Raw genomic sequence first — 56,291 nt, 5'->3', positions numbered from 1 at the left:
ACTGCTGCGTCCCGGGATGCACGTCATCGCGCTGGCCAAGGGCCTGCGGGCCGACGAGCAGGGCAACTTCGAGATCCTTCCGAAGGTCCTGGCCAACCAAGTTCCCGAGCAGCTGCGCCAGCAGGTCAGCTGGTCGGCCATCGCCGGCCCGTCGATCGCCGGCGAGGTGGCCATCTGCCGCCACACCTGCGTCACCTTCACCGGCGAGGACCGCGAGGTGCTCGACATGTGGCGTGGCCTGTTCGAGACCGAGGCCTACCACGTCTGGCTGAACACCGACTTCAAGGGCATCGAGCTGATGGCCGCCACCAAGAACTGCTACGCCTTCGGCGCCGGTTTCATGCACGGCACCCTGCAGAAGCTCAAGGACGAGGGCGCGGAGTTCTCCGAGACCCCCTACGCCAACTACAACTACGGCGCAGCGATCTTCGGCCAGGCCTCCATCGAGATGCAGCAGTGGCTGCAGCTGCTGGAGTGCGACCCGCAGACCGTCATGGGCATCGCCGGCATCGGCGACTGCTTCGTCACCTCGATGGGCGGCCGCAACGTGAAGGTCGGCACCCTGGTGGGCCAGGGGATGACCTTCAGCCAGGCCAAGGCCAAGATGCCCGGCGTCACCCTGGAGGGCGCCACCTGCATCGTCGTGGTCGGCCAGGCCCTCAAGGCGCTGACCGAGCGCGGCGTCGTGCCGGCCGAGCAGTTCCCCCTGCTGCGCCACCTCTACGAGGTCGTCGGCGAGGACCAGGCCGTCGACGTGCCCTGGAAGAAGTTCTTCGGCACCGACGGCGCCGGACGCTGACAGACTGACTGCGGGTGTGGCCCTCGGGCCACACCCGCAGCACAGCCCCGGCCAAGGGGCATCGACATCCCACGCACCGAAATCCCACGCACCGAAATCCCACGCACCAAAATCCCACGCACCAAGGACACCCATGCACGCAAACGCCGCGCACGCGAACACCATCCACGCGCCCACCCTCCACGGTGCCTATGTCTTCGACATGGACGGCACCATCTACCTGGGTGACGAGCTGCTCGCCGGCGCGGCGCGGACCATCACCGAGCTGCGACGCCGCGGAATCCCGGTGCGCTTCCTGTCCAACAACCCCACCAAGGACACGGCCCAGTACGTCGAGAAGCTCGAACAGCTGGGACTGCCCACCCCCGTCGAGGACATAGCCAACACCATCGTCACCACCGTGCGCTGGCTGCAGGCCCACCACCCCGGGGCGGTGCTCTTCCCGATCGCCGAGGAGCCCCTGTGCCGGGCACTGGTCGAGGCCGGCTTCACCCTGAGCGAGGACCCGGCCGAGATCGACATCGTCATCGCCTCCTATGACCGCGGCTTCGACTACCGCAAGCTGCAGATCGCCTTCGACGCGATCTGGTTCCACCAGCGGGCCTTCCTGGTGCAGACCAATCCTGACCGCTACTGCCCCTTCCCCGGCGGGCGCGGCGAACCCGACTGTGCCGCCATCACCGCCGCCATCGAGGCCTGCACCGGCGTCACCTGCCAGGTGAGCCTGGGCAAGCCGTCGAGCGTCATGCTCACCGAGGCGCTGGCCGGGCTGGACGTCGAGGTGGCCGACGCCGTCATGGTGGGGGACCGCCTGGGCACCGACATCCAGATGGCACTCGACACGGGCATGCACTCGGCGCTGGTGCTCACCGGGGAGGCCACCGCAGCCGACGTGGAGCAGCTCGCCAGCGGCCAGCGACCCGAACTGGTGCTCGACCGCATCGACCGGCTGCTGCCGCTCGAGGTCTGGCAGGAGCTCGGCTGGATCGAGGACGACTCGGCCGCGAGCTGAAAATCCGTGCAACCCCCAGGGGGCCCATTGGCCCAGGCCATACCATCGAGGGTGACGGGCTTCCCAGAACCCAGACGCTACGAGAGGGATCACGTGAACACCACCCTGAACTGGACCGACCAGGACAAGCGCGCAGTCGACACCGCGCGCATCCTTGCCGCCGATGCCGTGGAGAAGGTCGGCAACGGTCACCCCGGCACCGCGATCTCCCTGGCCCCGCTGGCCTACCTGCTCTACCAGAAGGTCATGAAGACCGACCCCAGCGACCATCTGTGGCTCGGCCGCGACCGCTTCCTGATGAGCGCCGGCCACGCCTCGCTGACCCAGTACACCCAGCTCTACCTGGCCGGCTGCGACCTGCAGCTGCAGGACCTCAAGGAGCTGCGCACCTGGGGTTCCAAAACCCCCGGACACCCCGAGTACCACCACACCAAGTTCATCGAGGGCACCACCGGCCCGCTCGGCGCCGGCGTCTCGATGGCCGTCGGCATGGCGATGGCCGCCCGCAAGGAGCGTGGCCTGTTCGACCCCGAGGCCCCCGCCGGCCAGAGCCCCTTCGACCGCACCATCTACTGCATCGCCGGTGACGGCTGCATGCAGGAGGGTGTGGCCAGCGAGGCCTCCTCCCTGGCTGCCACCCAGAACCTGGGCAACCTGGTGCTCTTCTACGACGACAACCGCATCTCCATCGAGGGCGACACCAAGATCGCCTTCAGCGAGGACGTGCAGGCGCGCTATGAGGCCTACGGCTGGCACACCCAGCACGTCGACTTCACCAACGGCGGCACGAAGTACGAGGAGAAGGTCGAGGAGCTGTACCAGGCCATCGAGGCCGCCAAGCAGGTCACCGACAAGCCCTCCTTCATCAAGGTGACCACCGTCATCGGCTGGCCGCTGCCCAACAAGCAGGGCGACCACTCGGTGCACGGCTCCAAGATCGGCGCCGAGGAGATCTCGGCGCTGAAGCAGGAGCTCGGCTTCGACGACGAGCCCTTCGCCGTCGACACCGAGGCCGTCGAGCACGCGCAGAAGAATGCCGCCGAGCGCGGCAAGCAGCTGCGCGCCGAGTGGGACGAGAAGTTCGAGGCTTGGAAGAAGGCCAATCCCGACAAGGCCGAGCTGCTGGCCCGCGTCACCGACCGCACCCTGCCCGAGCTGGAGCTGCCCGTCTTCGAGCCCGGCAAGAAGGCCACCCGCGCCGCCTCCGGTGAGGTGCTCAACGCACTGGCCAGCCAGCTGCCCGAGCTATGGGGCGGCTCGGCCGACCTGGCCGGCTCCAACAACACCACCATGAAGGGCGAGCCCTCCTTCCTGCCCGCCGAGCGCGCCAGCGAGCAGTTCCAGGGCAATGAGTACGGCCGCACCCTGCACTTCGGCATCCGCGAGCATGCCATGGGCGGCATCGTCAACGGCATCACGCTGAGCGGCCTGACTCGTCCCTACGGCGCCACCTTCTTCGTCTTCGCGGACTACATGCGTCCCCCGGTGCGGCTCGCCGCGCTGATGGGCCTGCCGTCGATCTTCGTGTGGACCCACGACTCGGTGGGCGTCGGCGAGGACGGCCCCACTCACCAGCCGATCGAGCACCTGGCCGCCTACCGCGCCATCCCGAACCTGTCCATCGTGCGTCCCGCCGACGCCAACGAGACCAGCTACGCCTGGCGCGGAGCTCTGGAGCACACCGACAACCCGACCGGACTGGTGCTGAGCCGCCAGGACCTGCCGATCGTGGACCGCTCCGAGGGTTCCGGCTTCGCCTCGGCCGAGGGCGTGCTCAAGGGCGCCTACGTGCTCAAGGACGCCTCCGCCGAGCCGAACCTGATCCTGATCGCCACCGGCTCCGAGGTCTCCCTCGCGGTGGACGCCCAGGCACAGCTCGAGGAGCAGGGCATCCCCACCCGCGTGGTTTCCATGCCCAGCCAGGAGTGGTTCGACGAGCAGGACGAGGCCTACAAGGAGTCCGTGCTGCCCAAGAACGTCACCAAGCGGATCTCCATCGAGGCGGGCATCGCCCAGGGCTGGAGCAAGTACGTCGGCTTCGACGGCGCCTCCATCTCCATCGAGAGCTTCGGCGCGTCGGCCAGCGGCACTGTGATATTCGAGAAGCTCGGCTTCACCGTCGACAACGTCGTCGAGACCGCCAAGAAGGTCATCGGCTGACCCAGTCGCACTGGCGCCACACGCACGAGGACCGCACCCACCGGGGTGCGGTCCTCGTGCCGTTCCGGCTCGGATGCCATGCGGCCTCAGGCGAAGATGCCCCCGGGCGCGAAGACCTCGTCGACGAGCTGGTCGTACCAGCCAGCCTCACGGGCGACGTCGAGCACCGTGTAGCGGGAGCGGTAGTACATCGCCTTCGGGAAGGTGGCCTTGAGGCCCGCCACGTCGAGCCCGATGTCCTGCGGGCGGCTCGGGGCTCCGGCCAGGGCCAGCTGCTGCTGGAAGTCTGCGGCCGGCACCAGCTGCTCCTCCAGCCGCTCCCGGGTCTGGGGCCAGGACTCCTTCAACAGTCCCAGGCGCACCCGCAGCCCGTCGGCATCGACGTACTTGGCGCGGGTCTCGGCGACGGCATGGTCGGCCAGGGCACCGGTGAAGGTGCTGCGGATGTCGGCCTCCACCTCGTCCCAGGGGCGCCACGCGGCCAGGGCCGCCTCCACGTCGAGGGCGGCGACGTCGCGGGCCAGGAAGCGCTCGTAGAAGGCGAGCATCGCCAGCGTGCCGACGGCCACCTTGGCGCCGTGCGAGAGCGGCGGGTCCTGGTCGGCGCCCAGGTGGTCCAGCTCCCAGATGTGGCTGAAGTAGTGCTCTGCGCCGGAGGCGGGACGGGTGCCGCCGTAGACCTGCATCGCCAGCCCCGACAGGACCAGGCCGTCGACCAGGCCGGAGAAGGCCTCCGGCTGTCCCGCGGCCAGCTCGCGTGGATGGGCCAGGGCCTCGCGCACGCCGGTCTGCACCAGCTTCCAGACGTGCTCGTCGATGGGCTCGATGCCCACGGCGTCGGCCAGGATCCAGTCGGCGCCGCCGGGGATCTTGGCGGCCAGGTCGCCGTAGCCCGAGGCCACCATCCAGGCCGGGGCCTGGGCGGTGACGTCCAGGTCGAAGACCACCGCCTGGGGGGCGGTGCAGTTCATGGTGACCTTCACCCCGTCATTGCTGATCGGCGCCCCGGCGCCGGTGTAGCCGTCCATGCTGGCGGCGGTGCCCACCACCACGTAGCGACGGCCCAGCTCGTGGGCGGCCATCTTCACCAGGTCGTTGAGCGTTCCGGCCCCGACGGCCACCGGCAGCACCTCGCGGCCCATCGCAGCATCGGCCGCCGTGATCGCCTCCCGGATGGCGGCGGCATTGTCCAGCGAGGCGTACAGGGTGGGGGAGGCGGGGAAGACCATCGGCTCGGCCAGCTCCAGCCCCGCACCACGGGCTGCCGTGGCGGTCTGCGGGCCGGCGGCGGCCCAGGTGTTCTCGTCGGCGACCAGCAGCAGCGGGGCACCCGCACCCGCCTCGTGCATCAGGGGCCCGCAGTCGCCGATCGCGCCGCGGGCCACCACCACCGCCTCGGTCTGGTCTGCGTCCCGTACGGCCGTGGCAAGAATGTCGTCCATGCTCGATCCTCCCTGGGGTCCCGGCGTCCTCGCTGGCGCCGATGCTCACCCTCCACAGTAGGAGGGCCGGAAGCGGACAGAGGGGGAGTGTGGGCCGACGCTTTGCAGTGACTCCTGCGGATCAGCGGTTGCTTGCCGGGGCAGGACGGGTGTGCGGTTCAGTCCTCGATGGACTCGAGCATCGCGGCGACGGCCTCGAGCGCGGCGGCCTCGTCGCGGCCGTCGGCCAGCAGCATGACGCGATCACCGTGCGCGATGCCCAGGCCCAGCACCGCCATGCTGTCGGCCAGGCTCACCGAGCGGCCGGCGCGCAGGAAGACCGAACTGGCGAAGTTGCCCGCGAGCGCGGTCAACTGGGCAGCCACCCGCGCATGGACCCCGCGCGGCAGGGCCACGTCCACCTCCCGTGCCTGCATGGGACCCCCTCAGTCGATGTGACAGCGTTGGCGAGATCATCCCATGCCCGCGTGTCGTGCCGCAGCGGTCGGAGACTTGCGGACCGGGGCGCAATCGTCCGGCTGATTCGGCCGGGACGCCGAAGCTCCTTCGGCACTAGCGTGGCGGCATTCCACCAACGAAGGGGAGAGATGCAGCGTCCAGCGCAGATCCTGCACCAGCTCGAGACCAGCCTGTCGGCCGCTCCCGAGTCGCTGGCGCGTGCACTGGGTGTGGGGCTGCGCACCGTCGCCACCGAGGTCTCGGGGCTCAACGCGAGCCTGGGCGGATCGGCGCAGGTGCGGCTGATTGGTGGACGCTACCGCCTGAGGGTCGTCGACCAGGCCGCCTACCGGGCCCGGCGGGCGGACATCCTCGGGGTGCGCGACTCCTACAACGACCCGGCGCACCGCTGTGCCCACATCCTCGCCGAGCTGGCCGGCTCCCCGCTGCCGGTGCGCATCGAGTCCCTCGCGCACCAGATGCACGTCGGCCGCACCACCGTCACCGCCGACCTCGCCACGCTGCGTCGCCTGGTGGGGCCGCTCGGGGTCCGGATCGAGGGCAGGCCCCATGTGGGGCTGAACCTTGCCGGCGACGAGCTGGGGATCCGGCTCGCCGTGCTGCGCCACGCCACCTCCGCCGACCACCAGCAGCTCGAGGCCGGCTCGGCCACGGCGGCACTGCTCGACCAGACCTGCCGGGCCCACGGCCACGGCCGCGCGATGCGCGACGAGGTGGAGCGCTGGCTGGTGGTGCAGGAGCGCCGCCGCGGCCTGGGGCATGAACTGACCAGCCCGGCCACCGGCCACGAGACCATTGCCGACACCCCCGCCCACCGATTCGCCAGCGACCTGGCCGAGGGGCTGGCCCGGACCACGGGCCAAGAGCTGGACGAGGCCGAGGTGCTCTACCTGGCGCTTCCCGTCTCGGGACGCCGGCCGGCAATGTCCAGCTCCCGCACGACGATGGACCGGCTCGAACCGGGCATCCAGGAGCTCGTCGCCGAGGTCTTCGACCAGATCCGCGAGCAGCTCGAGGTGGACCTGCAGCCCCACGAGCTGCTGGGCGAGTTCGGCACCCACCTGCAGTTCATGCTCAACCGGCTGCGCTTCGGGCTGGGCGTCGAGGAAGGGCCTGACCTTCCCGAGCTGCGGGAACGCTTCCCGCTGGCCCACCGGATGGCGGAGGTGACCGCCGTCGTCGTGCAGGACCGCACCGGGCTGTCCATGGACGACACGGAACTGTCCCTGGCTGCCACCTACTTCCAGGTCTTCCTCGACGACCAGGCCTCGCGGCGTCGTCGCCCCTTCCGGGTGGGGATCCTGTCCCGCCGCGGGCCCGCCGCGGCGAGCCTGCTGCAGGCCCAGCTCACCAAGGCCCTGGCCCTGCCCACCGAGTACGTGCCGCTCACCAGTGCCGAGGAGGTGGACGCGGCCGGTGTCGACCTGGTGGTGGCCAGCCCCGGCAGCCGCCTTGACGTCACCGTGCCGGTGATCGAGCTCACCGAGTTCTTCGACCGCCGCGAGCTGCTCAACAAGCTCTCCCGGATGCGTTTCCACGACTTCGGCCCATTGCCGATGGACGACCCGGACGGCTCGATGCTGCTCTACCTGCTGGACGAGGACCGCCTGGTGCAGCTGCCCGCCGGAACCACCCATGACCAGGCCGTGGCCCGCCTCGCCGGCCGCCTTGCAGCATTGGGCATGGTCGACGATGGCTTCCTGGACGCCCTGTGCCAGCGCGTCGAGGAGCAGGAGCCGATCATCATCGGTGGTGGCCTGGGCTTCCCGCACGCCAGCTCCGAGGGGCTCAGCGCCGTCACCTGTGCCCTCGGCATCGTCGAGCCGGGTGGCGACGACGGCCTGCGGGCGGTCTTCCTGATGGGTGTGCCCGACAAGGCCGGCTATGACGACCGGATCCTGATCCGCACCTACGAGGAGCTGATCCGGCTCGGCACCGACTCCCGGCTGATGGACCGGCTGCAGACCATCACCACCTATCCCGAACTCCTCGGACTGCTCGAGGACATGCGCGAACTCAACCAGGGGAGCTGATCCACGTGTTCTGGCCAGTCATCATCGCCTTCGGCGTCGTCTACGTCGTCCAGACCTACCTCGCCCTCAAACAGGCGACCAACTACTCCAAGGCCTATGCCGTGATGCGGCGCAAGGGTCGCGTCGCCATCGGCAAGCAGAAGAACCTCATCGCCAACGGTGCCATCGTCATGTTCCTGCTCGACGAGCACGACCGGGTGGTGGAAGGGCTGCGACTGAGCGGGGTCACGGTCTTCGCCCGCTTCAAGAACTTCGACGCCTTCGACGGCCTGCCGATGGCAGAGGTCGACGCCCACAGCCAGCAGGGACTCAACAAGAGCGTGCGCGCCGCCGTCAGCAATGCCCGCGACAACTTCCTGCTCGTCTCCGAGGGACGCATCCCGCCCGAGCCCCCGGGACCGATCACCAAGATCGCCAGCCGCTTCAGCCGTCGCCAGCAGGCCCTGGCCTGAGCGCCCCACCACCCAGAAGCACCACACAGCACGACCGAAAGGAAAGATCATGGACATCTTCACCGATGCAGCCACATGGTTCATCGGGCTCTTCAGGGCCGGTGGTGAGACCTTCATCAGCTGGATGACCGGCATCGTGCCGCTCGTCCTGATGTTGCTCATCGCCATGAACTCGCTGATCCAGATGATCGGCGAGGACAGGATCAACAACCTCGCCCGCAAGGCCTCCGGCAACCCCGTCAGCCGCTACCTCGTGCTGCCCTTCCTGGGCTTCTTCATGCTGGCCAACCCGATGGGCTTCACCCTCGGACGCTTCCTGCCCGAGAAGTACAAGCCCAGCTACTACGCCAGTGGCGCCCAGTTCTGCCACACCTCGAGTGGCATCTTCCCGCACATCAATGCCGGTGAGCTGTTCATCTGGCTCGGCATCGCCAAGGGCATCGAGCAGCTCGGCCTCAACAGCGCCGAGCTGGCCATCCGCTACCTGGTCGTCGGCATGGTGCTCAACTTCCTCGGTGGCTGGGTCACCGACTTCATCACCCCCTGGGTCGCCAAGCAGCAGGGCGTCACCCTCAGCTCCGAAGTGAAGGTCTCGTGATGAGCCAGTACAGGACAGTCGTGGTCGAGAAGGGGCAGGGCGGCTATGGTGGCCCGTTGACCATCACCCCGACCCCCGAGAAGAACAAGATCGTCTACATCGTCGGTGGTGGCTCCAAGCCAGCCGTCGTCGACACCCTCGTCGAGCTGACCGGCGCGGAGGCCGTCAACGGCTTCCAGACCTCGGTGCCCGACGACCAGATCGCCATGGTGGTCATCGACTGCGGTGGGACGCTGCGCTGCGGCATCTACCCGAAGAAGAACATCCCCACCATCAACATCATCAACACCGGAAAGACCGGCCCGCTGGCACAGTTCATCCACGAGGGCATCTACGTGTCCGCCGTCGGTCCCGCACAGGTGCGCCTGGCCGACGGGGCCGAGACCGCCGCGGCCACGTCGGCCACCACCGGTGAGGATGCGGTTCTCGACGCTGCGACGGCCTCCGCCGGGGCCGAGCCGGGCGCCGCACGTCCCGACGGCGCCCCCCGCTTCACTGCCGACAAGAAGGTCTCCGAGACCTTGGCCGAGCAGAAGAAGCAGGGCCTGATGATGAAGATCGGCCTGGGTGCCGGCAAGGTCGTCGCCATCTTCTACCAGGCTGGCCGCGATGCCATCCAGACCATGATCAACACGATCCTGCCCTTCATGGCCTTCATCTCGATGTTGATCGGTATCATCAACGCCTCGGGCTTCGGCAAGTGGTTCACCAGCTTCCTGACGCCGCTGGCCGGTTCCGGCTGGGGCCTGATGCTGCTTGGCTTCATCTGCTCGATCCCCTTCCTGTCGCCGCTGCTCGGTCCGGGAGCCGTGATCGGCCAGATCATCGGTACCCTGATCGGTGTCGAGATCGGCAAGGGCAACGTCGCCCCCCACTTGGCGCTGCCCGCCCTGTTCGCGATCAACACGCAGAATGCCTGCGACTTCATCCCTGTGGGCCTGGGGCTTGCCGAGGCCGAGCCGGAGACCGTCGAGGTCGGCGTCCCGGCCGTCCTCTACTCCCGATTCCTCAATGGCGTGCCCCGTGTGGGTATCGCCTGGCTGGCCAGCATCGGCCTCTATTCCTGACGCACGCACCAATCACTGGAGCCTGACATGACCGAGATCTACCGCACCACCGTCCGCGAGGCCGGAGCGCAGGCAGCCGCCTTCATCTCCGACGGCCTGTTCGTCACCTTCGGCGAGGGCGCCCCCGAGGCGCTCAAGGACTACTGCTTCATCATCGACATGGAGCAGACCAGCGCCGACCTGGCCGTCGGGCAGTACTTCACCGTCGACGGCAAGCGCTTCCCGATCACCGCCGTCGGGGAGGCCGCGCAGAAGAACCTCAACGGCCTCGGCCACCTGACGGTCAATGTCGACGGTGGTTCCGAGGCCAGCCTCTCGGGCGCCATCCACATCCTCTGCGAGGACGGCAGCCCCGAGGTGGCCGTCGGTTCGGTGCTCGGCATCGAGCAGTGACCACCGCGTACTGAATGCACGAACCGGACTGCTCCGGTGGAGCCACTCCCACCGGAGCGGTCCCTTCTCACCCTCCGTGGGTGAGCAGGAAGGAGAAGACCGTGGACCACGAATCAGACCCGATCGGCCAGGTGAAACAGGCCGACTGGACCGTGGCACCCCTGCTCAGGGGACTGCTGGCCGACGACGCCGGCCTGCCGAGGCTCAGGTGGGTGCCGACGACTGCAGCAGGCGACGCCTGGCGGCCATCACCCGAGCTGCTCGACAGCCATGACCTTGAAGGATTGCGGGCCGACCTGGCAGGTCACCGGACCGGGCGCCGCGTGCCGGGCAGCATTGCGCTGCGCGAGGGCCACCTCGTGGTCGAACCCACCAGCGGCACGGGGCGCCTGGCGGGCCGGGTGGCCATGGTCACCGGCGCCGCCCAGGGCTTCGGCCGCGGCATAGCCGAAGGGCTCGCGACGCACGGAGCCCAGGTCGTGCTGGCCGACGTGAACCACGCCGGGGCCCGCCGGGCCGCCGAGGACATCGCCCAGCAGCACCCCGACGTGCGGACGCTGGCCGTCGCCATCGACGTCAGCGACCCCGACTCCACCGGGCAGGCCATCGCCGAGGTGGTGCGCCACTTCGGAGGCATCGACCTGTTCGTCGCCAATGCCGGGATCGTGCGCGCCGGGTCACTGGCCCAGCTCAGCCCGGAGGACTTCGACCTGGTGACCCGCGTCAACTACCACGGCTTCTTCCTCGGAGCCCGCGCCGTCGCGCCCGTGATGGCATTGCAGCACCGGGCTGCGCCGCAGTACCTGTTCGACATCGTCGAGGTGAACTCCAAGTCGGGCCTGAACGGGTCCAGCCGCAACTCGGCCTATGCCGGCAGCAAGTTCGGCGGGATCGGCCTGGTGCAGTCCTTCGCACTGGAGCTGGCCTCCCAGGGCATCAAGGTCAACGCCGTGTGCCCCGGAAACTTCCTCGACGGACCCCTGTGGACCGATCCCGACAAGGGCCTGCTGCGCCAGTACCTCGAGGCCGGGAAGGTCCCCGGCGCCCGGAGCGTCGACGACGTCCGCGCCCACTACGAGGCCCAGGTGCCACTGGGCAGGGGATGCCAGCCCCAGGACGTGGTCCGCGCGATCACCTATTGCGTCGAACAGCAGTATGAGACCGGACAGGCCATCCCCGTCACGGGTGGCCAGACGATGCTGCGCTGAGCCGCAGGGAGCAGGAGAACCATGAATGCCAACCCGATCCCGATCCGCATCCTCGTCGACTCGGCAGTCCGTGCCGAGGCGGAACCCTGGCTGCGCACCGGCGTGGCCAGCGGCGTGACCACCAACCCGACCCTGCTGCGACGTGCCGGTCTGGGCCTGGCGGACCTCCCCGAGATCGCCCATTGGGCGGAGGGGGAGGGGGCGACGGGGGAGGGCCAGCGCGAGGTCTGCTTCCAGCTGTGGGGATCGACCGTCGAGGAGCAGTACGCCTCTGCCATGCGGTTGCGCGAGCTCGCCCCCGGCGCGACGATCAAGGTGCCGGTCAGCCCCATCGGCGCCGCGGTCATCACCCGCCTGCACGCCCAGCAGGTCCCCGTGCTGATGACCGCCGTCTACTCGGCGCAGCAGATGGTCGTCGCCTCCGCCCTGGGGGTGCGCTACCTGGCGCCCTACTTCAACCGGATGCAGGTGGCCGGGCGCGATGCGCTGGAGCACATCCGCACCATGACCGAGGCCGTGCCGCAGGACGGCTCCGGCCCCCTGGTGATGGCGGCCTCGGTCAAGAGCGCGGAGCAGGTGGTGGAGCTGGTGCGCGCCGGCGTGCGGGTCTTCACCCTTCCGCCGGCCGTGATCGCCGACGTCTTCGCCGACCAGCTCACCACCGATGCCATCGGGGTCTTCGAGGACGACATGGCCGCGATCCTGGGCTGAAGCGGGTCAGCCCGCCATCCGCTCCAACAGCTCGACAGTCAGCCCGTCCAGGCTGTCGATGACGGTGCAGCGCGCCAGCACGTCTGCCGACGGCGGGTGGAAGGCCGGCGGCACGACGATCGTCGCCATGCCCGCGTCGAGTGCCGAGACGGCGCCATTGGTGGAATCCTCCACCGCAACGCACTCGGTGGGGTCTGCGCCCAGCAGTTCGGCGCAGCGCAGGTAGCCGTCGGGGGCGGGCTTGCCGCGCTCCACCTGTTCGGTGGAGACGTGGGCGCTGACCAGGTCTGTGATACCCAGCACCTCGATGGCCTTCTCGATCAGCACCAGCGGAGAAGATGAGGCGATCCCCACCGGCCCCAGCGCCGCCATCCGGGCGACGGCCTTGCGGGCGCCGGGCAGGATGGTGACGCCCTCTCCGTAGTGGTCGACCATGCCCTGGATGACGCGACGGGCGGCGTTCTCGGCGGTGCCCTTGAGCCCCACCGTCTCGGCCATGTAGGCGCTCCACTCGGCCGTCGACATCCCCATCATCGCCGGGGTGGCATCCTCGGGGTAGTCGACGCCGTCCTCGGCGGCCAGCCGGCGGCGCACCTGTTCCCAGACGTGCTCGGTGTCGGTCAGGGTGCCGTCCAGGTCGAAGACGACGGCGGCGAAGGGGCTCGTGGAAGACATGGGTCCATCCTCCCATCGTCGCGGGGTGCCGCAGACCCGGTGGTGCGAGGATGGCCGCGACGAAGGAGATTGATGACGCAGACACCAGCACAGGCAGCAGGTCCCACCCACGACGGCAGCTCGGTGCTCGCCGGCCTCGGCTGCTACCTCATCTGGGGCGCCTTCCCGCTCTTCTGGCCGCTGCTCAAGCCCGCCGGGGCCCTCGAGATCCTCTCGGGACGCATCATCTTCAGCCTGCTCTTCGTGCTGGCGGTCCTGGTGCTGCAGCGCAAGGGCTGGGGATGGGTCCGCACGGCGCTGCGGCCAGATGTGTGGCCCTGGATGCTGGCGGCCTCGGTGCTGATCGGCATCAACTGGTGCACCTACATCTGGGCGGTGAACTCCAACCACGTCGTCGAGGCCTCGCTCGGCTACTTCATCAACCCGCTGGTCAGCATCGCCCTGGGCATGCTGCTCTTCGGGGAGCGGATGGGGCGCTACGGCCAGGTGGGCTGCCTGCTCGCCGGGATCGGCGTGGTGGTGATCGCCTCGGGCAACTGGCGCACCCTGTGGGTCTCTCTCCTGCTGGCCTTCAGCTTCGGTCTCTACGGGGCGATGAAGAAGCGCGCCAGGCTGGGTGCCTTGCAGGGGCTGGCAGTGGAGTCAGCGGTGCTGACCCCGCTGGCCCTGGGCTGGCTGGTCTGGCTCGCGGTGCGCGGCGAGGGGCAGCTGGGCGTCAACCCGCGGATCTCGCTGCTGTTGGTGGTGGCCGGGGTGCTGACGGCGGTGCCGCTGTGGCTCTTCGCGGTGGCCGCGCCCGGCATCCCGCTGAGCACGCTGGGGATCATCCAGTACTGCTCGCCGACCATCCAGCTGCTGCTGGGCCTGTTCGTCTTCGGCCAGCGCGTGGGCGTCGGCTACTGGATCGGGATGGTGCTGGTCTGGGTGGGCTGTCTGGCCTATCTGACGGGTGCGGTGCTGACGGCGCGACGCTCCCCGGCCGGCGCCTGAGGGAGCATTTGATTAGCCCAGCTAACGAGCTAGGCTAATTGTTGATGACAGAACCACTTCTTCCCGACCTTGCCAACGACCTGCGCCTGGCCTGCCAGCGGATCGCCCGCCGCGTCCGCTTCGAGGGCACGCAGCAGGTGGCACCGCACCAGTTCAGCGTCCTGGTCCGCGTGTCCAAGACCCCCCTGACGCCCACCGCCCTCGCCGAGCGCGAGCGCGTCAGCACCCCGTCGATGACCCGCACCGTCAACGGACTCGTCGACGCCGGTCTTGTCAGCCGCGAGCCCCACCCCGACGACCGTCGCCAGGTGCTGGTCTCCATCACCCCCGCCGGGCAGCGCGTCGTCACCGAGACCCTCGCCGAGCGCGACAGCTGGATGATGCAGCACCTCCAAGGCCTCGACGCCGACGACCTCGCCCTGCTGCGCCGCGCCGCCGACCTGCTCCTGGAGGTGGCCGCCCATGAGTGAGGCCACTGCCCGACGCAGCACCTTCGCCAGCCTCGCAGTACCCAACTACCGGATCTTCTTCACCGGCGCGATCGTCAGCAATGTCGGCACCTGGATGTACCGCGTCGCCCAGGACTGGCTGGTGCTCACCATCCTCACCGACCACTCCAGCTCCGCACTCGGCCTGGTGACGGGGCTGCAGTTCCTGCCCATCCCCTTCCTGGCGCCGTACGCGGGGTCCATCGCCGACCGCTTCCCCAAGCGACGCATCCTCATGGTCAGCCAGGCCCTGCTCGGGTTCAATGCCCTGGCCATGTTCCTGCTGGTCGTCACCGGTTCGGTCGAGCTGTGGCACGTCTTCGTGCTCGCCTTCCTCACCGGTGTCGTCACCGCCTTCGACAACCCGACCCGCCAGGCCTTCGTCAGCGAGATGGTGCCGCTGAACCTGGTCTCCAATGCGGTGGGGCTCAATTCCGCCTCCTTCAACAGCGCCCGCCTGCTCGGCCCCGGCCTGGCCGGACTGATGATCGCCGCCTGGGGAGTGGCCCCCGCAATGGCGCTGAACGCTGCCAGTTTCGGGGCGGTGTTGCTCTCTCTGGCGCTGATGAAGCCCTAACTGCTCACCCCCGCGCCGCTGCGCAAGAACGGCAAGGGGGCAGTGCGCGAGGGGCTGCGCTATGTCTGGCGGCGCCCAGACATCATGGTGGTGATGCTGATGGTCTTCGTGCTGGGAACCTTCGGCATGAACTTCCAGATCACCAATGCCCTGATGGCCACCAAGGTCTTCGGCAAGGGCGCGGGGGAGTATGGCCTGCTCGGCTCCATCATGGCCATCGGCACCTTGGCCGCGGCCCTGGTCGCCGCCCGCCGGGAGCGCCCCCGGGTGCGGATCCTGCTCGCCTCGCTGGGTGGCTTCGCTGTGTGCACCGCCCTGCTCGGCGCGGCACCCAGCTACACCGCCTTCGCCCTGCTGCTGGTGCCCACCGGGCTGTGCGCGCTGACGATGATGACCTGCGCGAATGCCTCGGTGCAGCTGGCCAGCCACCCCGAGGTCCGCGGCCGGGTGATGGCGCTGTACATGGCCATCTTCATGGGCGGGACCCCCTTGGGTGCCCCGCTGGTCGGCTGGATCGGTGACGTCTTCGGCCCACGCTGGACCATCTGGGCCGGCTCTTTGGCCACCGGGCTGACCTTCGTGGGCGTCACCGTCTGGTTCATGGTTCACCGCGGCGTCCGGGTCCGGTTGCGCAGGGGGTGGGGCCGTGGCAGGCGCTGGCGCTTCGACGTGTGGACCACCGACGAGGTCCGCGCCGCCACGAGCTCTGCCGAGGGCGGGGTCCACTGAGCCGTTCACTGACCGCCGGTGCGCCGGGATTGCAGCACCGGCGGCGCACGACACGTTCACCTGTCCTTCGCCGCCGTATGTGCTGCAATCGCGGTCTCATGCAGCCGCCGGCAGGCCCCGCCGGTGGAGCCTTCGGGCCACCATCGCGAGGATGTCCGCCTCCACGGCGGGCCAGTCCTGCACCACCTGGCGGTAGGTGAGCCGAATCGGGGTGTAGCCCAGCGCCCGCAGGTGACGATCGCGCTCCCGGTCGGCTTCGTAGGCCCGCAGGCTCGTGTGGTGCTGGATGCTGTCCACCTCGATCACCAGGCAGCGACCGACCAGCAGGTCGACCCGCCCAACCCCGCGGATGACCACTTGGCTTCGCACCGGCACCCTACGAGCTCGCAGCCGGCTGCGGACCAGCGTCTCGGTGCCGGACTCGGCCAGGTCACTGCGCGCGAGCACCCTTTGAACCCGGCGCGGCTGGCTGGCCAGCAGTGTCTCCAGCTCGGTCAGGCTCTGCAGCCCGAGGTTGCGCACCGAGTCCAACACCACCAGGAGTTCCTCGTCGTCCAGGCACCGTGCGGCGCAGCGCAGGGCGGTGTCGAGGTCGTCCACCGCCTGACGGGGCGTCCCCTCGGACCGCAACCTCGGGCAGGTCTTCCATCCGGCGCCCGGACGGGGATGGGCGCGCGGTCCGGGCCGCAGGTGCTCGCGGGGGTCGAGGGTCCAGACCCCGTGTCGTCTCAGCACGGACACACAACTGAGGCTGCCCCCTTCCCGCACGGCGGTCTGGGCATGAGGGTCGGCCCCGGGCAGGGCGTACCGGCCGGGCCGCAGCCAGAGCAGGCCTCCCCGGGAGAGTTCTCGTCGGATGGTGTGCTCGGCATTGCCCCACCGAAGCAGGGCCGTGCGGCTCACCACCCCCAACTGTTCCTTGAGCTCTTGGTCACGTAGTCGCATGCAGCGATGATTGGACGCTCGCTCCCGCTATGGGCAGGGGCACTGGGAAATCTGTGGACAGTCACTCAGGAGCCGTTGGCCGCCGAGAGTGCAGCACGGGCGGCGCACGACACGTTCACATGTCCTTCGCCGCCGTATGTGCTGCATTTGCTGCTGCGCGCGGCCCAATTGCGGCTGCACTGCCCCTCAGGCCCAGGCCTCGAGCTGTCGAGAGCTTGTGAAGACCCGTTCGGTGCCGTCGATCGGGTCGGTGAAGCGCAGTTCGCGGGCCAGCAGCTGCAGGGGGCGGGAGAAGTCCTCCAGGGACTGGTCGAGCAGCTCGGGGTAGAGCGGGTCGTTGATGATCGGGATCCCCGCCGAGCTCATGTGCAGCCGGATCTGGTGCGTCTTGCCGGTACGCGGACTCACCCGGTAGCGGGCGATCGGCCCGTGCTGGGGGTGTTCGCGGTGGTCGATCAGCTCGATCAGGGTGTGGGCATTGGGCTCGGCCCCGGCCACTTCCTCGGCGATGATCGAGCCGCGTCGCTTGAGCATGTGGCTCGACAGGTCCAGCGGAAAGTCCAGGTCCTCGCGGAAGCGCCCCACGGCCTCATAGGTCTTGGAGGGCAGGCGCTGGTCGAAGAGCATCTGGTAGGGGCGGCGGTACTCCCGGTGCGTGGTGCACAGCAGCACCCCGGCGGTGAGCCGGTCGAGCCGGTGGGCGGGGGAGAGCTCCGGCAGTCCCAGCAGGTTGCGACCCTGCACCGTGGCCGAGTGGATGATGTGGCGCCCGCGCGGGATGGTGGCGGTGAAGTGCGGCTTGTCCAGCACCACCAGCCGGTCGTCCTGGTGGATCACCTGCAGCTCACCGGGCGGCGGGGCCTCATCGGGCAGGTCACGGTGGAAGAAGATGAAGCGGTGGTGGGCATAGGGGGCGTCGATCGGCACCGGGACGCCCTTCTCGTCCACGAAGCGTTGTTCCGCGAACATCTCATCGATCCGCTCGGGGGACAGCTGCGGGATCTTCCACACCAGGAAGTCGCGCATGGTCGCCCAGGAGTGCTCGCGAGGGGTGCCCACCCAGGCGGAGTTGAGGCCATTGCGCAAGGGCAGCGGGGAGCGGGGCATCAGCAGCCGCCCGGCAGGGTGGTCCAGCGCGTGCGAGCCTCGGCCGCCTCGGCGCCGATGAGCATCTCGGGTCGGCCGCCGACGATCCGGCCCGGCGCCCACTCGGCGCTCGGGGTACCGGAGGTGGGCACCCGCACCGTGAGGACGCCGGTCTCGCGAGTGGAGACCCGATCGGAGTAGAAGTTGAAGTTGCCCAGACCGTAGGCCACCAGGGTGGAGCCGATCGTCTCGGCCCGCTGCACCCGATGGGCGTGGGTGCCGACGACGATGGTTGCGCCGGCCGAGGCGAGCCGTTCGGCCATCGACTCCTGGAGACGGGTGGTGCACACCTGGTAGTCGATGCCCCAGTGCATGAAGACCACCACCACGGCCTCGGGATCGTCCTCCCTGGCTGCACGGACCGCCTCCACCAGCGCGTCGAAGCCCTCCTCGGTCTTGACCATCGCCACCCCGGGCCGGCCGTCACGGGGGCGCCAGTCCATGTTCGACTCGAGGATGTCATTGCCGGCCAGGGCGACGACGGGCCGTCCGCGCACCGCGCCCCTCCACGGACTGAAGGCCTCCTGCCGGGTCCTGCCGACACCAACCATCGGCAGCGTGGACGCGTCACGGATCGCCAAGGTGCGTTCCATTCCCTCGACGCCGTAGTCCATGGCGTGGTTGTTGGCGAGGCTGACGACGTCGACGCCCTCGCGCTGCAGCATCTCGGGGAAGGCCCGGCCGGTGAGGAAGGTGTAGAGCTTCGGCTGCTTGGACAGCCCGGACTCGTCGTCGGCCAGGGCCGTCTCGAGGTTGACCATGGACCAGTCAGCGGCAGCCAGCAGGCGGCCCGCGTCGCCGAGCCCCAGGCGAGTGGAGTCGCCGGCGGCCTTGAAGGCATTGGCGTCGCCGGCGAAGGCGAGCAGCAGGTCGCTGTCCGAGACCCGCGAGGCCGTGGCCGGCGACGCGGGGGTGGCGGGGGGCGTGGGGCTGGCGGCGGTGCTCGCCGATGCACTCGAGCTCTTCGCCCTCTCAGCTGCCTCCTGCACGACGGGTGGGGCAGCGGGGGTGGCTGGCTGCCCGCCGCAGGCGCCCACGACGCAGCACAGCGCGGTGGCGGCGACGAGCAGGGATCGCTGGGGCAGGGGCATGGGTCGACGATAGCGAACCGGATGCCTTGCGCCGCGTGCCAAGATTGGTGTCCATGGACCTCTCCTCGACGATGATCAGCCGTGTCCTCGCCCACACCCCTCTGGCAGGCCGTGCCCAGTCCCCGATGGTGGTGCTGGAGATCGACCTGGGTCGCGGCCTGGTCACCGCGCAGCCGGCCAATCCGCTGGCCGCGGTGCGGGCCATGAATGCCCCCACGCTGCGCGCCCTGCGGGAGAAGCTGCGCGAGGCGGCCCGCGACGAGCACGTTGCCGGCCTGGTCCTGCACGCCGGGACCGCACCCCTGACTCTGGCGCAGGCCCAGGAGCTGGCCGAGTCCGTCGCCCGTTTCGGCGAGCACAAGCCCACCCTCGCCTTCGCCCCGACCCTGGGTGAGATGGCCCATGACCTGGCCAGTTACCTGTTGGCCTGCTCCTGCCGCGAGGTCTGGGTGCAGCCGTCGGGGCAGGTTGCCATCGGCGGCGTGCACCTGGGCATCACCCTGGCCAAGGGGATGCTGGCCAAGGTGGGCGTCGAGCCCCAGATGGGCCAGCGGCACGAGTACAAGACGGCGGCCGACCGGTTGGCTGCCGACGAGGTCACCCCCGCCAATCGTGAGATGACCCAGGAGCTGGCCAATTCCCTGGTGGGCGACTTCGTCGAGCGGGTCGCGGAGCGTCGCGGCCTCGACCAGCAGGTGGTCTGGGATGCCGTCAACGACTCCCCGCTGACGCCCGAGCACGCCAAGGACCTGGGCCTGGTGGACTCGGTCGGCTACCGCGACGAGGCGCTGGCCCACGTCTTCGACTCCTGGGCGCCCGAGGGGCGCGAGCTCGACGCGGACAGCTTGCGTTATGTGCACCGCTGGCATCCCGGCAACCCGGCCGGGCAGGCGGTCAAGGAGGTCGTCGAGCGACGTCAGCCCGCGATCGCCGTGGTGTCGGTGCGCGGCGGGATCGTGACGGGACGCGGCCGTCCCGGCGGGATGGGCGATCCCGAGTCGGGCGCCGACGTGGTCTGTGAGCAGCTGCGTGCGGCGGCCCGTGACGAGAAGGTGAAGGCCGTCGTGCTGCAGGTCGACTCGCCCGGTGGATCTGCGGTGGCCTCCGACCAGATCTGGCGCGCCGTGCACCAGGTGCGCGAGTCGGGCCGGCCGGTGATCGCCCAGATGGGCACCTACGCTGCCTCGGGCGGCTACTTCGTCGCGATGGCCGCCGACGAGGTCGTGGCGCTCCCGGCGACGCTGACCGGATCGATCGGGGTGCTGGCCGGAAAGATGGTCACCACCGGGCTGTACGACAAGCTCGGACTGGTGCACGAGGCGGTGACCAGCGGCGCGAATGCCGACATGCTGGCCAGCGACAGCCACTTCAGCCCCGAGCAGTGGGACCGGCTGAACTGGTGGCTGGACCGTATCTATGCCGACTTCACCCACAAGGCCGCCGCCGACCGGGGCATGGCCCACGAGGAGCTGGAGCCGCTGGCGCGGGGGCGGGTGTGGACCGGTCGTGATGCCCAGTCCCGTGGCCTGGTGGACCACCTGGGCGGCATGGAGGTGGCCGTCGAGCGGGCCTGTGACAAGGCGGGGCTCACGCGCGACAAGGTGCAGCTGAAGTACCTGCCCGCCCTGGGCATGCTGGAGCGTTTCCGTCCGGCCGAGTCGAGCGAGCAGCCGACGGCCGCGGGCGCCATGACCGTCGGAGTGGCGGACTCGTGGACGCCGGAGCTGATGCTCACCCAGCTGGCCCAGCGGCTGGGACTGGCCGCCCCGCGCGGTGCGTTGGAGATGCCTCGCCTGGCCGGATGGACGCATGGCTGAGGTCTCGATCTTCGCCGAGATGAGCGCCCTGGCGCTGCAGACCGGCGCGGTGAACCTGGGCCAGGGCTTCCCCGACGACGATGCCCCCGCCGAGGTGCTGGAGGCGGCGACGGCGGCGATCGCCGAGGGCCTCAACCAGTACCCGCCGGGCCGTGGTGTGCCGGTGCTGCGGGAGGCGATCGTCCGGCACCAGCAGCGCTTCCGGGGCATCGCGCTCGACCCCGAGCGGCAGGTGCTGGTGACCACCGGGGACACCGAGGCGCTGGCCGCGAGCCTGATGGCGCTGGCCGGCCCGGGCGACGAGGTGGTCACCGTCGAGCCCTTCTATGACGCCTATGCCGCGGTGCTGGCGCTGGTCGGTGCCCGGCACGTCACGGTGCCGCTGGTGCGCGACGGTGACCGCTTCGCGCTGGATCTCGACGCCCTGGCGGCGGCGGTGACGCCCCGCACCCGCGTGGTGGTGCTCAACAATCCGAACAATCCCAGTGGGCACCAGTTCAGCCGCTCGGAGCTGGAGGCGGTCATCGCGGCCGCGGCCGGGGTGGGGGCGACGATCGTCACCGACGAGGTCTACGAGCACCTGTGCTTCCACGCCCCGCACATCCCCGTCGCCAGCCTGCCGGGTGGCTTCGAGCGGACCCTGACGATCAGTTCGGCGGGCAAGACCTTCAACGTCACCGGCTGGAAGGTGGGCTGGGTCAGCGGCCCCGGGGAGCTGGTGGATCGGGTGCTGGGCGTGAAGCAGTGGCTCACCTTCGCCACCGGAACCCCCTTCCAGCATGCGGTGGCCGTCGGTCTGGGACTCGGTGACGGCTTCTTCGAGGCCGCCCGCGAGCGGCTCCGGGATCGTCGTGAGCTGCTGGGTGACTCGCTGCGCGCGGCAGGCTTCGGCGTGATGAGCCCCGATGCCGGCTACTTCACGCTCGCCGACGCTGCGCCGCTGGGCATCGACGACGCGGCAGCGGCAGTGCGCGCGATGGCCGTCGACCCGGGGGTGGTGGGCATCCCGTACAGCGCCTTCTGCCATCCCACGGCGGCCACGGGCCGCTCCTGGATCCGCTTCGCGCAGTGCAAGGACGAGTCAGTGATCGCCGAAGCCGCACGGCGACTGACAGGTTTCCAGTACCCCGCCTGAGGTTCGTACGGAGCCGACCGTTAGATTCGGGCCATGCGAATTGGTGTCCCACGAGAGTCCCGGCCCGGGGAGAACCGCGCGGCTGCCACTCCGAAGACCGTCACCGCGCTGCGTGACCTGGGCTACGACGTCGTGGTCGAGCACGGGGCGGGCAGTGCCTCCAGTGCCACCGACGAGGCCTTCGCCGCCGCCGGGGCAGCGGTGGACGACGCGTCGGCGGTGTGGACCAGCGACATCGTCCTGGGCGTGAACGAGCCGGACGAGTCCCAGCTGTCGATGATGCGCCCCGGGGCCGTCCTGATCACCTTCCTGGCCCCGCGCCAGAATCCCGAGCTGACCGAGCGCCTGGCCCGCCAGGGCATCACGGCGATGAGCATGGACATGGTGCCGCGCACCAGCCGCGCGCAGAGCCTGGACGCGCTGAGCTCGATGGCCAACATCTCCGGCTACCGCGCGGTCGTCGAGGCCTCGCACGCCTTCGGCCGCTTCTTCACCGGCCAGGTGACGGCCGCCGGCAAGGTGCCTCCCGCGAAGGCGCTGGTCTGCGGCACCGGTGTGGCCGGCCTGGCTGCGATCGGCGCCGCCAACTCGATGGGGGCCATCGTTCGGGCCACCGACGTGCGGCCCGAGACGGCCGAGCAGGTGGAGAGCATGGGTGCCACCTTCCTGCACGTGCGCGGCGCCTCGCAGGAGGTGAGCACCGACGGCTATGCGAAGGAGGTGGGCGACGACTACAACGCCCGCGCCGCCGAGCTCTATGCCGAGCAGTGCAAGGACTGCGACATCATCATCACCACCGCCGCCATCCCCGGCCGTCCCTCGCCCAAGCTGATCACCGCCGAGATGGTGGCCACCATGAAGGACGGCTCGGTCATCGTCGACCTGGCCGCGCTGGGCGGCGGCAACTGCGAACTGACCCGCCCCGGCGAGTCCTATGTGACCGACAACGGGGTCACGATCATCGGCTACACCGACCTGGCCAGCCGCCTGCCCGGCCAGTCCAGCCAGCTCTACGGCCAGAACCTGGTCAATGCGCTGAAGCTGATGACGCCCGGCAAGGACGGGCAGATGGTGATCGACTTCGACGACGAGGTCGTGCGCACCATGACGACGGTCCTCAACGGCGAGGTCACCTTCCCGCCGCCGCCGATCCAGGTCTCCGCGGCACCCGCCCCAGCACCCGAGGCGAAGGCCGAGGCCCCCGTCGCGGTCGCCGCCCCGAAACCTCCGAAGCCGTGGTGGCAGCCGGTGGTGAGCGTCGGTCTGGCCTCGGTGGTGCTGATCGCGCTGCTGTCCTTCGCTCCTGCGGGCTTCGTGGAACTCTTCGGCATCTTCGCGCTGGCCGTGGTGGTCGGCTACTACGTGGTCTGGAATGTCACCCACGCCCTGCACACGCCGCTGATGAGCGTGACCAATGCGGTCAGCGGCATCATCGTGGTGGGCGCCATCACCCAGCTGGGCAGCGACACCTGGGCGGTGAAGATTCTGAGCTTCATCGCCGTGCTGATCGCCAGCATCAACATCTTCGGCGGCTTCACCGTCACCCACCGCATGCTGCAGATGTTCCGGAAGGATGCCTGAGATGCTGCACAACTTCGTCACCGCCACCTATGTGGTCTCTGGCGTGCTGTTCATCCTCGCCCTGCAGGGACTGAGCAAGCACGAGACGGCCAAGCGGGGCAATGCCTTCGGCGCGCTCGGCATGATCCTGGCCCTGGTGGCCACCAACTTCGCGATGGGCTGGACCGACATCTCCGGTGACGGCGCCGACCTGGTGGCCGTGCTGCTGCTGGTGGTGGCTGTCGGCCTCGGCGGCGTGATCGGCGTGCGCAAGGCGCTCAAGGTCGAGATGACCGGGATGCCCGAGCTGATCGCCCTGCTGCACTCCTTCGTCGGTGCCGCTGCGGTGCTGGTGGGCTTCAACTCCTACCTGGACGCCCCACACGCCAACTCCTTCCACCTCACCGAGGTGGCGCTGGGCATCTTCATCGGTGCTGTCACCTTCACCGGTTCGATCGTCGCCTGGGGCAAGTTGAACGGCAAGATCGCCTCCAAGCCGCTGGCGCTGCCGGGGCGCAACTGGCTGAACCTGGCCGCCCTGGTGGCGATCATCGTGCTGACGGTGGTCTTCGTGCAGGCACCGTCGGTGCTGTGGCTGGTACTGATCACGGTCATCTCGCTGCTGCTGGGCATCCACCTGGTGGCCTCGATCGGCGGCGCCGACATGCCGGTGGTCATCTCGATGCTGAACTCCTACTCCGGTTGGGCTGCGGCCTTCAGCGGCTTCATGCTGAACATGAACGTGCTGATCATCACCGGTGCCCTGGTGGGTGCCTCGGGCGCGATCCTGAGCTACATCATGTGCAAGGCGATGAACCGCTCCTTCATCTCGGTGATCCTGGGCGGCTTCGGCGACCAGGCTGCCGTCGGGCCGGCCGTGGAGGGCGAGCACACCGAGATGAGCGCGCAGGAGGTCGCCGAGGCGCTGGCCGAGGCGAAGAGCGTCATCATCGCCCCCGGCTACGGCATGGCAGTGGCCCAGGCGCAGTACCCGGTTGCCGAGCTCACCAAGGCGATGGAGGCCAACGGCACCCAAGTGCGTTTCGCCATCCATCCGGTGGCGGGACGCCTGCCCGGCCACATGAACGTGCTGCTGGCCGAGGCCCACGTGCCCTACGACATCGTGCTCGAGATGGACGAGATCAACGACGACTTCGCCGACACCGACGTGGTGCTGGTGATCGGCGCCAATGACACCGTCAACCCGGCCGCGACCGAGCCCGGGTCTCCGATCTCGGGCATGCCGGTGCTGACGGTCTGGGATGCGCGCAAGGTGGTCGTCTTCAAGCGCTCGATGAGCGCGGGCTATGCCGGTGTGCAGAACCCGCTCTTCTTCCGTGAGAACACCTCGATGTGCTTCGGCGACGCCAAGGCGACGGTCCAGGCGATCCTGGCCGCGATGCCGCAGAAGGCGATCGGCTGAACCCCAGCGATGCAGCTCGCGACCCCGGGCCCGATGCCCGGGGTCGCGCCACGTCCGGGCGGAAGGGGTCGGGATGAGGGAACTCTGGTGAAAGTGTCGGTGGTGGCACCTACGGTGGAGCCATGAGCCAGAACCTGCCGCCGCAGCCCGACGAGCCCCCCGTCGACGAGTGGGAGCTGCCGCCGGACGATGCCTGGTTGCCGCCGGCCGACCTGGACTCTGCGGCGCCGGCCCGGGCGCACGAGGGAGTGCGAGGTCCTGGGAGCGGTGCGTCCGTGCCGCCGGGCCGGACGCAGTGTGAGCCGGAACAGCTGCCGGGTGCCGACATCACCGAGCAGGCGCTCGGGGTGCTGCGCCAGCTGGTCGGCCGTGACGATGCCGTCTTCCACGAGGGACAGCTCGAAGCCGTCCTGGCGCTGGTGGAGCAGCGCCAGCGTGCCCTGGTGGTGCAGCGCACCGGCTGGGGCAAGTCCGCGGTCTACTTCGTCGCCACCCGGCTACGACGCGCCCAGGGGGCCGGCCCGACGGTGATCGTCAGCCCGCTGCTGGCGCTGATGCGCGACCAGATCGCGGCTGCCGGGCGGGCCGGGGTGCGGGCCGTCACCATGAACTCGGCCAATGCCACCGACTGGGGCGAGGTGGCCGATGCCCTGGCCCGCGACGAGGTGGACGTGCTGCTGGTGAGCCCCGAACGGCTCAACAACCCCTCCTTCCGGGCCGAGCAGCTTCCTCGTCTGGCGGCCACCTGCGGACTGCTGGTGGTCGACGAGGCGCACTGCATCTCGGACTGGGGCCACGACTTCCGCCCCGACTACCGCCGGATCAAGGACCTGCTGCTGGAGCTGCCCTCCGACACGCCCGTGCTCGCCACCACCGCGACCGCCAACGAGCGGGTGGTGGCCGATGTCGCGGAGCAGCTCGGCGCCGGCGGCCACCAGGTCTTCACCATCCGCGGCGCCCTGGCCCGCGACTCGCTGCGGCTGGGCGTGCTGCAGCTGCCCGACGCAGAGGCACAGCTGGCCTGGCTGGCCGCCCACCTGGACGACTTCGCCGGTTCGGGCATCATCTACACCCTCACTGTCTCGGCCGCCGAGGACGTGGCGCGGGCCCTGGCCGAGGCCGGTTTCGCCGCGAAGGCCTACACCGGGCGCACCGATGCCGCCGACCGCGAGCAGCTGGAGTCCCAACTCAAGGCCAATGAGCTGAAGGCGCTGGTGGCCACCAGCGCGCTGGGGATGGGCTTCGACAAGCCGGACCTGGGCTTCGTCATCCACCTGGGTGCCCCCAGTTCCCCGGTGGCCTACTACCAGCACGTCGGACGCGCCGGTCGAGGCGCGGTCAATGCCGACGTGCTGCTGCTGCCCACTACGGCGGACCGGGAGATCTGGCACTACTTCGCGACGGCCTCGATGCCCGACCAGGAGCAGGCCAACCGCGTCATCCAGGCCCTGCAGGAGTCCCCGAAGGCGCTGTCCACGGCGGCGCTGGAGACCCTGGTGGACGTGCGACGCACCCGGCTTGAGCTGCTGCTGAAGGTGCTCGACGTCGACGGCGCGGTGCAGCGGGTCAAGGGTGGCTGGACGGCCACCGGCCAACCCTGGCACTACGACGTCCAGCGCTACGGCCGGGTGGCGGAGGCCCGTCGCCGCGAACAGCAGCTGATGCTCGACTACGTCTCCTTGCAACCCAAGGGCGGGGCCGGAGACGGGCCCGACGGGGGCGGGGCCTGCCGGATGGCCTTCCTCACCGCGGCCCTGGACGATCCCGATTCGCATGCCTGCGGTCGCTGCGACGTGTGCGCGGGGCCCTGGTACGACCCGAGCATTCCGCTGGAGGCCGCGCAGGCAGCCGGGAAGGCCCTGCACCGCTCGGGCGTGCTGCTGGAGCCGCGCGGCATGTGGCCCACCGGCATGGACCGTCTCGGCGTGCCGCTGAAGGGAAAACTGAAGGCCAGGCCCGAGAACGGACGGGTGCTGGCCCGCCTGACCGACCTGGGGATGGGGCAGCGGCTGCGCGCCCTGCTGGCCGAGTCGGACGCCCCGGTGCCCGACGACGTGCTGCGCGCCTGCATCCCGGTGCTGCGCGAGTGGGACTGGCAGCAGCGCCCGGTGGCCGTGGCCTCGATTCCCTCACGCACCCGCCCGCAGCTGGTCGGCTCGCTGGCCAGCGGCCTGGCGGGGCTGGGCCGGATGACCGACCTGGGCCCGCTGCAGCTGGTCGACGGGGGCCCCACCGGCCAGGCCGGCGGCAACTCCGCCTTCCGGCTGGCCGGGGTCTGGGGCCGCATCGCCGTGCCGCCCGCCATGGCGCAGCAGCTCGCCGCGCTGGACGGCCCGGTGCTGCTGGTCGACGACCTGGTGGACTCCCGCTGGACCATGACGGTCGCCTCGGTGGCGCTGCTGGAGGCCGGCGCGAGTGGCGTGCTGCCCTTCGCGCTGGCCCTCCAGGGCTGAGCCGCCAGTTCTGGTCAGCGGCCGGTGGCGTCCTGTCCGTCGACCGGCGGCGCCCAGTAGGGGTCGCGCCCGATGAAGGCCATCAGCTTCTCCTCGCTGGAGGCGTCCTCGGCCACCGGCTGCTGCTGGCCGAACTGGCCCGAGGCACGCAGCCGCTGCTCGTCGCCCTTCATGCCGCGGTACATGGCGAAGCACTGTGCCTGGTCCAGCCCCGGCTCCTGCCCGGTCGCCTTGGCCAGGTCCCAGGTGTGCATGAAGACATCGGGCACGTAGTACTGGTCCACGGCCTCCTGGAAGGTGGTCTTGCTGAAGGGCCCCGAGGGCAGCGCCACCCTCTCGATCTCGGGATGCTCGAGCAGCAGCTGCATCTGCTCGGTGTGGCGCTGCCAGCAGGCCAGCGGGTCCTCGTCGACCGAGGGAATCTCACCGAAGGTGATGCCCTCGGCCTGGCCCAACATGCTGCGCGACCAGTCCACCAGGTGGCGCACCACGTCGCGGGCGGTCCACTCGGCGACGGGGGAGGGGACGTCCCAGTCGGTGACGGCCGCGACCTTCTTGGTGAAGGCGGCGGCAATGGCGGCGTGACGCTCGGCCAGCTCGGCGGCGTCGATCTCGTTCTTGCTCATGGGGCAAGTCTGCCGGATAGCCTGCCCGGCATGAGCCATCACAGCAGTCTTCGCCACGAGCAGGCCCAGGAACGTTCCGGGCTGCTCTTGGTCGCCGAGGTCGACATCCACCTGGACCTGCGCGAGGCCGCACGCCAGTCCACCTTCACCAGCACCACCAGAATCAGCTTCGATTGCACCCGCCCCGGCGCCGAGACCGTCGCCGACCTGCGCTGCGAAGAGCTCCTCCGACTGCGCCTCAACGGAACCCAGCTGGAGCCGCAGTGGGTCGACGGGCGCCTCCTCCTGCCGGGGCTGCAGGCCCACAACGTGCTGGAGGTGGAGGCCAGGATGGCCTTCAGTGGGGACGGGGAGGGGCTGCACCGCCACATCGACGCCCAGGGCGAGACCTACCTGTACGCGATGAGCTTCCTGGACGCGGCCCCGCGCTGGTTCTGCTGCTTCGACCAGCCCGACCTCAAGATGCGCCTGCGGCTGGTGGTCGAGGCCCCCGAGGAGTGGATCGTGCGCGGCAACAGCCCGGCCACCCGCCTGACCGACGGCAGCTGGCAGACCGAGCGCACCGCGCCCATCTCCACCTACCTTGCCACGGTCGTCGCCGGCCCCTGGGTCGAGCTGCGCCGCGCACCCGAGGGCCAGCCCGGCCAGACGGCGCCGGAGCTGGGACTGCTCGCGCGCCGGGAACTCGAGGGCGAGCTGCGTCGCGATGCCGAGGAGCTGTTCGCACTCACCGGGCGGCTGCTGCCCGCCTACCGGGAGCTCTTCGGCGTCGACTACCCCTTTGGGGACTACCTGCAGGTCTTCGTGCCCGACTTCAATGCCGGCGCGATGGAGGATCCGGGCTGTGTGCTGCTGCGCGAGCAGTTCCTGCACCGGGGTCAGGCCACCGCCCAGCAGCGGGCGGGCCGTGCCTCGACGATCGCGCACGAGTTGGCTCACCAGTGGTTCGGCGACCTGGTGACGCCGCACTGGTGGGACGACCTGTGGCTCAACGAGTCCTTCGCCGAATTCCTCGGCCACGAGATTGGCGCGCGGGTCGGGTTGGAGGACCTGTGGCTCGGTTTCGGCCTGGACCGCAAGCCGTGGGGCAGTGCCGCCGACCAGGGTCCCAGCACTCACCCCGTGGCGGGCAATGGTGCCGACGACGCCGCCGCAGCCCTGGCCAGTTTCGACGGCATCAGCTACGCCAAGGGTGCGGCGGTGCTGCGCCAGCTGCTCGCCTGGATGGGGGCGGACGCCTTCTGGGATGGGCTTCGCGAGCACATCCGCCGGCACGCCTTCGCCACCGCGACGATGGCCGACCTGGTGGACTGCTGGCGCGCGCAGGGCGTCGAGGACCTGGACGAGTGGCTGGAGGCCTGGCTGGGCACCACCGGCCAGGACCGTCTGCAGGCCGTGGTGCTCGACGGACGGGTCGAGGTCTGCCGGCAAGCAGCGAGGCCGCGTCCGCATCGGCTGCGGGTGGCAGTGCACGACGAGGACGGGCGCCTGCTCGACAGCCAGCAGCTCACCGTGAAGGCCGAGCGGACGACCACGCGGCTGGTGGCCGGCGCCGGCCAGCTGGTCCTGCTGGACCCCGACGACCTGTGCTGGGCGCGGCTCAGGCCCCTGGTGGTCGACGGCAGGCTCACCGATGCTCCGATGGCGGCCCTGGAGCCGGCGTCGGCCCGGTCGATGCTGCTGCAGTCCCTGGTCGACCAGGTGCGCTCGGCAGAGTGCGACCCGATGGCTGCCCTGGAGATGATGCTGCGCGCCGCCACCCACGAGCGCTCGGACCGGTTGCTGGTGGCCGAGCTCTCGCGGGCCCTGGACTGGGCCAACCAGTGGTCGCCGCCGGCCGAGCGTGCCGGTCGCCGTGCGCGGGTCGCCGCAGTCGCCCGCGAACTGCTCCGCGCGACCGAGGCAGGCAGCGACCGCGCCCTGGGCCTGCGCCGGATCCTGGCCTCGGCCAGCGACGAGCCCGAGGAGCTACGCGGCCTGCTCGGGGAAGCGGATGGCAAGCACCCACAGGAGCATCCCCGTCCGCTCGGCCCGGACGACCGGTGGACCGTGGTGCGACGCATGGTGGCGCTGGGGCAGCCGGAGGAGGTCGTCGAGGCCGAACTGGAGCGTGACCCGTCCTCGGCGGGGCAGCGCGCAGCCCGCACGGCCCGCGCCGCCCGGCCCGATGCCAGCTCGCGGCGTGAGGTGCTGCAGCGGGTGCTCACCAGCGACGCCCCGGCCAGCCAGGTGCAGGCCGACGCAGCTGGCCTGTTCGCGCCGGAGCACTCGGTCGACCCATCCACCGAGGAGCTGACGCGCGAGCTGGCCCGCGGTTGGTGGCGTGGCATCGAGGCGACCGCACGGCTGCGCACCGGCTGGGGGCTGGCGCAGTGCGTCAAGGCCGGGATCCCGTGGACGGTGGCGGATGCCCAGACCCTCGCTGTGGCGCGGGAGGCCGTCGAGTCCTGCCAGGAGCCCACGGTGCGTCGGGTGCTTGCCGATGCCCTGGACGAGCTGGGCCGCCATGGCGCGGCCATGGCGACAGGTCCGGTGAGAAGAAACTGACTGGACACCTGGCCAACAGCCTAGAATGGGTGCCACCGTGGCGCGAGCAGGACGCGCCCCTTGTGGTCAGGGGACCCATCTGTGACTTCCACCGACTCCGCCAGCAGCATCCGCACACCCGACGAGCCCACCCGGGGCCGCGGGAAGGGACGGCGCATCGCACTCGCGGGCCTGGGCACGCTGGCCTTGCTGACCGGCGGCGCCTATGCCGCGGGCTATGCGATGGCCGGTGACGAGCTGCCCCGCCACGCCAGCGTCGAAGGAGTCGCCCTGGGCGGGGTCGACGAGGCCACCGCCATCACGCGGCTGAAGGAGTCCATCGGTCCCCGCGCCGAGGCCCCCATCGCCCTGGCCACGAAGGACAAGTCGGTGAAGATCACGCCGGCCCAGGCCGGCATGAGCGTCGACTACGCCGCCACCGTCGAGCAGGCCGGTGCCGGCAAGTCGCTGAATCCGCGCCACATCATCAACGTGCTGCGCGGCGGCGGCGAGATGGACATCGTCGTCGACAAGGACTCCGACAAGCTGCAGGCGGCCGTCGCCAAGGCCGCGCCTGCCTTCGAGGTGAAGCCGGTCGACGCCAAGGTCACCATGACGCGCGAGAAGATCACCCCCACCGAGGCCGTCGTTGGCCAGAGCCTGGACCAGAAGGCCGCGGCCAAGAAGCTCGACGACGCCTGGATGACCAGCAGCCGGGTGGAGGCACCGATCACCAGTACCGAGCCAGAGCTCACCACCAAGGAGCTCACCACCTTCGTCGACAGCCAGCTCAAGCCGCGCGTCAACGCCCCCGTGAAGGTCAAGCTCGACAAGCAGACGGTGGAGCTCACCGGGCCTGGCATCGGGGAGCTGACGAAGATCAGCACCAAGGACGGCGGCTTCGTCGCCACCACCGACATGGACAAGCTCTTCAAGGCAGCGCAGCGCAAGGCGAAGGAGGCCGGCATGCAGGAGCCGGTCGACGCCCGGTGGGAGCTCAAGGACGGCAAGCCCGCCCTGGTGCCCGGCAAGCCCGGCAAGGGCATCGAGCGCAAGGCCTTCGACGAGGTCGTGGCCCCCGCGCTGGTGGCGCAGGGCGCCGCCCGCACCGTCACCGTCCCGGTGGTCACCCAGCAGCCCGAGATCACCACCGAGAAGGCGAAGAAGGCCCCGGTCAGCGAGGTGATCGGCGAGTTCACCACCTACTTCCCGCATGCCGACTACCGCAACACCAACCTGTCGGTGGCCGCACGGCGCATCTCCAACTCCTACTTCGCGCCGGGGGAGACCTTCAGCGTCAACGAGGCGATCGGCCCGCGCACCGCCGGCTCGGGCTTCGTCGACGGGTGGGTGATCACCGGCGACCACCTGGTCAAGGAGAATGCCGGCGGCATCTCGCAGGCCGGCACCACCGCCTTCAACGCCCTGTTCTTCAGCGGCCTGGAGCACGTCGAGCACCAGCCCCACACCATGTACTTCGACCGCTACCCGGCCGGGCGTGAGGCGACGCTCTACTACGGCAGCATCGACGTGAAGTTCAAGAACAACAGCCCCTACGGCGCGCTGATGCAGGCCTGGGTGAACCCGTCGAGCCCCGGCAACAAGGGCTCGATCACGGTGCGGGTGTGGGGCAAGAGGGTCTACGACAAGGTGACCTCCAGCGAGCTGTCGAAGTCCAACTTCACCACTGGCCGCACCATCCACCGCTCCGGCGAGAAGTGCCACGCCCAGGCGGCTGCTCCCGGCTTCACAGTGAACTACTCGCGGCTGTTCCACAAGGGCGGCCAGGTGGTCAAGCGCGAACCGTACCGCTGGACCTACCAGCCCACCGACGAGATCATCTGCGACTGAGACTGCCCCCGGACGGATGGTCCGACCTGGCGTGTGGCGTTGTAGAGTGGCGATGCCGACGGATCTGTTCTGCCGGCCCAGAAGCCCAGTTTTGAGGAGACCCCAGTGACCTACGTCATTGCGCAGCCCTGTGTGGACGTCAAGGACCGTGCGTGCGTCGAGGAATGCCCCGTCGACTGCATCTACGAGGGCAACCGCATGCTCTACATCCACCCCGAGGAGTGCGTCGACTGCGGCGCCTGCGAGCCGGTCTGCCCGGTGGAGGCCATCTTCTACGAGGATGACGTCCCGGCCGAGTTCAAGCAGTACTACGATGTGAACGTCGACTTCTTCGACGGCATCGGCTCGCCCGGCGGCGCGTCCCGCATGGGCGTCATCGACAAGGACCACCCCGTGGTCTCCGCGCTCCCGCCCCAGGGCGAATGAGCACCAGCACTGCCGGATCGGGCAGGCGTGCGCCGCTGGCGTCGCGCCTGCCCGATTTTCCGTGGGACTCCCTGGCAGGTGCGAAGGCGAGGGCCCAGGCCCATCCGGACGGCATCTGCGATCTGAGCGTCGGCACGCCCGTCGACCCGACCCCTGCCGTCGCCGCCGACGCGCTGGTGGCCGCGGCCGGCCGCTGGGCCGGCTACCCGACGGTCTGGGGCACACCGGCCCTGCGCGCGTCGATCCTGGGCTACCTGGAACGACGCTGGGGAGCCACGGGCCTGACGGAGCGCAATGTGCTGCCCGTGGTGGGCACCAAGGAGCTCGTCGCCTGGCTGCCCACCCAGCTGGGCCTGGGGCCGGACGACCTGGTGGTGATCCCCAGCACGGCCTACCCGACCTATGAGGTGGGTGCCGCGATCGTCGGTGCCAGGATCCAGCGCTGCGACGACCCCTCACAGGTCGACGGCACGCCGGCCCTGGTGTGGATCAACTCCCCGGCCAACCCGCACGGCGCGATCCTGTCCAAACAGGAGCTGCGCGCCTGGGTCTCCTTCGCCCGCCAGAGTGGTGCGGTGCTGGCCAGCGACGAGTGCTACGGCGAGTTCGCCTGGGATGCGGAGCCCTTCAGCGTGCTGGACGCCCAGGTCTGCGACGGCGACGTCACGGGGCTGCTGTCGGTGCAGTCGTTGAGCAAGCGCTCCAACATGGCCGGTTACCGCGGCGGTTTCATCGCCGGCGACGAGGTCCTGTGCATGGAGCTGCTGGAGCTGCGCAAGCACGGTGGCATGATGCTTCCCGGCCCGGTGCAGGAGGCCATGGCGGCCGCCCTGGACGACCACGCACACGTGGAGGAGCAGCGGGAGCGTTACCTGGCCCGGCGCGCCCTGCTGCGCCCGGCGCTGGAACAGGCCGGTTTCACCATCGACCACTCCGAGGGTTCGCTGTATCTGTGGGCGACGCGCGGCGAGGACTGCCGCGCCACCGTCGACTGGCTCGCAGAACGCGGCATCCTGGCCGCCCCCGGTGACTTCTACGGCACCGAGAGCACCCGGCACGTCCGCATCGCACTGACGGCCACCGACGAGCGGATCGCTGCGGCCGCGCAGCGGCTCACCGACTGATCGTCACTGACCGGTCATCATCGCCGGGGCGGTGTTCACGCGCGCAGCGTGAGGACCGCCTTCGTGGGCTTCGGGGTGGCGGTGCCCTCCCAGCTGCCAAGGTGTGTCGACTGGGAGGTCCACGTCATGGCTCCGACCTGAACGGCGGTGACGCCGCTGGTGCGGGTGGTCATCATCGCCAGCTGGGTGGCGGCCCACAGCGAGGTCTCGTCGTTGGAGGTGATGGTGATCATGGCCTGGGCGGGCGTCACCTGCACCGTCGAGCCGAGGGCGCGCTGCAGCAGCTCGACGGTGTCGCCGGCCTGCGGGCTGGTCTTGCCGCGGTCGATGCAGCGCACCGCGGCGGGGGAGTGGCCGGTCAGGGCCGAGCCCCAGGCCCGGGCGCGCTCGACGTGCTTGCGGTAGCCGTCGGGAACGCCGGAGCGCTGCACCTTCTGCGCGACGTCGTTGATGTCGCCCGACTCCCAGCCGTCGACCTGCACCAGGTGGTCGTAGAACTTCCCGGTCGAGTACCACGGGTCCATGATCTGCTCGACGCTGCCCCAGCCCTGGCTGGGGCGCTGCTGGAAGAGCCCGACCGAGTCGCGGTCTCCGTAGTCGATGTTGCGCAGGTCGGACTCCTGCATCGCCGTGGCCAGGGCAATCGAGACGGCGCGCGGCGGCAACTCGCGGTGCAGCGCCTCGGCGGCGATGATCGCGGCATTGCCCGACTGCTCCAGGGTCAGCTGGTCGCCGACGTTTCCCACCCGCACCGCGCACTGCTGCGCGGCGGGCACGACGCTGGGCTCGCGGTTACCGATCTGGTTGATCGCCCAGGCGAAGAAGACCAGCAGGGCCACGACGAGCGCCAGCAGCACCAGCAGCGGGTAGAGCCGTCGGCTGCGCCGCTGGGGGGCGTGCTGCCTCGAGTGCCGGGCCACGCGTCAGTTTTTGTGCAGGTCCGAGTTCAGCGCGATCTTGTGGCCGGCACGCGGCTTGGCCAGCACGGCGCCGGACTGGGAGTCGCGGATGAACAGGATGTCGTCGCTGCCGCTCAGCTCGGTGGCCTTGACCACCTGGCCGTCGGGCAGCTGCACCTTGGTGCCGGAGGTGACGTAGAGCCCGGCCTCCACCACGCAGTTGTTGCCCAAGGAGATGCCGACGCCGGCCTCAGCGCCCAGCAGGCAGCCCTCCCCGATGGAGATGACCTCCTTGCCGCCACCCGACAGCGTGCCCATGATCGAGGCGCCGCCGCCGATGTCGGTGCCGTCGCCGACGGTGACACCGGCCGAGATGCGTCCCTCCACCATCGAGTGGCCGAGCGTGCCGGCATTGAAGTTCACGAATCCTTCGTGCATGACGGTGGTGCCCTCGGCCAGGTGGGCGCCCAGGCGTACCCGGTCGGCGTCGCCGATGCGCACGCCCGAGGGCAGCACGTAGTCGACCATGCGCGGGAACTTGTCGATGCCGAAGACGACGGTGGTGCCGCGCACATTGCGTAGGCGCAGGCGAACCGACTCGAAGTCCTCGACGGCGCACGGGCCGGCGGCGGTCCACACCACATTGGGCAGCACGCCGAAGATGCCGTCCAGGTTGAGCCCGTGGGGCTTGACCAGGCGGTGGCTGAGCAGGTGCAGGCGCAGGTAGGCGTCACTCACGTCGGCCGGGGCGGCGTCCAGGCCGATGGCCACCTTCACCAGGCTCACCCGCACGTCACGATTGGGGTCCTCGGTCTGGGCCGAGACCATCTGGGCGGGAGCCTTGGCATCGTCGGCGGGGGTGCCGAACTCCGGGGAGGGGAACCAGGTGTCCAGGACCTGCCCGGAGGAGTGGATGGTGGCCAGTCCCCAGCCCCAGGCAGCACGAGTCGCGTCAGTCATGCGTGCAAGCCTAGCTGGCCTTCCGCCCGTGACGCCGCCAGGAAGTGCACGTCGATCCCGCGGTCACGGGCGACCAGCAGACCATGGCCGTGGGTCGATTCACGGCGCACCAGAACCATCGGAACGCCGGTCGGGTCCAGCTGCGCGGCGGTGACGGCATCCAGCTCGTCGAGCAGCAGCACATGTCCGGACGGCACCTCGTCGAGCGACAGGTCCAGGTCGGGGGCCAGGGCCCTGAGTACCAGGCGTTCCAGGCTACGCAGGTCGGTGGCGCGCTCGCGCAGGTAGGGATTGGCCATCTGCTCGAAGACGGCGATCGTCTCGGTCATGGTCTGGTGCACGGCGACGGCCGCGTCCTGCCCCTCACCGATGCGCCGGGCGAAGCCCTGTTCCAGCATCGGGTCGTGCAGCATCGTGCGGATCGCCCACAGCACCGCACGGGTGACGCCGCCGTCGGGCACCTTCGCGGCAAGACCCTCCAGGAAGCCGTCGGCGGCGGCCAGGGCGGTCTCCAGGCGCGGTTGCTGGTCGGCCGTGGGCTCGGCCGGTGGCAAGGCTGGTGCCAGGGACAGCTCGTGCACGGGGGACTCGGGCTCGGCCAGGGCGTGCGGACCGGGCCGGGCGAGCCGTTCCCCGAAGTCATTGGCGGCCAGCGTCCCCAGCGCCGTGCGAGCCGCCGAGGCCTGCGGCCCGGTGATGGAGGCCAGCAGCAGTTCGCCCCGGCGTACGGCCAAGGCTTGCAGCGACATCACGCTGCGGGCATCGACGCCGGCCTCCGCGGGGCTGCCCTCGCGGCGCACCAGTACGGTGGCATCCAGACCGGCTACCGCGGCGACGATCGCGGCGCAGGGCCGGGCGTGCAGGCCGTGCGGATTGCGCACCAGCAGTTCCAGTTCAAAGGCCTGCTCGCCAGCTTCCGCGCGCGCACTGCCGGCTGCGGGTTGGGGCGGCGGCTGCGGGGCCGGTGCGGACTCCTCCTGGCCCAGCTGGGCGGTCTTTGCCTGCAGCGCGCCTCGTGCCTGGCGGTCGACCTCGTCGATGTCGGCGCCGCTGGAGGCGGTGACCAGCGCGGCCACCAGGCCCTCCACCAGGGGCGCCGGGCTGATCCGCACCCGGGCAGCCAAGTCCGGGTCGACGAAGTCCAGCGCCATCTCGGCCGAGAGCAGGGCACTGCCCAGGTCGGTGAGCACCAGGATCGCATCCTGGTCCTGCAGCTCCTCCAAGCAGGCCGCCACGGCGGTGGCGTCGGTGCCCAGCTCGGGCGCGCCCGCACCGCCTTCGCTCGCATCGGGGACGCCCGGATCGCTCCCGTCCAGGCCGGCCGCCACCCGCACCGGCACCCGCTGCTCCACTGGCACCATCTGCTCGGCCAGCTCCACCGCCGCCCGGGCCAGGGCGCGGCTGTGCGAGACGACCACGACTGCTGTCACGACGACACCCCCGAGTCCTCGTGGTTCAGTTCTGGGCGGCCAGGGCCGCCTCCAGCAGCAGGACGGCGCTCGCGGCACCCGGGTCAAGGTGTCCGGCGCTGCGCTCGCCCAGGTAGGAGGCGCGTCCCTTGCGCGCCACCATCGCCCTGGTCGACTCCAGCCCTTCCCGGGCAGCCTCCAGACCTGCCTGCAGGCAGGAGGCGACGTCCTCGTGGCCTGCCTCCATCGCTTCCACGGCCGGTTGCAGCACGTCGACCATCGTCTTGTCGCCCAGACCCGACTTGCCGCGCGAGACCACACCGTCCAGGCCACCGCGCCAGGCGGCGGCCAGCTCGGCGGGGGAGTCGGCCCGGTCGCCGGCGGGCAGGGCTGAGGCGAAGCGGAGCAGGAAGGTTCCGTAGAGGGGGCCGGCGGCGCCGCCGACGGTGCCCACCAGGGTCATGCCGGCCTTCTTGAGGTAGTCGACCGCATCGGGCTGCGACGCGGCGTCGAGTGCCAGCACCGCCTTCATGCCACGGTCCATGTTGGAGCCGTGGTCGGCGTCACCGATCTGCCGGTCGAGCTCGGTCAGCCGGACGGCGTGCTCGCCCACCAAGCGTGCGAAGGCACCCATCCAGTCCATGGCCTGTTGCTTTTCCACGTCATCCACCCCATCCCAGTCCGGGCGTGTCGACCGGCGCGTCCCACAACGTGAGCAGCTGGTCGTCCGCCTCCAACAGTGTGAGCGAACAACCGGCCATGTCCAGTGACGTGGCGTGGTTGCCCACCAGTCGACGCGCCACGGACACCCCGCGCGCGGCCAGTTCCTTCTCGACTTCGTGCTGCACCACGTACAGCTCGAGCAGGGGTGTGGCGCCCATCCCGTTGAGCAGGCAGATCACCGGCCCCGACGGCTGCAGGTCGTCCAGTACCGGCTTGGCCAGCATCCGCGCCACCTCCCGCGCACTGGCCACCGGGAGACGTTCGCGGCCCGGCTCGCCATGGATGCCGATGCCCAGTTCCATCTGGTTGGCGGCCAGTTCGAAGGTGGGCCGTCCCACGGCGGGCACCGTGCAACTGGACAGGGCCAGGCCCATCGAACGACCGCGTGAGTTCACCCGACGCGCCAGTTCGGTGAGCTCGGCCAGCCCGGCCCCTTGCTCGGCGGCCGCCCCCACCACCTTCTCCAGCAGGACGGCCAGGGCGACGCCGCGCCGTCCGGCGGTGTAGAGCGAGTCGCGCACCGCGACGTCGTCGTCGACCACCACCATCTCGGCCTCGATGCCCTCATCCCGGGCCATCTCGGCGCCCATCTCGAAGTTCAGGACGTCGCCGGTGTAGTTCTTCACGATGAACAGCACCCCGGCGCCGGAGTCGACGGCCCGGGCCGCGGCCAGTACCTGGTCGGGCACTGGCGAGGTGAAGACCTCACCGACGCAGGCCGCATCCAGCATGCCGCGGCCCACATAGCCGGTGTGCAGGGGTTCGTGGCCGCTGCCGCCGCCGGAGACCAGGCCCACCTTGCCAGGCCGGGGCGCACCGGCGCGCACCACGATCCGTGCCTCGTGGTCGACGCGCCACCGCTCGGGGTGTGCGCAGGCCATTCCCAGGAGCGCCTCGGCGACCACGTCGTCGGGGGAGTTGAGGAGCTTCTTCATGCCTCCATCAAAGCACCGCCGTCCGACAGTGATGCCTGCGCGGCCAGATCGCGCGCGGCGGGTGACGCTCTGATCAAGGCATCGCCACCCGGCCCAGAGCCACGCAGAGCCAATTGCCCGGCATCGGCGCTCCCGTGGAACTGTGCTCCCCCCCCAAAGACCTTGGCGGTGTCGTCCGCTGTCACCCACGCCGATTTGTCGACCGATGACTCATGGTTGCTGTCAGTGGCAGCATCTACGGTCCTCGCATGGCGCGATTGAACACACGCGGTGAGAAGAGTCCGACATGGGATCTGCCATCCTTGACGTCCTGACCCCCAAGAAGGCGCGCGCCGAACTGGCTGAACTCAAGCACACTCTGGGGTGCGATCTGGAGCAGGCAAGGCTCTTGTCATGTGCCGGGCTGCTGACTGACGAGCAGGAAGCAGCCCGACGGCGGGCCGAAGAACTCACCTGGCTCCTCGAGCCGTGAGGGACGAAGGCCCACCCCTTGAGCGTGCTGCGAAGGCTTTGGCGAAGTCACTGTCGGACCTCGTGAGTGCATTTCGTGGTGAGCCCACGCCGTTCAAGGCAAGCAGCCTCGGAAGCAAGTTCTCCGTGACATCGGAGGAACCGCTTCCACTGACTGTCGGTTCGCGAGAATTGCTGAGCGTCCACGTCATGTACAGGTGCATCGTCGACGCGGCAGGGCGCTAGCTGTACTGACCGGAGACGTTGATCGAAGCGGCGGTTAAGCTGCTGGATGGGCAATTTGAGTCTTGGTCTGAGAGCGCATTGACCAGTTTCGTCATCGCGGATTGGGCTGGTTCGCTCACTGTCGGCCCGACTGCGGCCAAGCTGCTGATCAGTGCTGCGATTTCAGCGAAGTCCAGTTGAACCGGTGCTGGCTCAGTGGTGGCTTCGAGTAGTGCGCCACCGGCGCGTCCTGGTGTGACGCTGATCGGGACACCGGAGTGGCGTAGCCGCTGGATGTCGCGCGCGATGGTCCGTGGGGTGACGCCCACTTCGTCAGCGAGCTCTTGGAAAGTGCGACGGGGGCCCTTACGAGACAGGATCGTTATGAGGTGCTGCTGTCGCTCGACCCGTCGGAGCGTCAAGTGGGCGTCCCGTGAGGCGGCCGCTGCTGTGGTCATCACCTGCATAACGCAAATCCTAACCATGACATGGGCGTGTCCTGATTGGTGGTTAGTGTCAGAGGCATGACTGAACACTTCAACGCCGAGCAGGTGGCGGGAGCCTTCTTCGCCACCTACGCAGAAGCACTGTTGCGGCGAGACGCGGACGCCATCGCGGAGCACTATGCGACCCCCGCCCTGATCGAGTTCCCCCAAGCTGCGATCCCCGTCAGCGAGCGGGCTCAGACACGCGACTTCTTCGAGACGGCCTTTGCCCAGTATCGAGACGTCACCCAAACAGACCACACCATCAAAGTGGCCGCCTGCGGCCCCCACAGCATCTGGGCCGACGTGAGCTGGAATCACCACGGTGGAGCACCCGACGAACGCCTCATGTACCAGCTGACCCACCACGAGGGAACCTGGCGGATCGCCGTGCTCACGCCCCTGTCCAACTGAACTACGAGTAGAGAACGTTCGATGACCGATCGCACGAACAAGATGATCAGCGACTTCACCGCGAAGCCCCAGACTCAATCCCACTACGAATCCATCGACGCCTTCGTCCAGGGACTCGGCCCTGTCACCAAGGCCGCCAAGGCCCAGGTCAGCTATGCCGTGAACCGCAAGTTCCTCTGGCTGTGGGCTTACGAGAAGACGGCGGACGGGACGCTGTATCTGAACGTGACCCTCGATCACCCAGAACACCACACCGGAGTGCACAACCTGACTCAGGTCAGCCGCAATCGGTGGAACCACCATGTCGAGGTGAAATCAGCCCGAACCGCGCAGAGCGAATGGCTGCGGGCGCTCATCGCCACCGGGTTCGAGTTTGCGGCGCGATAACGCCTCTGAATCCATCACCGGGCCAGCACTCCACAAAGTGCTGGCCCGTCTTCATCTCCAAGGACACCTATGTCACACGCCAATGCGGCACTCACTCCCCGGCATCGCCAGATCGTCGGCCAGCTCGTGGTCGACCAGGGCTGGCCCGTCAGCGAGGTCGCCGCCCGCTTCCAGGTCTCCTGGCCCACCGTCAAGCGCTGGGCCGACCGCTACCGCGCCGGCCAGTCCATGCAGGACCGCTCCTCACGCCCCCACCACTCGCCGAACAAGACCAGCCAGGCCACGACCAGGCGCTGCATCCAGCTCCGCCTGCGCCTGCGCGAAGGGCCAGTCCAGTTGGCCTGCCGGCTCGGCATCGCCCCGTCGACGGTCCACCGGATCTTGGCCGACGCACACCTGAACCGCCTCTCGCACGTCGACCGCGCCACCGGGGAGCCCGTCCGTCGCTACGAGCACGACCATCCCGGGGCGATGCTTCACGTCGACGTGAAGAAGCTCGGCAACATCCCCGACGGCGGAGGCTGGCGCTACGTCGGCCGAAAACAAGGCGGCCGCAACCGTGCCGCCACCCCGGACAAGCCGCGCAACAAGTACCGGGATCCGCTCATGGGCAAGGCCTACGTCCACACCGTCATCGACGACCACTCCCGCGTTGCCTACGCCGAGATCCACGACGACGAAACCGCGATCACCGCCACCGCGGTCCTGGTGAGGGCCGTCGAGTGGTTCAACCAGCGGGGCATCACGGTCGAACGCGTCCTGTCCGACAACGGCGGCGCCTACCGATCACACCTGTGGCGCGACACCTGCGCCGAGCTCGGTATCCGGCACAAGCGAACCAGGCCGTATCGTCCGCAGACCAATGGCAAGATCGAGAGATTCCACCGCACCCTGAGTGACGGCTGGGCCTACGCCCGCTGCTACACCTCCGAGACCGAGCGCCGTGGCGAGCTCGACGGCTGGCTGCACTACTACAACCACCACAGACCCCACACGGCATGCGGCAACCAACCGCCGTTCTCACGATTGACCAACGTCCCCGGTCGGTACAGCTAGCTCACCGTTGATGAGTCGAGCATCAAGCTGTTCGCGGGCCTGCGCGCGAGCGGTGACCCACTCTTCCGCTATGAGTACCAACGGGACATGGCTGCAGAACTACCTGCAGCGCACGTCCACATCCATGCCCATCGCGATGACCTTGTCGCCGCGGTACTGATTGCGTCGTCGCCCCGGGAACGCTGTTCGTAGCTTGGCACCGAGCTCCGAGACAGCTGCCCGCACCACTTCGACGTCACCCAGGACCACGGCTGGGCAGCCGCCTCAGCGGCGCACCTCGCCGATGTCCTGCGTGAGCAGCCGCTCGATGCGCAGCCACGGGGCGCGACGATGCCAGTCGAGCCGAACCCGGATGCGGTCGTTCACCATGATCGTGGCGGTCAGCGCGCAGAAGATGGCACCCACGAAGACCACACCCCAGCCGATCGTCCAGCGCGGCCCGAAGGCGTCGCCCACCCAGCCGACCACCGGGCCGCGGCGAGGGCACCGATGCCCATCGAGGAGCCGATGATGCCGTAGTCGCCGGCACCCCGGGCGAAGGCCTGGGTGGCCATCACCGCATTCGAGATGCCGTAGTTGAAGCCGAGCCCTCCCACGGCCAGCCCGACGGTGAGCAGGGCCAGCAGGTCGGGGCGGCGTCGCACATAGCGCAGCCCGGCGATGAAACCTCCGCCCTTGCCCTTGGTGGGCACGGCCGGGCGGAGCAGCTCGGTGCGCATCATCAGCAGGGCGGTGATCATCACGGCGAAGGCCACCACATTGGCGCCGATCACCCAGCCCGTGCCCACCGCCGCGATCAGGGCGCCGCCGATGCCCGGCCCCAGCAGGCGCGCGGCATTGAAGCTGGCCGAGTTCAGGCTGATGGCATTGGGCAGCATGGAGGTCTCGACGATCTCGCTGACGAAGGCCTGCCGGGCCGGGTTGTCGAAGGCCATCGCCAACCCGTCCACCAGGGACAGGGCGAAGACGTGCCACAGCTCGACCCGGCCGGTGATGGTCAGCGTGGACAGCACCAGCGCACTGGCCAGGCCCAGGCTGCAGGTGGCCAGCAGGATGTGGCGCTTGCCGAAGCGGTCGGCGACGGTGCCGGCGACGGGGCTGAGCAGCAGGCCGGGCAGGAAGACTGCCGCCGTCTGGTATCCGAGGGCGCGGGCATTGCCGTCGGTGAGCACCACCAGCACCAGCCAGGCCTGCGCGGTGCGTGCCATCCAGCCGCCGATGTTGCTCACCAGCCCAGCGATGAACCACGTGCGGTAGTTCGGGTTGCCGAGCGATTCGAAGGTGCGCGATGCGGGTCGGCTGGCGGGCAGGGTGCTGGACACCGGTGGCTCACTGTTCCTGGTCTGGTCTGGGACGGGTGGGGCGGGATCTTCCCGACCTCCAAGCCTAGGCCTCGTGCCCGGCCCGCGCTGTCGGGGGCGCGCGATAGCGTCGGGCAGGTGACGATGCGCCTGTGCACCCCTGAGGACCTGCCCACCCTGCTTCCCGACGCGCTGGCCGGGCGCATCGTGCTGGCGCCGGCGGCACCCGACGACCAGCGCACCCTGGCGATGCTGCGCCCCGAGCTGCCGGTGGCAGAACCCGACGCGGCCGTCATCGTCGCCACCAGCGGTTCCTCCGGCGTCCCGAAGGGAGTCGTGCTCTCCCGGCGGGCCCTGCTGGCCTCCGCCGAGGCCTCGCAGCAGCGCCTGGGCCCGATGAGCTGGACCTGCGTGCTGCCCACCGGCTATGTCGCCGGGTTGATGGTGCTGGTCCGCGCGCACGTGGCCGGACGCACGGTGCGCTTGGCCTCCAGCGATCTGTCCGACCTCGCCCTGGCGCCCGGTGCCAATGCCATCTCGATCGTGCCCACCCAGCTCTTCCGCGCGATGGAGCGGCCCGAGGTGCTGGCCACGCTGACCCGTTTCGACGTGATCCTGCTCGGCGGGGCGGCTGTGGACGACGACCTGCTCGCAGAGGGCCGGGGCCGCGGACTGAACCTGGTCACCACCTATGGCATGAGTGAGACCTGCGGCGGCTGCGTCTGGGACGGCGAGCCGCTGCCCGGTGTCGAGGTGGGGCTGGACGAGGGACGCATCACGCTCACCGGCGAGATGGCCTTCAGCGGCTACCGGCTGCAGCCGGAACTGACCGCCTCGACCCTGGACGGGCGCACCGTGCTCACCCAGGACCGGGGTGAATGGCTCGACGGACGCCTGCGGGTGCTGGGCCGCCTGGACGACGTGGTGGTCAGCGGGGGAGTCAACGTCGACCTCGCGGCGGTGCAGCGCGCCGTCGACCAGGTGGAGCCAGGCTCCGGCGTGGTCCTCGCCGTGCCCGACCTCCAGTGGGGGGTGCGGATCGTGCTGGTCACCACCAGCAGCCACGGGCTCGACTGGTGGCAGCGCGAGCTGGCTGGGCACCTCGGCCGCGAGGCGCTCCCGCGTCGCCTGGAGCGTCGCGACGTGCTGCCACGCACCAGCTCTGGCAAGATCGACCGGCAGGCGCTGCTCGGCAGCCTGGATGCTCAGGAGGGTTGACGTGGCAACACTTGGTGAATGGATCGAGGGGGCACGTCCGCGCACCCTCCCGGCGGCGCTCTCCCCGGTGCTGGCCGGATCGGCGATCGCCTGGTTCGAGCACGGCTTCCGACCCTGGCACGCCCTGCTCGCCTTCCTCGTCGCCCTGGCCCTGCAGATCGGCGTCAACTTCGCCAATGACTACTCCGACGGAATCCGCGGCACCGACGAGGACCGCGTCGGCCCGATGCGGCTGGTAGGTTCGGGTGCTGCCCGCCCCGCCCAGGTGAAGACGGCCGCCTTCACCTGTTTCGGCATCGCCTCCGTCCTCGGACTGTTGCTGGTGGCACTGACCGGCCACTGGTGGATCACCCTGGTGGGTGCCGCCTCGATCCTGGCCGCCTGGTTCTACACCGGCGGTGACCACCCCTACGGCTATGCCGGGCTGGGCGAGGTCTTCGTCTTCATCTTCTTCGGACTGGTCGCCGTCTGCGGCACCACCTATGTGCAGCTCGACCGGGTCCCGGCCAGCAGCCTGGCCGCCTCCGTCGCCATCGGGATCGTCGCCTGCCAGATCCTGGTGGCCAACAACCTGCGCGACATCGACGGCGACCGCGAGGTGGGCAAGCGCACCCTGGCGACCCGCCTGGGACACCAGGGCACGCGCCGCTTCTTCGCCCTGCTCACCGTGCTCGCCGCCGCCCTGGTCGTCGTGACCGCGGCGCTGAGCACCTGGTGGGCGCTGCTGGGGCTGGCGATGCTGGTGCTGCTGGCGCCCGCGACCAGGGTGGTGCTCTCCGGCGCCACCGGCCGGCCGCTGATCGGCGTGCTCAAGCAGGTGGGCCTGGCCGAGCTGCTGTGCGCCGTCGGCCTCTTCGGGGGTTGCGTCATCGGCGCCTGATCCAGGCGCCAGGCTGCTGGCCCCCCGGCGCCGGGAGCGCTCAGCCTCCGGCCGGCGCCAGCCGGATGTTGTCATTGAGCACCGGCTGCAGCCCAGTGGCCCGCAACATCGAGACGACCTCGGCCAGGCTGCGCTCGTCGCTGATCTCGAACTGCTCGTCGCCGGTGGGCGCCTCCTCGACGTGGTGCCCCACACCGGTCGAGACCGAGGCGGACAGCTTGGTGGCCACCAGCCCCGCCACCGCATCGCGGAAACCGGGGCGCTCCCGGGTGGAGACGGTGATGGAGGCCTGCGGCGTCGCCAGCCGGTAGGCGCACAGGATCTGCAGCAGCAGGCGTTCGTCGACCGGGTCGCTGGCTGCCTCGGTGTCGGTGCCGGTGGGGCGGATCCGCGGGCAGGACAGCATGATCTCGGCGTGCGGGAAGTCGCGCTGGATGCTGCGGGCATGCACCAGCGTCGCCAGGGCGTCACGTCGCGGATCGGCCAGGCCCAGCAGGGCCCCGAAGGCGACCCCGCGCATGCCGGCCAGCAGCGCCCTCTCCTGGGAGTCGAAGCGGTAGGCGAAGCTGCGTTTGCGTCCGCCCAGGTGCACCTGCTCGTAGCGGTCCAGGTCGTAGGTCTCCTGGTAGACGCAGACGTGCTCAGCCCCGGCCCGGTGGATGCGCCGGTAGTCGTCGGTGTTCATCGGCTGCACCTCGATGCCGACGGTGGCGAAGAAGCCGGAGGCGCGCTCGACGCAGTGCGCCACGTAGTCGACCGGCGAGAACTTCGGCGACTCCCCGGTGAGGATCAGCACCTCCTCGATGCCCTCCTCGGCCAGGGCGCGGAACTCCGCGTCCAGCGATTCGCCGTCCAGCCGTGCCCGCTGGATCCTGGCGGTGGCGGTGAAACCGCAGTAGGTGCAGGCATTGGCGCAGTGGTTGGCCACGTAGAGCGGGCTGAACAGGTGGACCGAGTTGCCGAAGCGCTCGCGGGTGAGCTGCCGGGCACGACGGGCCAGCGCCTCCAGGTGCCGGCCGGCGGCGGGGGAGAGCAGGACGGCGATGTCGGCCTCGTCCAGCTCGCCCTTGGCGAGCACCCGGGCGACGTCCTGGTCCGTCACGGCGTCGAAAGACGCACGTTCCCGCGCCGCGAGCACCTGGCGGCGGCGGCTGCCGTCGGACTGCTCCTGCCCGCTGAAGTGGTCCAGCACTCCGGGGCGGGCCATCAGGCCTCCTTGCGATCGCGGTGTTCGCCATCACCGCCGCACACCCCAGCTCCATGGCCAGCGCCGCCTCGGACGGCCGTCCGAGGCCCGCATCCACGATCACCGGAAGGTCCACCGCGTCGATGATGAGCTCCACGAACTCGCGGGTCACCAGCCCCCGGTTGGAGCCGATCGGCGAGCCCAGCGGCATGATCGCCGCCGCCCCCGCCTCGGCCATCTGGCGTGCCACGACGACGTCGGGGTACATATAGGGCAACGGCACGAAGTCCAGTGCGGCAAGGGCTTCCACCGCTTTCAGCGTCTCGTGGTTGTCGGGCAGCAAGTGGCGGTTGTCGGTGATGACCTCGATCTTCACCAGGTCGCCCAGGCCCATCTCACGCGCCAGCCGGGCGATCTGCACGGCCTGCTCGGCAGTGTGGGCGCCCGACGTGTTGGGCAGCACCGTGACGCCCTCGGGCAGGTGGTCCGGCACATTGGCCGACTGGGCATTGGCCCGTCGCAGCGCCAGGGTGACGATCTGGGCGCCGGCATTCTCCACCGCCGCCTTCACCAGGTCGAGGCTGTACTTGCCGGAACCCAGGATGAAGCGCGAGGTGAACTCGTGCCCTCCCAGGACCAGCGGCGTGTCCTGGACCATGCTCATGGCTGGTCTCCTTCGTCGCTCGGGTCTTCGTGTGCCCGGTCCTCGGGTGCCAGCGCGGGCAGTCGGAAGGTCTGCCACTGCGCCGTGCGGGCGTCATAGGTCTGCAGCCGGCCGCACAGCGTCTGGGGCTCGCCCAGCAGCAGCTTGATGGTCTCGGCCGCCATCACGGTGCCGATCACGCCGGGCAGGGTGGCCAGGATCCCCACCTCGGCGCCGGTGGGTGCCTGCTCGGGCAGCTCGCCGAAGATCTCCTCCAGCTGCCGGCCCGGTTCGAGCACCGTGACCTGGCCCTGCCAGGCCATCACCGCCCCATAGACCTCCGGCACCCGGGCCTCCTGGCAGGCCCGCGCCAGCACCGTGCGGGTGACGAAGTTGTCGGTGGCATCCACCACCACGTCATGGCCACGCACCAGCTCCAGGGCGCTGGCCTGGTCCAGGCGCGTGACCACCGGCACGGCCTCGACCTCGGGATTGATCGCCAGCGCGCGCTCGGCGGCCGACTCGGCCTTCGGCCGGCCCAGGTCGGCGGTGGTGTGGATCACCTGGCGCTGCAGGTTGCTCAGCGAGACCAGGTCGTCGTCGATGATCGTGAGCCGGCCCACACCGGTGGCCGCCAGGTAGGTGATCACGGGCGAGCCGAGGCCGCCGGCGCCGAGCACCATCACCCGCCCAGCCGCGATGAGCTCCTGGCCCTCCGCGCCGAAACCGTCGAGCACCAGGTGGCGTGCGTGCCGGGACTCCTCAGCCACCGTGCACCGCCGTGACGACCTCGACCCGCGCTCCCTGGGCGAGTGTGTGCTCGGCCCAGCGGATGCGCGGCACGATCTCGCCGTCCAGGGCCACGGCCAGCGCCAGCGGCCTGCCGTCGGCGGCCTGGCCCTGGGGCGTGAGCTCCCGGTCGGTGTGGTGGGTGACCAGCATCGACACCGTGGCTCCATCGGGAAGCTCGGTGGTCTGGCCGTTGACATGCAACTGCATCAGTTCTCCCTTCGGCGGTGCTAACCGCATCAGGTTCGACGGTCGGCATCGATGCCCTCTCAGCCCCGGCGGGGCTCCCGTGAATCTGTGGACCACCCCAACCCCATGTGTGCAGGAATCCAGCGGCGGGGTCCATGGCGGCAGCGCAGGTCGCCGTAGTGCGCCCGGATCGGCAACCCTTGGCAAACAGTCCCCAGTTGGCGCGCCCTGGGGAAGTCTGGAGGAAAGCAGACCCAAGGAGCGGCAATGACGCAGATCCCCCCGGCAGCCCAGGTGCTCGTCGACTTCCAGCCCACGAAGGACTACTTCGTCGGCATCGACTCGGACGGGTGCGCGATGGATGCCATGGACATCAAGCACACCGAGTGCTTCACCCCCTGCTACATCAAGTACTTCGACCTGCAGCCCGTCTCGACCCTCGCGCGCGAGACTGCCCTGTTCGTCAACCTCGGCTCGGTCACGCGCGGGCTCAACCGCTGGCTGGCCCTGCGCCAGCTGCTCGACCTGCTGCGCGACCGCACCGAGGTCGCCGAACGCGGGGTCGTCATCCCCGAGTACCCGGAGCTCAGTGACTTCATCGACTCCGGTCATCCCCTGTCCGACAAGGGCATCGCCGCCTATGCCGCAGAGCACCCCTCGGCCACGATCGACCGCTGCATCGCCTGGGGCAATGGCGTCAACGCCACCATCAACGACATGGTGCACGGCTGCGGGCCCTTCCCCGGCGTCCGCGAGGCCATGCAGGCGATGGACGCCGCCGGCGTGGACCAGATGACCGTCTCCGCCACCCCGCTGCACGCGCTGGAGAAGGAGTGGAGCGAACACGGCCTGGCCCAGTACATGAAGGTGATCGCCGGGCAGGAGATGGGCGGCAAGGCCCAGCACGTCCAGTTCGCCGCCAAGGGCAAGTACGACGACGACAAGATCCTGCTCATCGGCGACGCCCCCGGCGACCGTGACGCCGCCGCCACGGCCGGCTGCCTCTACTACCCGATCAACCCGGGTGCCGAGAAGCAGTCCTGGCACCGCTTCGTCGCCGAGGCCCTGCCGAAGTTCCTCGACGGCAGCTATGCCGGCGACTACCAGCAGGCCCTGATCACCGAGTTCGAGACCTACCTGCCCGCCGAGGTCCCGTGGCCGACCCTGTCGGGCAACCGCACCGTCAGCAAGCCGGTCGTCCGGGCCTGACCAGCAGCCCGGACCAGCCCCAACCACCACCATCCAGGAGCCCCAGATGCCCAAGCTCGTAGACCTCACCGCCAGCCCCTACACCCTCGACGAGGGCCAGATTGCCTGGGTCGAGAAGACCATTGCCGAGATGACCGACGAGGAGAAGGTCGGCCAGCTCTTCACGACCCTCTTCTTCTTCGGGGAGGATGCCTACAGCGGCAACCAGCTGACCAACAAGCAGATCCTCGAGCAGTACCACATCGGCGGCGCCCGCTACCAGGGCGGCACCTCCGAGCAGGTGCAGCAGCTGATCAACCAGCTGCAGACCGACTCGAAGATCCCGCTGATGGTGGCCGCCAACTGCGACTCGGGCGGCAACGGCGCCTGCAATGACGGCACCTACATCGCCTCCGGCGCCCAGTGTGAGGCCAGCCGCGACCCGCAGGTCGCCCGCAATGCCGGCTACGTCTCGGGCCGCGAGGAGAGCGCCCTGGGCGTCAACACCAACTTCGACCCCTGCGTCGACATCCTGTTCAACTGGCGCAACACCATCGTCAACACCCGCGCCTACGGCACCACTGCCGACGACGTCATCACCTACACCCAGGCCTACATCGACGGCATGCGCGAGAGCGACGTCAACATCTGCATCAAGCACTTCCCCGGCGACGGCACCGAGGAGCGCGACCAGCACCTGGTGCTCGGCGTCAACGAGCTCTCCGTCGAGGAATGGGACGACAGCTTCGGCAAGGTCTACCGCCACCACATCGACAACGGCGTGGAGATGTTCATGGCCGGCCACATCGCGCTGCCCGCCTACCAGAAGAAGCTGGTCCCCGGCCTGCAGGACGCCGACATCCTTCCCGCCACCCTGGCGCCCGAACTGGCCACCGGCCTGCTCAAGGAGCAGCTCGGCTTCAACGGCATGCTCATCACCGACGCCAGCCACATGCTCGGCATGACCGCCGCCATGCAGCGCAAGGACTACGTGCCCCGGGCGATCGCGGCCGGCTGCGACATGTTCCTCTTCTTCAACCAGATCGACGAGGACTTCGGCTACATGCTCGACGGCTACCGCAATGGCGTCATCACCGAGGAGCGGATGACCGACGCCCTGCGCCGCATCCTGGGCCTCAAGGCCAAGCGTCGCCTGCACGACAAGAAGGCCGACGGCACCCTGACCAAGCAGGCCAGCGAGCTCGAGGTCGTCGGCTGCGAGGAACACCTGGCGATGCGCAAGGACGCCGCCGACAAGGGCATCACCCTGGTCAAGAACACCCTCGACGAGCTGCCGCTCAACCCCGAGCAGCACCGGCGGATCAAGCTCTACTACGTCGCCGGCGAGAAGGGTGGCATCTACTCGGGCAATGACAGGACCGTCGAGATCTTCGTCGACGAACTCACCGCCCGCGGCTACGAGGTCTCGGTGCAGGAGGGCGGCAGCCGCGTCAAGGGCTCGATCGAGAAGTACAAGGCCGAGACCGACGCGGTGCTGTTCATCGCCGAGGTGATCGGCTACGGCGCCCAGAACAACTACCGCATCCAGTGGAGCGCCGCCATGAGCAACGAGATCCCCTGGTATGTGCACGAGGTGCCCACCTTCGCGGTGAGCCTCAACTTCACCACCCACCTGCACGACCTGACCATGGTCAAGTGCTTCGTCAACGCCTACAACTCCAATCCCGACATCATCACCGGGGTGCTGGACAAGCTGGAGGGCAAGAGCGAGTTCAAGGGCACGCCCAATGAGCTGGTCTGGGCAGGCAAGTGGCAGGCCAGGCTCTGAGGCTCGCCCATCCCGGGACGGTCGAGGGCAGAGACTAGGCTTGACCCATGCCCACGCACGTCTTCCAGATCCCCCTGCGCACTCGATTTCGCGGCATCACCGTGCGGGAGGGGGTCGTCTGGCAGGGCGATGCTGGCTGGGGCGAGTTCAGCCCCTTCCTCGACTACTCGGGTGACGAGATCCGTCCCTGGTGGCAGGCGGCGCGGGAAGCAGCAGACCTGGGCTTTCCCGCGCCGCTGCGTGACCGCATCCCGGTCAACGCCACCGTCCCGGCCGTCGGCCCACAACAAGCGCACCGCATCGTCCGCGATTCCGCCTGCACCACCGCCAAGGTGAAGGTGGCAGAACCCGGCCAGACGCTGGCCGACGACCTGGCACGGGTCGAGGCGGTGCGTGACGCCCTCGGACCCGGCGGCAGGGTCCGGGTCGACGCCAATGGTCAGTGGGAGCTGGACGAGGCCGTGGAGAACCTGCGCCAGCTCGGCCGCTTCGAGCTGGAATATGCCGAGCAGCCGGTGATGGACACCGAGGAGCTGGCCCGCCTGCGCCGGGAGCTGGCCCGTCGCGGCATCGCCGTGCCGGTGGCCGCCGACGAGTCGATCCGCCGCTCCGGCGACCCCGAGCGGGTCAAGCGCCTGGAGGCCGCCGACGTGGCCGTGCTCAAAGTGCAGCCGCTCGGAGGAGTGCGCCGCTGCCTGCAGCTGGCCGAGGACCTGGCAATGCCGGTGGTGGTCAGCTCCGCACTCGAGACGAGCATCGGCATCCGGATGGGGGTCGCCCTGGCCGCGGCCCTGCCCGAGCTGCCCCATGCCTGCGGGCTCAACACCCTGGTCCTGTTCGAGGGCGACGTGTGCTCCCGGCCCCTGGTCGAGGCCGACGGGTGCCTGCCGGTCGGCGAGGTGGCCCCCGACCGCGAGGCGCTGGTCGCGGTGCAGGCGCCCACCGATCGGGTCGAGTTCTGGGCCGAGCGAGCCGCCGAGGCCGCCCGATCGCTGGTGACCCGATGAGCTCCTGGCTGCTGGCCCAGTGCGTCGTCGAACAGCTGCGCCAGGCCGGCGTCGAGCACGTCGTGCTGGCGCCGGGTTCCCGCAATGCGCCCCTGTCGATGGCCCTGCACCGGGCCTCGGTCCAGGCGGGCGCGGACGGCCCCGACCTGCACCTGCACGTGCGCATCGACGAGCGTTCCGCCGGCTTCCTGGCCCTGGGCCTGGCCCGCGCCAGTGAGTCTCCGGTGGCGGTGGTCACCACCTCGGGAACCGCCGTGGCCAACCTCGCTCCCGCCGTGATGGAGGCCAATGAGGCCGGTGTGCCGCTGGTGGTCGCCTCGGCCGACCGGCCCCTGACCATGGCACATTCGGGGGCCAACCAGACCGGGACGCAGTTCGGCCTGTTCTCCTCCCAGGTGCGCCACCAGGTGCAGCTGACCAGCGACGGCGAGCCCACCAGCTGGCGCTTCCAGCTCAGACGAGCCCTCGCCGAGGCCGCCGGCAGCCGCACCGGCGCTCCCGGCCCGGTCCAGGTGAACCTGCACCTCGACGTGCCCCTGATGCCCAGCGACGAAGAGCTGCCCCCGCCAACCCCATGGCAGCTGGAGCCCGCCGCCCCCACCCGCGCGGTGCTGCTCGACGGCGCCCGGCGCACGGTGGTGCTGGCCGGGGACGCGAGCCCTGCCGTCGGCCGTCGAGCTCTGCAGGTGGCCCATGCCGGGGGAGTGCCGCTACTGGCAGAACCGTCCAGCAATGCCCGCGCGGGCCGGGCCGTCAGCACCTACCGGCTGCTGCTGGGCAAGGAGGGCCTGGGCGACCGCATCGAACGCGTGATCGTCTTCGGACACCCCACGCTGTCCCGGCCGGTCACCCGGCTGCTGTCGCGCGAGGACGTCGAGGTCATCGTGGTCGCCGACGGGGCGCGCTGGCCGGACCCGGGGATGCGCGCCTCCCGCGTCGTGGGCGACGTCGACCTCGCCCCCGCCCCCGACGAGCACTGGCTCAACCGCTGGCTCACCGCCGACTGCGACCTGCAGACCCGCCTGGGGCTGGCATCACGCCCCGAGTCCGGTGAGGAGCCGGAGCCCACCGGCCATGCCGTGGCCGCGCTGGTGGTGGAGCGCACCGCCGGGCAGGTGCTGGTGCTGGGCTCGTCCAACCCGATCCGCGACGCGGACCTCGCCCCGGTGCCCGATGCCCTCTACCAGGATCCGGAGGCAGCCACCCGCGTCTTTGCGAACCGTGGCCTGGCAGGGATCGACGGGGTCATCTCCACCGCGGCCGGGATCGGCCTGGGCCTCGACGAGCCCGTCACCTGCCTGCTGGGCGACCTCACCTTCCTGCACGACTGCGGCGGGCTGTGGCTGGGGAGCCTGGAGGAGCAGCCGCGGCTGCGGCTGGTGGTGCTCGACGACCGCGGCGGCAGCATCTTCCACAGCTTGGAGCAGGGCGGCGAGCAGCACGAGGCCAGCTTCGAGAAGGTCTTCGGCACGCCGCACCAGGCAGACCTGGCCGCCCTGGCCGCCGCCCATGGCTGGAAGGCCACCACGGTGAGAGACCTGGAGGAGCTGGGCCAGCGGCTGCGGGTGCCGGTGCGCGGCCCCGAAGTGCTCGTGGTCCCGGTGGCCCGTGACGGGCGCCGCGCCTGGGCCCAGCGCGTCGCCGGGCTCTGAACCGGCGGGTGATGGACCCGCGGGTCCGGTGGGCGAGGGCCTGGTCGCCCCGACCTCAGGACTGGGGGACGCCCGCGTCCGGCTTGGCCTCGTCGAGGGTCCGCAGCCAGGCCCGCAGCTGGTGGGTGGCTCGCACGTCGTCCTCGTTGTACTCCAGCACCCGGGTGCGGGCCCGCTCGCGCACCTCTGGGTCCTGGTCCTGGACGGCCTCGCGGAACCAGGCCTGCGAGTTCAGGCCGCCCGGGTCCTCGTCGCGCCACTCGAAGCCGGGCCCCGAACGGGCAACCACCTTGAGCCCGAGCCCATGGGTGCCGAAGAAGTGGCCCTTGACCAGGTCGAAGAGGTCGACGAAGTGGCGTCGCACCCGTCGGGCCGCGGCCAGTACCTCAGGCTTGGAGCAGCGCTCGGCCAGGCGCAGCAGGTGCACCACCTCGTAGTCGGAGTAGTGGTAGACCCGCGCATCGGGGTGCAGCCGCAGCATCGTGTCCAGCCAGATGATCGCCTCGGCGGCCAGTGCCACCTCGGCGGCATTGTCCATCTCGGCGAAGCGCGAGAAGGACTTGTAGTAGGGCTCGCCCGCGCGGGTGCGGTCGTCGACCAGGAATCCCCACAAGTAGACGCGGTCCGCCGCGGAGGTCTCGATGTCCAGGTCGATCTCGAGGCTCGCCTCGGGCAGGTCCACCGGATCGGTCGTCAGCCTCTCCAGCTGCACCCCGGCGAGCATCAGCGAGGCGCGCCGCGCGGCCAGCCGCAGCCGCGAGTCGGCGCCGCTGCGGTGGCCCACCTCGGGCAGGTAGCTGTCCATCAGGGACTCGACATCGGCATCGGCCAGATCGGCCAGGGTATTGATGCCGTGGCTGCGCAGCACGCTGATCTCGCGCACGTCCAGCGGCGACTTGCTGATCCGTAGGCTCAGGTCGTCGTCGTCCAGCTGCGGCTTGCACGCCTCCCACCAGGTGCACTGCTCGCACTCGCGGATCACGATCGGCTGGACCATCGGGCGGGGGTCGTCGACAGCACCGGTGCGGCGTGCAGCCACCTGCGCCACCTTCAATCGGAAGCCGAACTCGTGCTCGTAGCGCTCCATGGGGCTGCGCAGCTTCCAGCCGGTGGCCGCGGTGCGCGAATAGGTGCGGATCATCTTGCGGTCCAGCTGCACCCAGCTGACCACCAGGCCCGCGTGGCCCTCGACGCGGTCGGTGCCCACCAGGCCCGCGACCATCGACGGATCGGCATGGCCGCAGGCCTCCAGCAGCCGCCAGTAGTGGGCCAACTGCAGCAGGTCGGCTTCGCGCGAGGCCTTGATCGTCATCTGCCAGGCCACCGATTCCGTGGTGGGGTCGGCCAGCGGGCTCCAGTGGCAGGGGTGCTCGCCGTGGCCCATCTCCTGCACCCGGTGCCGCTTGGCCTCCACCGGACGGTAGCCATGGCCGGTGTCGTCGAGCGTGCAGGAGCGCACCAGGGCGTCAGGGCTGCCGGTGCGGTGCCCGACCGGATCGTCGGGCAGGCGGGGGCACAGCACGACGGCGCGTCCCGCCGCGAGGGCCTCGAGGGTGAGCCGTTCGGCCTCGGCCGGGTCGTCGACCCCGCGCAGGTCGGCCACGTCCTTGCCTGCGGACAAGAGCTCCAGCACCTCGCCGCCGAAGGTCCTGCCACCGGCGAAGAGCTCGGTGAGCGCCTCGTCTGGCTGGCTGCGGGGTCGCTCGACGGTCCGGTCATGACGGTTGTGGGTCTTGACCGGGCAGGATCGCGCCGCATAGGGGTCGAGCAGGATCTCCATCGACGTGGGCTCAGGCCTTCCAGCCGCGGTGCAGGGCGACGATGCCGTGGCTCAGGTTGCGCCAGCCGACGGCCTTCCATCCCACCTGGTCCATCATCTCGGCCAGTTCCTGTTGGGCCGGCCAGGCCAGGATCGACTCGAAGAGGTAGCCATAGGCAGCCGGATTGCTGGAGAACCTGGTCAGTGCCGGGATGGCGCGCGGCAGCCACTGCTCGTAGACGAAGCCGAAGGCCTCATTGGTGGGCTTGCTGAACTCGCAGATCACCACCTGGCCGCCGGGACGGGTGACGCGCAGCATCTCGGCCAGGGCGCCCGAGGTGTCCTCGACATTGCGCAGGCCGTAGCTGATCGTCACGGTGTCGAAGGTGTCGTCGGCATAGGGCAACTGCAGCGCGTCACCGGCGACGAACTGCAGCCCGGGCTGGCGCTCCCGCCCCACGCGAAGCATGCCCAGGCTCAGGTCGGTGGGGAAGACCTCGGCGCCCTCCGCGGCAAAGGTGGCAGCCGAGGTGCCGGTGCCGCCGGCAAGGTCGAGCACCAGCTGACCGGGCCTCGGGTCGACGGCCTCGACCACATCGCGGCGCCACTGGCGCTGCAGGCCGAAGGTCATGACGTCATTCATCAGGTCGTAGCGCTGGGCGACGCCGTCGAACATCTGGGCGACGTCGGCGCGGCGCTTGGCAAGGGTGGCACGGGTCTCGAACACGCAGTCATTCTTCCACGAGCCGCCGACATACATGATGGTAAGAGCCTTGGGGAGTCGTGACCCTGCCTCTGACTGGTGCCCTGCTGGGCTACCGACAAACTGAT

General features: G+C 69.8%; 49 protein-coding genes, 4 pseudogenes and 1 riboswitch (1 of these 54 running past the window's edge). Of the genes and pseudogenes, 32 read left to right on the top strand and 21 right to left on the bottom strand.

What is annotated here, in order from left to right:
- The 3 genes from ACYVKA_RS02865 to tkt all read left to right on the top strand — a co-directional run.
- Positions 1-799 carry the 3' portion of an NAD(P)H-dependent glycerol-3-phosphate dehydrogenase gene (locus tag ACYVKA_RS02865; RefSeq protein ID WP_460702801.1) on the top strand. 284 nt of this gene lie to the left of the window's left edge, so only the last 799 of its 1,083 coding nucleotides appear in the window; the start codon falls outside the window, past its left edge; the stop codon is at positions 797-799.
- Between the two features lie 133 nt (positions 800-932).
- Positions 933-1,811: an HAD-IIA family hydrolase gene (locus ACYVKA_RS02860; RefSeq protein WP_460702799.1), complete on the top strand. Its 879-nt coding sequence runs from the start codon at positions 933-935 to the stop codon at positions 1,809-1,811.
- Positions 1,812-1,904: 93 nt separating this feature from the next.
- A complete protein-coding gene (gene tkt / locus ACYVKA_RS02855) occupies positions 1,905-3,971 on the top strand; it encodes a transketolase (RefSeq protein WP_460702798.1) in 2,067 nt (688 codons plus the stop codon).
- Positions 3,972-4,057: 86 nt separating this feature from the next.
- On the opposite strand, the gene ACYVKA_RS02850 is transcribed toward tkt, so the two are convergent.
- Positions 4,058-5,413, bottom strand: coding sequence for a sn-glycerol-1-phosphate dehydrogenase (locus ACYVKA_RS02850; protein WP_460702796.1), 1,356 nt, complete (start codon positions 5,411-5,413; stop codon positions 4,058-4,060).
- A 158-nt stretch (positions 5,414-5,571) separates the two neighbouring features.
- Entirely contained in the window at positions 5,572-5,829 is a 258-nt protein-coding gene (locus ACYVKA_RS02845; RefSeq protein WP_460702794.1) for an HPr family phosphocarrier protein, read from the bottom strand.
- A gap of 171 nt (positions 5,830-6,000) precedes the next feature.
- Here ACYVKA_RS02845 and ACYVKA_RS02840 point away from each other — a divergent pair, with 171 nt between their 5' ends.
- The 7 genes from ACYVKA_RS02840 (at position 6,001) to ACYVKA_RS02810 (ending at position 12,334) form a co-directional block, all read left to right on the top strand.
- On the top strand, positions 6,001-7,905 hold the full coding sequence (locus ACYVKA_RS02840; RefSeq protein WP_460702792.1) for a BglG family transcription antiterminator: 1,905 nt from the start codon (positions 6,001-6,003) through the stop codon (positions 7,903-7,905).
- A 5-nt stretch (positions 7,906-7,910) separates the two neighbouring features.
- Entirely contained in the window at positions 7,911-8,357 is a 447-nt protein-coding gene (locus ACYVKA_RS02835) for a transcriptional regulator GutM (RefSeq protein ID WP_460702791.1), read from the top strand.
- Positions 8,358-8,406: 49 nt separating this feature from the next.
- Positions 8,407-8,955, top strand: coding sequence for a PTS glucitol/sorbitol transporter subunit IIC (gene srlA / locus ACYVKA_RS02830; protein ID WP_460702789.1), 549 nt, complete (start codon positions 8,407-8,409; stop codon positions 8,953-8,955).
- Positions 8,955-10,022, top strand: coding sequence for a PTS glucitol/sorbitol transporter subunit IIB (srlE, locus tag ACYVKA_RS02825; RefSeq protein WP_460702787.1), 1,068 nt, complete (start codon positions 8,955-8,957; stop codon positions 10,020-10,022). The genes srlA and srlE overlap by 1 nt, the downstream gene beginning before the upstream one ends.
- A gap of 27 nt (positions 10,023-10,049) precedes the next feature.
- Complete coding sequence (locus ACYVKA_RS02820) at positions 10,050-10,415, top strand: PTS glucitol/sorbitol transporter subunit IIA (protein WP_394276378.1); 366 nt, start codon at positions 10,050-10,052, stop codon at positions 10,413-10,415.
- 101 nt (positions 10,416-10,516) lie between these two features.
- A complete protein-coding gene (locus ACYVKA_RS02815; protein WP_460702785.1) occupies positions 10,517-11,623 on the top strand; it encodes an SDR family NAD(P)-dependent oxidoreductase in 1,107 nt (368 codons plus the stop codon).
- A gap of 21 nt (positions 11,624-11,644) precedes the next feature.
- Positions 11,645-12,334 (top strand): transaldolase family protein, encoded by a 690-nt coding sequence (locus ACYVKA_RS02810; protein WP_394276376.1) that lies wholly within the window; start codon positions 11,645-11,647, stop codon positions 12,332-12,334.
- A 6-nt stretch (positions 12,335-12,340) separates the two neighbouring features.
- Here ACYVKA_RS02810 and ACYVKA_RS02805 read toward each other — a convergent pair whose 3' ends face one another.
- On the bottom strand, positions 12,341-13,009 hold the full coding sequence (locus tag ACYVKA_RS02805) for an HAD family hydrolase (protein ID WP_394276375.1): 669 nt from the start codon (positions 13,007-13,009) through the stop codon (positions 12,341-12,343).
- Positions 13,010-13,081: 72 nt separating this feature from the next.
- On the opposite strand from ACYVKA_RS02805, the gene rarD reads away from it, so the two are divergent.
- The 3 genes and pseudogenes from rarD (at position 13,082) to ACYVKA_RS02790 (ending at position 15,793) form a co-directional block, all read left to right on the top strand.
- Complete coding sequence (gene rarD, locus ACYVKA_RS02800) at positions 13,082-13,999, top strand: EamA family transporter RarD (RefSeq protein WP_460702783.1); 918 nt, start codon at positions 13,082-13,084, stop codon at positions 13,997-13,999.
- Positions 14,000-14,043: 44 nt separating this feature from the next.
- A complete protein-coding gene (locus ACYVKA_RS02795; protein ID WP_460702781.1) occupies positions 14,044-14,469 on the top strand; it encodes a MarR family winged helix-turn-helix transcriptional regulator in 426 nt (141 codons plus the stop codon).
- A pseudogene (locus ACYVKA_RS02790) lies at positions 14,462-15,793 on the top strand (MFS transporter). Before ACYVKA_RS02795 ends, ACYVKA_RS02790 begins: the two are co-directional and overlap by 8 nt.
- Before the next feature lie 96 nt (positions 15,794-15,889).
- Here ACYVKA_RS02790 and ACYVKA_RS02785 read toward each other — a convergent pair.
- From ACYVKA_RS02785 to ACYVKA_RS02775, 3 genes are all read right to left on the bottom strand, one after another.
- Positions 15,890-16,738, bottom strand: coding sequence for an endonuclease domain-containing protein (locus ACYVKA_RS02785; protein ID WP_460702779.1), 849 nt, complete (start codon positions 16,736-16,738; stop codon positions 15,890-15,892).
- Between the two features lie 186 nt (positions 16,739-16,924).
- Entirely contained in the window at positions 16,925-17,764 is an 840-nt protein-coding gene (locus ACYVKA_RS02780) for a pseudouridine synthase (RefSeq protein ID WP_394276380.1), read from the bottom strand.
- An 80-nt stretch (positions 17,765-17,844) separates the two neighbouring features.
- A complete protein-coding gene (locus ACYVKA_RS02775) occupies positions 17,845-18,975 on the bottom strand; it encodes a CapA family protein (RefSeq protein ID WP_460702777.1) in 1,131 nt (376 codons plus the stop codon).
- A 53-nt stretch (positions 18,976-19,028) separates the two neighbouring features.
- Between ACYVKA_RS02775 and sppA the strand changes: the two genes are divergently transcribed.
- The 5 genes from sppA to ACYVKA_RS02750 all read left to right on the top strand — a co-directional run bounded on the left by sppA (position 19,029) and on the right by ACYVKA_RS02750 (position 27,363).
- Positions 19,029-20,792, top strand: a complete 1,764-nt coding sequence (sppA, locus tag ACYVKA_RS02770) for a signal peptide peptidase SppA (RefSeq protein ID WP_460702775.1) — start codon at positions 19,029-19,031, stop codon at positions 20,790-20,792.
- Positions 20,785-21,927, top strand: a complete 1,143-nt coding sequence (locus tag ACYVKA_RS02765; RefSeq protein ID WP_460702773.1) for an aminotransferase class I/II-fold pyridoxal phosphate-dependent enzyme — start codon at positions 20,785-20,787, stop codon at positions 21,925-21,927. The genes sppA and ACYVKA_RS02765 overlap by 8 nt, the downstream gene beginning before the upstream one ends.
- Before the next feature lie 33 nt (positions 21,928-21,960).
- The gene (locus tag ACYVKA_RS02760; protein ID WP_460702771.1) at positions 21,961-23,508 is read left to right on the top strand and encodes a Re/Si-specific NAD(P)(+) transhydrogenase subunit alpha; all 1,548 of its coding nucleotides are present in this window, start codon (positions 21,961-21,963) and stop codon (positions 23,506-23,508) included.
- Between the two features lies 1 nt (position 23,509).
- Positions 23,510-24,910, top strand: coding sequence for a Re/Si-specific NAD(P)(+) transhydrogenase subunit beta (pntB, locus tag ACYVKA_RS02755; RefSeq protein ID WP_460702769.1), 1,401 nt, complete (start codon positions 23,510-23,512; stop codon positions 24,908-24,910).
- 122 nt (positions 24,911-25,032) lie between these two features.
- Positions 25,033-27,363 (top strand): RecQ family ATP-dependent DNA helicase, encoded by a 2,331-nt coding sequence (locus ACYVKA_RS02750; protein ID WP_460702767.1) that lies wholly within the window; start codon positions 25,033-25,035, stop codon positions 27,361-27,363.
- Between the two features lie 14 nt (positions 27,364-27,377).
- On the opposite strand, the gene ACYVKA_RS02745 is transcribed toward ACYVKA_RS02750, so the two are convergent.
- Positions 27,378-27,989, bottom strand: coding sequence for a maleylpyruvate isomerase N-terminal domain-containing protein (locus ACYVKA_RS02745; protein ID WP_394276617.1), 612 nt, complete (start codon positions 27,987-27,989; stop codon positions 27,378-27,380).
- A 30-nt stretch (positions 27,990-28,019) separates the two neighbouring features.
- Here ACYVKA_RS02745 and pepN point away from each other — a divergent pair, with 30 nt between their 5' ends.
- From pepN to dapC, 4 genes are all read left to right on the top strand, one after another.
- Complete coding sequence (pepN, locus tag ACYVKA_RS02740) at positions 28,020-30,536, top strand: aminopeptidase N (protein WP_460702765.1); 2,517 nt, start codon at positions 28,020-28,022, stop codon at positions 30,534-30,536.
- Positions 30,537-30,617: 81 nt separating this feature from the next.
- Positions 30,618-32,366: a VanW family protein gene (locus ACYVKA_RS02735; protein ID WP_460702763.1), complete on the top strand. Its 1,749-nt coding sequence runs from the start codon at positions 30,618-30,620 to the stop codon at positions 32,364-32,366.
- 105 nt (positions 32,367-32,471) lie between these two features.
- Positions 32,472-32,792: a ferredoxin gene (fdxA, locus tag ACYVKA_RS02730; RefSeq protein ID WP_394276614.1), complete on the top strand. Its 321-nt coding sequence runs from the start codon at positions 32,472-32,474 to the stop codon at positions 32,790-32,792.
- Positions 32,789-33,916, top strand: coding sequence for a succinyldiaminopimelate transaminase (gene dapC, locus ACYVKA_RS02725; RefSeq protein ID WP_460702761.1), 1,128 nt, complete (start codon positions 32,789-32,791; stop codon positions 33,914-33,916). Before fdxA ends, dapC begins: the two co-directional genes overlap by 4 nt.
- Before the next feature lie 35 nt (positions 33,917-33,951).
- Here dapC and ACYVKA_RS02720 read toward each other — a convergent pair whose 3' ends face one another.
- From ACYVKA_RS02720 to dhaK, 6 genes and pseudogenes are all read right to left on the bottom strand, one after another.
- Complete coding sequence (locus ACYVKA_RS02720) at positions 33,952-34,836, bottom strand: hypothetical protein (RefSeq protein WP_460702760.1); 885 nt, start codon at positions 34,834-34,836, stop codon at positions 33,952-33,954.
- Between the two features lie 3 nt (positions 34,837-34,839).
- Entirely contained in the window at positions 34,840-35,775 is a 936-nt protein-coding gene (dapD, locus tag ACYVKA_RS02715; protein WP_460702758.1) for a 2,3,4,5-tetrahydropyridine-2,6-dicarboxylate N-succinyltransferase, read from the bottom strand.
- Positions 35,772-36,656, bottom strand: coding sequence for an HPr family phosphocarrier protein (locus tag ACYVKA_RS02710; protein WP_460703197.1), 885 nt, complete (start codon positions 36,654-36,656; stop codon positions 35,772-35,774). Before ACYVKA_RS02710 ends, dapD begins: the two co-directional genes overlap by 4 nt.
- A 93-nt stretch (positions 36,657-36,749) precedes the next feature.
- Positions 36,750-37,205 (bottom strand): annotated as a pseudogene (locus ACYVKA_RS02705) (PTS-dependent dihydroxyacetone kinase phosphotransferase subunit DhaM); the annotation flags it as partial.
- 25 nt (positions 37,206-37,230) lie between these two features.
- Positions 37,231-37,827, bottom strand: coding sequence for a dihydroxyacetone kinase subunit DhaL (gene dhaL / locus ACYVKA_RS02700; RefSeq protein WP_394276620.1), 597 nt, complete (start codon positions 37,825-37,827; stop codon positions 37,231-37,233).
- A 19-nt stretch (positions 37,828-37,846) separates the two neighbouring features.
- Positions 37,847-38,842 (bottom strand): dihydroxyacetone kinase subunit DhaK, encoded by a 996-nt coding sequence (gene dhaK / locus ACYVKA_RS02695; protein ID WP_460702756.1) that lies wholly within the window; start codon positions 38,840-38,842, stop codon positions 37,847-37,849.
- A gap of 286 nt (positions 38,843-39,128) precedes the next feature.
- Here dhaK and ACYVKA_RS02690 point away from each other — a divergent pair, with 286 nt between their 5' ends.
- The gene (locus ACYVKA_RS02690; protein ID WP_460702754.1) at positions 39,129-39,314 is read left to right on the top strand and encodes a hypothetical protein; all 186 of its coding nucleotides are present in this window, start codon (positions 39,129-39,131) and stop codon (positions 39,312-39,314) included.
- Positions 39,315-39,534: 220 nt separating this feature from the next.
- On the opposite strand, the gene ACYVKA_RS02685 is transcribed toward ACYVKA_RS02690, so the two are convergent.
- Positions 39,535-39,975 (bottom strand): helix-turn-helix transcriptional regulator, encoded by a 441-nt coding sequence (locus ACYVKA_RS02685; RefSeq protein ID WP_460703195.1) that lies wholly within the window; start codon positions 39,973-39,975, stop codon positions 39,535-39,537.
- A 66-nt stretch (positions 39,976-40,041) separates the two neighbouring features.
- Here ACYVKA_RS02685 and ACYVKA_RS02680 point away from each other — a divergent pair, with 66 nt between their 5' ends.
- The 3 genes from ACYVKA_RS02680 to ACYVKA_RS02670 all read left to right on the top strand — a co-directional run bounded on the left by ACYVKA_RS02680 (position 40,042) and on the right by ACYVKA_RS02670 (position 41,859).
- Positions 40,042-40,416 carry a nuclear transport factor 2 family protein gene (locus ACYVKA_RS02680; protein WP_124972275.1) on the top strand — a complete coding sequence of 125 codons (375 nt, stop codon included), beginning with the start codon at positions 40,042-40,044 and terminating at the stop codon, positions 40,414-40,416.
- Positions 40,417-40,437: 21 nt separating this feature from the next.
- Positions 40,438-40,803 (top strand): DUF5655 domain-containing protein, encoded by a 366-nt coding sequence (locus ACYVKA_RS02675; RefSeq protein WP_124972273.1) that lies wholly within the window; start codon positions 40,438-40,440, stop codon positions 40,801-40,803.
- Between the two features lie 69 nt (positions 40,804-40,872).
- Positions 40,873-41,859 carry an IS481 family transposase gene (locus ACYVKA_RS02670; protein WP_460702752.1) on the top strand — a complete coding sequence of 329 codons (987 nt, stop codon included), beginning with the start codon at positions 40,873-40,875 and terminating at the stop codon, positions 41,857-41,859.
- Between the two features lie 264 nt (positions 41,860-42,123).
- Here the strand turns inward: ACYVKA_RS02670 and ACYVKA_RS02665 are convergent.
- Positions 42,124-43,169 (bottom strand): annotated as a pseudogene (locus tag ACYVKA_RS02665) (MFS transporter).
- Positions 43,170-43,304: 135 nt separating this feature from the next.
- On the opposite strand from ACYVKA_RS02665, the gene ACYVKA_RS02660 reads away from it, so the two are divergent.
- Together ACYVKA_RS02660 and ACYVKA_RS02655 are read left to right on the top strand one after the other, a co-directional pair.
- Positions 43,305-44,378 carry an AMP-binding protein gene (locus ACYVKA_RS02660; protein ID WP_460703193.1) on the top strand — a complete coding sequence of 358 codons (1,074 nt, stop codon included), beginning with the start codon at positions 43,305-43,307 and terminating at the stop codon, positions 44,376-44,378.
- 1 nt (position 44,379) lies between these two features.
- A complete protein-coding gene (locus ACYVKA_RS02655; RefSeq protein ID WP_460702750.1) occupies positions 44,380-45,258 on the top strand; it encodes a 1,4-dihydroxy-2-naphthoate polyprenyltransferase in 879 nt (292 codons plus the stop codon).
- A gap of 40 nt (positions 45,259-45,298) precedes the next feature.
- On the opposite strand, the gene thiH is transcribed toward ACYVKA_RS02655, so the two are convergent.
- The 4 genes and pseudogenes from thiH to thiS form a co-directional block, all read right to left on the bottom strand.
- The gene (gene thiH, locus ACYVKA_RS02650; protein ID WP_460702748.1) at positions 45,299-46,465 is read right to left on the bottom strand and encodes a 2-iminoacetate synthase ThiH; all 1,167 of its coding nucleotides are present in this window, start codon (positions 46,463-46,465) and stop codon (positions 45,299-45,301) included.
- A gap of 58 nt (positions 46,466-46,523) precedes the next feature.
- Positions 46,524-47,102, bottom strand: a pseudogene (locus ACYVKA_RS02645) (thiazole synthase); the annotation flags it as partial.
- Between the two features lie 2 nt (positions 47,103-47,104).
- Entirely contained in the window at positions 47,105-47,857 is a 753-nt protein-coding gene (locus ACYVKA_RS02640) for a HesA/MoeB/ThiF family protein (RefSeq protein ID WP_460702746.1), read from the bottom strand.
- The gene (gene thiS / locus ACYVKA_RS02635; protein ID WP_460702744.1) at positions 47,850-48,086 is read right to left on the bottom strand and encodes a sulfur carrier protein ThiS; all 237 of its coding nucleotides are present in this window, start codon (positions 48,084-48,086) and stop codon (positions 47,850-47,852) included. The genes ACYVKA_RS02640 and thiS overlap by 8 nt, the downstream gene beginning before the upstream one ends.
- Positions 48,076-48,177, bottom strand: a riboswitch (TPP riboswitch). It overlaps the preceding gene by 11 nt.
- A 155-nt stretch (positions 48,178-48,332) precedes the next feature.
- Here thiS and ACYVKA_RS02630 point away from each other — a divergent pair.
- From ACYVKA_RS02630 to menD, 4 genes are read left to right on the top strand one after another with little or no spacing between them, the layout of a single operon-like run.
- On the top strand, positions 48,333-49,274 hold the full coding sequence (locus tag ACYVKA_RS02630; protein WP_460702742.1) for an HAD family hydrolase: 942 nt from the start codon (positions 48,333-48,335) through the stop codon (positions 49,272-49,274).
- A 46-nt stretch (positions 49,275-49,320) separates the two neighbouring features.
- Positions 49,321-51,042, top strand: coding sequence for a glycoside hydrolase family 3 protein (locus ACYVKA_RS02625; protein ID WP_460702740.1), 1,722 nt, complete (start codon positions 49,321-49,323; stop codon positions 51,040-51,042).
- A gap of 47 nt (positions 51,043-51,089) precedes the next feature.
- Entirely contained in the window at positions 51,090-52,049 is a 960-nt protein-coding gene (locus tag ACYVKA_RS02620) for an o-succinylbenzoate synthase (protein WP_460702738.1), read from the top strand.
- The gene (menD, locus tag ACYVKA_RS02615) at positions 52,046-53,701 is read left to right on the top strand and encodes a 2-succinyl-5-enolpyruvyl-6-hydroxy-3-cyclohexene-1-carboxylic-acid synthase (protein ID WP_460702736.1); all 1,656 of its coding nucleotides are present in this window, start codon (positions 52,046-52,048) and stop codon (positions 53,699-53,701) included. Before ACYVKA_RS02620 ends, menD begins: the two co-directional genes overlap by 4 nt.
- A 55-nt stretch (positions 53,702-53,756) precedes the next feature.
- On the opposite strand, the gene ACYVKA_RS02610 is transcribed toward menD, so the two are convergent.
- Positions 53,757-55,481: a TM0106 family RecB-like putative nuclease gene (locus ACYVKA_RS02610; protein WP_460702734.1), complete on the bottom strand. Its 1,725-nt coding sequence runs from the start codon at positions 55,479-55,481 to the stop codon at positions 53,757-53,759.
- A gap of 10 nt (positions 55,482-55,491) precedes the next feature.
- A complete protein-coding gene (locus ACYVKA_RS02605; protein WP_460702732.1) occupies positions 55,492-56,187 on the bottom strand; it encodes a demethylmenaquinone methyltransferase in 696 nt (231 codons plus the stop codon).
- Positions 56,188-56,291: the final 104 nt, after the last annotated feature.

Source organism: Luteococcus sediminum, from assembly GCF_054783495.1.
Note: the sequence above shows the minus strand (reverse complement) of the source record. Positions and strands in the feature narration are given on the sequence as shown.

Bases quoted from the DNA above. Each gene is read 5' to 3' on its own strand.
- ACYVKA_RS02610 (WP_460702734.1), bottom strand. From the start codon at position 55,481: ATGGAGATCCTGCTCGACCCCTATGCGGCGCGATCCTGCCCGGTCAAG.
- ACYVKA_RS02780 (WP_394276380.1), bottom strand. From the start codon at position 17,764: ATGCGCGACTTCCTGGTGTGGAAGATCCCGCAGCTGTCCCCCGAGCGG.
- menD (WP_460702736.1), top strand. From the start codon at position 52,046: ATGAGCTCCTGGCTGCTGGCCCAGTGCGTCGTCGAACAGCTGCGCCAG.
- ACYVKA_RS02670 (WP_460702752.1), top strand. From the start codon at position 40,873: ATGTCACACGCCAATGCGGCACTCACTCCCCGGCATCGCCAGATCGTC.
- ACYVKA_RS02660 (WP_460703193.1), top strand. From the start codon at position 43,305: ATGCGCCTGTGCACCCCTGAGGACCTGCCCACCCTGCTTCCCGACGCG.
- rarD (WP_460702783.1), top strand. From the start codon at position 13,082: ATGACGCAGACACCAGCACAGGCAGCAGGTCCCACCCACGACGGCAGC.
- ACYVKA_RS02840 (WP_460702792.1), top strand. From the start codon at position 6,001: ATGCAGCGTCCAGCGCAGATCCTGCACCAGCTCGAGACCAGCCTGTCG.
- ACYVKA_RS02745 (WP_394276617.1), bottom strand. From the start codon at position 27,989: ATGAGCAAGAACGAGATCGACGCCGCCGAGCTGGCCGAGCGTCACGCC.
- ACYVKA_RS02805 (WP_394276375.1), bottom strand. From the start codon at position 13,009: ATGTCTTCCACGAGCCCCTTCGCCGCCGTCGTCTTCGACCTGGACGGC.
- dapD (WP_460702758.1), bottom strand. From the start codon at position 35,775: ATGACTGACGCGACTCGTGCTGCCTGGGGCTGGGGACTGGCCACCATC.
- srlE (WP_460702787.1), top strand. From the start codon at position 8,955: ATGAGCCAGTACAGGACAGTCGTGGTCGAGAAGGGGCAGGGCGGCTAT.
- ACYVKA_RS02775 (WP_460702777.1), bottom strand. From the start codon at position 18,975: ATGCCCCTGCCCCAGCGATCCCTGCTCGTCGCCGCCACCGCGCTGTGC.
- ACYVKA_RS02820 (WP_394276378.1), top strand. From the start codon at position 10,050: ATGACCGAGATCTACCGCACCACCGTCCGCGAGGCCGGAGCGCAGGCA.
- ACYVKA_RS02860 (WP_460702799.1), top strand. From the start codon at position 933: ATGCACGCAAACGCCGCGCACGCGAACACCATCCACGCGCCCACCCTC.
- thiS (WP_460702744.1), bottom strand. From the start codon at position 48,086: ATGCAGTTGCATGTCAACGGCCAGACCACCGAGCTTCCCGATGGAGCC.
- ACYVKA_RS02685 (WP_460703195.1), bottom strand. From the start codon at position 39,975: ATGACCACAGCAGCGGCCGCCTCACGGGACGCCCACTTGACGCTCCGA.
- ACYVKA_RS02765 (WP_460702773.1), top strand. From the start codon at position 20,785: ATGGCTGAGGTCTCGATCTTCGCCGAGATGAGCGCCCTGGCGCTGCAG.
- ACYVKA_RS02675 (WP_124972273.1), top strand. From the start codon at position 40,438: ATGACCGATCGCACGAACAAGATGATCAGCGACTTCACCGCGAAGCCC.
- ACYVKA_RS02625 (WP_460702740.1), top strand. From the start codon at position 49,321: ATGCCCAAGCTCGTAGACCTCACCGCCAGCCCCTACACCCTCGACGAG.
- ACYVKA_RS02680 (WP_124972275.1), top strand. From the start codon at position 40,042: ATGACTGAACACTTCAACGCCGAGCAGGTGGCGGGAGCCTTCTTCGCC.
- pntB (WP_460702769.1), top strand. From the start codon at position 23,510: ATGCTGCACAACTTCGTCACCGCCACCTATGTGGTCTCTGGCGTGCTG.
- ACYVKA_RS02785 (WP_460702779.1), bottom strand. From the start codon at position 16,738: ATGCGACTACGTGACCAAGAGCTCAAGGAACAGTTGGGGGTGGTGAGC.
- ACYVKA_RS02760 (WP_460702771.1), top strand. From the start codon at position 21,961: ATGCGAATTGGTGTCCCACGAGAGTCCCGGCCCGGGGAGAACCGCGCG.
- ACYVKA_RS02690 (WP_460702754.1), top strand. From the start codon at position 39,129: ATGGGATCTGCCATCCTTGACGTCCTGACCCCCAAGAAGGCGCGCGCC.
- ACYVKA_RS02845 (WP_460702794.1), bottom strand. From the start codon at position 5,829: ATGCAGGCACGGGAGGTGGACGTGGCCCTGCCGCGCGGGGTCCATGCG.
- ACYVKA_RS02810 (WP_394276376.1), top strand. From the start codon at position 11,645: ATGAATGCCAACCCGATCCCGATCCGCATCCTCGTCGACTCGGCAGTC.
- pepN (WP_460702765.1), top strand. From the start codon at position 28,020: ATGAGCCATCACAGCAGTCTTCGCCACGAGCAGGCCCAGGAACGTTCC.
- ACYVKA_RS02750 (WP_460702767.1), top strand. From the start codon at position 25,033: ATGAGCCAGAACCTGCCGCCGCAGCCCGACGAGCCCCCCGTCGACGAG.
- dhaK (WP_460702756.1), bottom strand. From the start codon at position 38,842: ATGAAGAAGCTCCTCAACTCCCCCGACGACGTGGTCGCCGAGGCGCTC.
- srlA (WP_460702789.1), top strand. From the start codon at position 8,407: ATGGACATCTTCACCGATGCAGCCACATGGTTCATCGGGCTCTTCAGG.
- ACYVKA_RS02630 (WP_460702742.1), top strand. From the start codon at position 48,333: ATGACGCAGATCCCCCCGGCAGCCCAGGTGCTCGTCGACTTCCAGCCC.
- ACYVKA_RS02850 (WP_460702796.1), bottom strand. From the start codon at position 5,413: ATGGACGACATTCTTGCCACGGCCGTACGGGACGCAGACCAGACCGAG.
- thiH (WP_460702748.1), bottom strand. From the start codon at position 46,465: ATGGCCCGCCCCGGAGTGCTGGACCACTTCAGCGGGCAGGAGCAGTCC.
- ACYVKA_RS02795 (WP_460702781.1), top strand. From the start codon at position 14,044: ATGACAGAACCACTTCTTCCCGACCTTGCCAACGACCTGCGCCTGGCC.
- dapC (WP_460702761.1), top strand. From the start codon at position 32,789: ATGAGCACCAGCACTGCCGGATCGGGCAGGCGTGCGCCGCTGGCGTCG.
- ACYVKA_RS02620 (WP_460702738.1), top strand. From the start codon at position 51,090: ATGCCCACGCACGTCTTCCAGATCCCCCTGCGCACTCGATTTCGCGGC.
- dhaL (WP_394276620.1), bottom strand. From the start codon at position 37,827: ATGGACTGGATGGGTGCCTTCGCACGCTTGGTGGGCGAGCACGCCGTC.
- sppA (WP_460702775.1), top strand. From the start codon at position 19,029: ATGGACCTCTCCTCGACGATGATCAGCCGTGTCCTCGCCCACACCCCT.